The organism is Streptomyces thermospinosisporus, from assembly GCF_039526425.1.
GTDB classification, from domain to species: domain Bacteria; phylum Actinomycetota; class Actinomycetes; order Streptomycetales; family Streptomycetaceae; genus Streptomyces; species Streptomyces thermocarboxydovorans.
This window is the reverse complement of sequence record NZ_BAAAIZ010000090.1, coordinates 52479-103790: the sequence shown is the minus strand read 5'-3', so window position 1 is coordinate 103790 and position 51312 is coordinate 52479. Positions and strand designations below refer to the sequence as shown.

The following is a 51312-nucleotide window of genomic DNA, read 5'->3' as shown; positions in this document are numbered from 1 at the left end:
CCCGCGGCGGCGCCAACTGCCGCGCCTGATCCCGGCCGTAGGAGAACGTCACCGCGCCCCGCGCCAGCACGTCCGCGGTCACATCATCGTGGGCGCCGTCGAAGTCGCCGTCGCCCTGCCAGTCCACCGCGACCGTGTACCGCGACGCCAGCGTCGGCGTGATGTTGAAGTTGTCGAAGTACGCGAACGCCCCGGTCGGCGCGCCCGTGACGAGCGGTGTGCAGTGCGCCAGCAACTGCACACTCAGGTTGTTCTGCGCGGTCCACGCCGGCGCGTCCTTCGTGTGCTGGACCGTCCACTCCCGGCCGTCCGGACTGGTCTCCCACGACAGGATCGACGCCTGCTCACGGATCCGCAGCCACGCGTGCGCGACCGGGTCGTAGGGGATGCTGTAGGCGTCCTCGTCGGTGAAGCCTTCTTGGACCGCCATCGACAGCAGGTTCGTGACCGCCTCAACCTCGAACACGATCTGCGTGCCGGACACATCGGACAGGATGAGCAGCTGGGCGTAGGCGTCGGCCATGCCCGTACTCGCCGGCGGCACCATCTGCACCCGCGCCTGCGCCCCCTGCAACCGGTAGATCGTGTCCGAGGCGAACGCGGCGAAGCCCTCTTCGCACGGCACCCGCCCGCGGCCGTCGACCTGGTCCGGCAGCCCGCCTGTCCCGGTGTTGTAGTTGTTCGGCCACTTGCTCGTGTCGACGACCGGCTCGTCGAAGTCCTCCACCAGGTCGTCGAACACAGCGGTCGACGCAGGCGGCGGGGTGTTGAAGTTGTCGAACTCCGCGACGTCCGGGGTGCCCGAGTCGCGGTGCGTGATCAGCTGAACCTGAAGGTCCGGGTCGCTCACCCACCCCGGCGACGTATCCGACCGGAACGTCGTCCACGTCGACCCGTCAGGGCTCGTCGCCCACTCCAGCGTTCCGCCCGATTCGCTGATGCGCAGCCAGCGGTGTGCGGTCGGGTCGTAGGTCGCCGACACCGCGCCCGGGTCGAAGAACCCGGTGCGCAGCCCTGCGGTCAGGTCGCCGGTGACCGAGTTCACCTCGAACACGACGTCGGTGCCCGGCGTCGTCGACTGCACCAGAAGCTGCGCCCACGCCTCGCTCGCGGCCCCGCCGGCAGCGGGCGGGAACATCTGCACCAGCACGTGCGAGCCGGCGAGCGTGTACGCCGCGGCGGACGCGAACGCCGCGAACCCCGTGTCGCAGGGGACGACAGCCCGCCCGCCCGTCTCCGACGGGGCGCCACCACCGCCGGTGTTGTAGTTGTTCGGCCACTTCCCGGCATCAACGCTGCCGTCGTCGAAGTCGTCGACGAGGGTGTCGAACAGCGCCATCACGGCCTCCGCAGCCCGGCGGGCAGCCGGTTGGTGCGCGCCAGGTTGTCGAGGCTCTTGGCGAGCCAGTCCTGCATCTGCATCTGCGAGCCGATCGCCCCGTTGTTCTGCACCGTCAGATGGATGTGCACATCGCCGCTCGACGCGGAGGCCACGCCCGTGCTGCGGGAGGTGGCAACCGACTGGGAGATCACCGACCTGGGGATACGCATGGCGTTGAGCGCGGCCATGGTGCCGACGCCGTAGTGCCGCACGGCCGCGCTGCTCATCATGAACTCCCGGTTGGAGGCCATGATGGGGATGCGGTCGGCGGTGCCGGACCCCGGCCCGACGATCAGCCCGCCCGAGGCGTACTTGCCGTACTGCTTGTACTGGCCGAAGTTCCCCCAGTCGCCGAAGTTCCGGCCGTAGGGGTTGCCCTTCCAGATCTGCGCGATCACATCGTGGAAGCGCAGCACGTTCGCCGACATGCCCTTAAAGGTCATGTCCTCGAACACCATCTTCCCGGCCTTGACGGCGCGTTTGATCTCCTCGACCGCAGCCCAGAACCCGTCCGCGACCTTCACCTGGAACTGCTGAAAGTTCTTCGACATGCCCTGGAAACTGATGTCCTCGAACAGCAGGCTGCCGGTCTTCTTCCACTTGCCGGTGTCCACCAGCCGCTGAAGCTCGGCGACCGCCGCCTCGAACCCCGACTTCGGCCTGGCCTTCGCGGTGGACTTCTTCGGGGTGACCTTCCGCGCCGACTCCACCGCCTTCGCGGACACCTTCTCCACCACCGCGGCGACCTTCGGCGCCACCGCGTCCAACCCCACGATCAGACCATCACCGATGTTCCGGCCGATCTCCGCGAACACCGTGCTCGGGGAGCGGATCCCGAGGGCTTTCTTGATGCTCTTCTGCATCGCCTTCGCGATGGACAGCATCAGCTTCTCGATGTCCTTCTTCTGCGCCTTCAGCCCGGACAGGAACCCCTTCGACGCCTGCTTGCCGGAGTCGTACAGGGCGCCCGCGCCGAACCGGCCCAACTTCGTCGACGCACTGGAGATCTGCGACTGAAGGCTGTTGAACCGTTTGATCGTCGCTGTGTCGGCGCGCACCAGGGCCTGCGCGAACTGGGCGCCCTCATCCGGGCCCATCTCCAGGATCTGCCGCAGCAGGTTCTTGTTCAGGCCCCGCTTCTGCAGCGTCTGCACGTTCGCCGTGAACTTCTTGATCACAGCGAGCGACGTCTTCATCTGCTTCTCGACCCACTTCGGGGCGAACGCGTCCTTGCTGATGATCGTGGCGAGGCTGCCCGTCGACGCCGCCCGAGAAGCGGTGTCCTTCGCGAACTTCTCCGCCTCCGCGATCTTCTTCTCGAGCGCGTCACGCTTCGACGCCGCCGACAGCAGACGGCTGGTGTTCCGGTCGATCATCCGGATCAGCGCCGTCTCACGCCGCCCCGAGAACGCCGCCCTGACGTCCGTCGCGAGATCCTTCGATACCGACTTGATCTTGTCGCGGGATCCCGTCAGCCCCTGGATGAAGCCCTTGCCGACGTCCTTCGCCAGGGCCTTCATCTTCTTCGACGGCGACGCGATCTGAAGCTCGTCTTCCACGCCGGTCGTCACCGCCCCGGCGAGGTCACGAGCCGCCGCCTCCACCGACCGCAGCGCCGACGTCATCCCCGCCACCAGGCCCGCGCCCACCGACGCGCCCGCGCCCATCATGCCGCCGCCAGCCATACCCAACTGGCCGTCGTTGATGGCGCGCAGCAGCGGCAGATGCTGCCTCGTCTGTTTGGCGTTGACGACGAACTCGCCGTTGGACAGGAACGGCGCCGGGATGCTGTCCGACGTGCCCGTGCCGGGGCCGCGCACCAGGCCACCGACCGCGTAGCCGCGCCTCCCCCGGTACTTGAAGCTGTCGCCGGTGTACAGGCCGCCGGTGGCGCCGACGATGTCGTGCTGTGAGCGGCCCGTCAGGTAGCGGGTCTGGTACTCGGTGACGATCCGCTGGGTGCGCTTAGTGAAGTGGCTGATGGTGATGTTGATGCGGCGCGACTTGGGCAACCGGCTCAACGCACCCTGAACGTTCTTGATCGCCGACAGGGCCTGCCCGTTCTGCGCGGTCACCGTGACCTTGCCGTTCGGCAGCCGCTTCACCTTCAGCCCGAACGACTCGAGGATCGCCTCCGCACCCTTCGACAGGGTGTTCAGCGTGACGGACTTCGCGCCCGGCGTCTTCTTCACCGCGGCGTTGAACTCCTCAAGGCCGCGCTGCGCGTCCTCCTTCTCCATCTGGACGCGGGTCTTCACGTCGGGGATGTTCAGGAGCTGCTCCGCGAGACCCTTCGCCTCGGCGCGGGTCAGGCCCATCTGCATCGCGGTCTTGATCAGCGCCGCCCGGCCCCGGTCGTAGATGGCGTTGACCGACGTCCACGACTGGCCGCTCTCCCGCGCCGACGCCGCGGCCTCATCGGTCTTCGCCGCCAGGTCGTTCAGCGCGGACGCGGCAGCCTGCGCCTTCGGGCTGTTCGTGTCCAGCACGCCACCGACCATGTTGAGCGCGCCAGCGTTCTCCTTCGCTGCCTTCGCGGCCGCGTCGATGGCTGCGTCGAACGCGATCTGCCCGCCGAGCGCAGACCGGTTGACGTCGTTCAGGGCCTGGATCGCCTGCCTGAGCCCGTCCGCGCTGGCCTTCTGCTCGTTCAGCTTCGCCGACGTCCGGCCCGCCTGCTCACCGAACAGGCCCATGCTGTCGGCGATCAGCTGCTGCTCGAACTTGGCATCGGCCAGGGCCTCCTTGTAGCCGTCCAAGTTCTTGGTGAAGTCCTTGGTGTTCCGGCCGCCCTTGCCGTACTCCGCGGTCAGCCGCTTCAACGCCGCGGCCGCGAGATCCGCGCGGCCCTCCTTCACCAGGTTCGCGAGCGCCGTGTCGATCGACTCGATCTGCTCCTTGGCCTGCTTGACCGGGGTGGAATCCCAGTCACCGATCCCGCCAAGGGTCACGATCCACTGCTGGACCTTCTCCGCGTTCGACGGATCGGTCAGCGCCGACACCTTCTCGTGCAGGTCGCCCAGGTCGGAGCCGAACGCCTTCGCTGCCTCGCCGACGACCTGCCCGGAACGGCCGAGCCTGCCGAACGCGGACGTGAGCCGGTCGACGTCCGGCGGCGCCTGCTTGCCGATGTCCGCCAGCTCCGACAGCGCGATCACGAGCAGGCCGATGCCCGTGCCTGCGACCGCGACCTTTGTTGCCCGCGACATGGCGCCGATAGCCGCGGCGAGGCGGGGCAGCACACCGGTGGCGCCCGCCGCCGCCGTGCGCATCTGCCCGACCGACGCGGCGAACGCCGTCGCAGCCGCCGAGACCGCAGTCATGCCCGCCGCGGCCAGACGCACCGCCTTGATCGCCAGGGAGAGTTGCAGCATCGCCGTGATCGCACCGGGCGGCACCGCGGCGACCAGCCCGGCGAGCGCGTTCACCACGGTGAGCAGGCCAGGCCCGACGTTCGACGCAGCTTCGAGGATGTTCCGCAGCGCCTGCCCCAGGTTCGCCAGCGTGTCCCGCACGAGCGGGCCGTTCGCCCGCACGAACTCCATGAACTGGCTCGCGCCGCCGGCCGCCGCCCCGGTGTTGGCGGTGCGCATGAAACGCACGAGCGCGTCGTTCGCCCGCTCGAGGACACCCGTCGAGAACCGGGCCATGTTCCGCATGAACTGATCGAACCCGGGCGCCTGCATACCGCCGGCGAGGATGTCCTGCATCCTCATCAGCTCCCGGCTGGCGCCCTTCACCGTCGGCGTCAACCTTGGGAACAGCGAGGCGAGCATGTGGATGCCGCGCGTCACCACCGGCATCGTGTTGAACGCCAGTGCGTCCGACCACTCGCGGTACTGGTCCTTCAGCGATGACAGAGCGGTCGCGGCCACCCGCGTCTGCGGCGGCATCTCACTGAGCTGCCGCAGCCACGCCCGCTCCGCGTCCGCCGCCTGCTTCGAGGAGCGGCCGTGCTCGTCGATCGCCTCCCGGTACTTCTTCTCCGCCTCCCCGGCCTCACCGATCGCCGACGCCTGCCCGGCGGCGGCAGCACCGAAGGCGCCGAGCGCCACGGCCGCCGCCCCCAGCGACGCGGCGATCGGCGCGGCCTGCACAGCGATCGGGATGAGCGCCGGCGCCAGCATCAGCGCGGCAGACCCCAGACCCTCCATCGCGCTGCCCGCGCTGCTGGCGGCCGTCGTGACCGTGCCGAGCCGACCGCGCAGGTTGTTCATGCCGTCGCCGGTACGGCGGATCCGCTGATCGAGGTCGTCCATGTCGCCGCGCAGCGAGCGCGCGGCGGCCCCGAGCGCGGTCAGTGCAGCGGTCGCCGTGGCCGCCCTGGTGGCGAGGGTGCCCAGCGCGCGGCCGGCTTGCTGCGCGTCCTGGCGGAGGTCCCGCAGCGCCGCTGATGCGGCCGCGGTCGCCCCAGTATCGACGTCGACGCGCACTCGGACCGTGTGGTCGCCGATCCGGTTCAGGTCTCGGGTGACCGCCCTGACCCGGTTCTGCAACTGGCGCAGCGGCCCGTCAGCCTGCGACTGGAGACGGCGCAGCGAGCGGACCGCGTCCGCCGTCCGCATGTCGACCCGGATGGTGGCGGACCCGATCAGGTCAGCCATCGAGGATCACCCCCATTGCGGCCAGGAAGGATTGGGAGGCGTCCTCGGCGCCCTGCCACCACCAGGGGGCGCCCGGCTCGGCGGGCGGCTTCATCTCACGGTGGGCGCGACCGGGCAGACCCCATGCGTCGACGCCGAGGTCGGCGTCGAGCTTGGCGCGCGCCGCGTCCTCGGACTGCCCGTCGTGGATGATCAGCCGCTGGAGCATCTCGTAGTAGATCGCGTTCAGGAACCGGTCGGCTGGGAGGCTTCCGAAGTCGGCGCCTCGGGCTGCGTACTCTCCGTCGAGCTGGTGCCAGATTCCGGGCTCGGCGACCCATCCGACGAGGGCTGCGACGGCGCGGTAGGGCGGAGTCCGTACTGCTCCAGCAGCCACAGCACGACGTCGGCGAGCTGGTCGTCGTCGATCGGGTTGTGGCGGTCCTTCAGCCGGGCGGAGAACCGCTCGTAGGACTCGGGCAGGAGCACGAACTTCAGGGCCTGCTTCAGCAGCGCCACGTGCTCGGCGATGCTCTCGACCTTCGCCGTGTCGTTGTAGGCGGTGACGAACTCGACGAGGAGTTCGCCGGGCAGCGCCGGCGTGGCCTCGAAGGTGTCGTCGTCGATGGTGAAGGTGATGCGCTTGCGGGGGCGGGTGAAGTCCCGCGTCGTAGCGGCAGGCGGAGGGGCGCTGCCGTTCGGGGCCGGGGGTGTGAGGAGTTCGGTCATGTGGGGACCGTAAGCACCCACCCGGCATGATCATTCCGGAGCTAGAGGGCCGCCTCCAAGCCCTTGTTCATGAAGTCGTTCGGGCTCGTCCCAGGGTGGTTGACCAGTTTCGCGAACACGATCCGGCCGTCGACGGTGAACCGGAGCGCCTGCCGGGTGCGGGGCCGGATCTGGTGCGGGCGGGTGCCGTTGATGACGTAGCCGACCGCATGGTGCCGCACGGTGATGTCCGCGTGCGGGCCCCCGGCGCCGGCCCGCACGACCGGCGGGGCGATCCGCTCGCTCATGCTGCCCGGCGCGAACTGCCGCGCCCTGGCCGCGGCACGGTCGGCGCGTTTCTGGCAGTCCCGGCCCACCAGCCCGGCCGGCGAGTTCAGCATGCCGTTCACAGCCGCCCAGTCGATGTGCAGGACCGGCATGACTAGTTCCTCGGCAGAGACACGAGCGCCCGCAGCTCCGAGCCGACGCAGCCACCCTGCGGGCCTTGCACGACCTGGGGGCGCAGCAGGTACTCGCTGATGTCGCCCGTGTTGCTCATGGTGCACAGCTCGGTGGAGACGGCCAGCAGCGTCTCGTAGGCGTCCTGCGCGACGAGCCGCGCCGAGGCGTCGAGGGCGGCGGTCGACGGCCACAGATTCTGCCCCTCGGGGTTGGGCGCGCAGCGGATCACCTGCACCACGACCTCGCCGACCTCCCACGGGGCGTGGCACGAGCCGACCGGCGCGGGCTGCGGGATGGGGAAGTCCTCGCTGGGGTACACCTGGGCGATCGACACGGCGAGCATGCCGCAATCGCAGGCGTCCCACGCGATTGCGCCGGGGACGACACCGTGCCGTTGCGGCGTGTCCGACAGCGTCGCGTACACCGCCTGCTCCAGGCGGGCGGCGACCGTGTACCACTTCAGCGGCCCGGAGATCACGTGCCGGCCCTCCGTACCGTCGGTGCGTCGACCCGGTACACACGCGACCGCGAGCGGAGCCCGGACGGATTCCACGTCGCCACGAACATGTCGACGAGGTAGAGGCCGGTGCGGCCCTTCGCGAACAGCTCCCCCACGTCCGGGTAGCTGATGGTCACGCCCTGCCGGATCAGCTGCTGCACCCCCGGCGGGAGACGGCAGTCCTGCCCGTCCGCCGCCTTCGCGATCTCGCACGCCAGCTCGCCCATCGCCAGCGCGGCACCCTCCGGGGGCTCCTGCCCGATCCGGGCGGTCACCGACCACGTGCCCGGCTCGCTGTCCGCCCGTGCGAGGTCGTTGCAGCGCGGCCACGACTTGCCGTCCGTGCGCACCAGCAGCCGGTTGTTGTCCACCCGGTACGCCCCGGTGACGAGCGGCGTGCCGTCGATCTTCACTTCGACGATGGAGTGCACCGGCGCCGGCAGCAGCGCCTCCGACACCACCGAACACGCGCAGTCCGTGCACGTGCCGCAGGTGAGGTTGAACCACTGCCCGCCGATCAGCGCGGGCTGCGGATACGAGCGGGACCCCGTCCACGGCGGGCCGAAGTCGTCGTAGAACTGGCCGGTGTAGCAGTCACGGCGGCACGGCCTGAGCGTAACCTCGCACAGCCCGAACCTCCGCCCCGTCAACGCCCACAGCGTCTCTGTGGCGGAGGCCACCGCCAACCCCGTCACCGCGGGGTTGAGGGTGGCCACATCGCACGTCCACTGCACCGGCCAGTCGGCGCAGGGACCGAACTGTGCGGTCACTCAGGCCGCCTTACAGGGTGGTCGGGTCGCAGCCGATGGTGGGCGGCGGGGTCGTGGTCACGTTCCACACCCAGTGCTCGTCCGGGTCGATGGTCTCCCCGGCCGGCAGGTAGGAGGCGCCCACGAGCGCCACCCACTGAGCGGTCGCACCCCGCGTCTCCGAGGTGGTCTCCAGAGTGGAGCGGCCGTTCTCCACCACGTAAGAGCCGAGCTGCGTCGCGCCGACATTCGGCCACGCGTTGTAGATGTACCGCTGCTGTCCGGACGCGTCGCAGGCGCCGGCACCGGCGACCTCCTGCCACACCTCCAGGCTGTAGCGGCGGGTGGGGTTGCCCTCGGCCAGGGCGAAACCGGTACCGGTGGTGGGGGTGCCGGTGGTCAACTCCCGCGCGGAGATCATCAGCGCGGCGGCGGACACGTTGACCTCACAGAACTGGGAGGTGAGGTTCAGCCTCTTCAGCGTCGGGTCGTCCTTCTGGTTGACGCACGGCGTACCGTCCGCGGTCCGCTCGAAGAACTCGGTGCCGTCCTCGTACTGGGGCTCCATGCTCACCTGCACGAACCCCTTGGTGACGGACACCTGACCGCCCGCCCCGGTGACGGGCACGCCACAGGCGTCCAGCTCGATGATGCGCATGTGCGTGCCCTTGATCGGGGTGGCACACGTGGAGTGGGTTGCCATTGATCATTCTCCTACTCGGTGGGCACGCCCAGGGCGATGTGTGCGGCCAACAGACAGCACTCGAAACCGATCACGTAGGTGCGTTCGGCGAGCATGCTGAGGGTGTTCGTGGAGCGGTCGAGGGAGTCACGCACCGTGGACACGTACACGTCGGAGCGGTAGCCGAACACCGCGCCGGTCGCGTAGATCCACGACGAGTCGGCGGCCGCTGGGCTGCCGTCCGGTCCGCTGCCGGTGTAGCCGCTGCCCGCGACGACGAGGTTCCCGCCGACCGTCACCAGCCGGCCGTCCTCCTCGCGGCGTTTGACCAGCTTCCACGCGGCGAGGGTGGGCAGCACCCGCCGCGGCACATGGATCACGCCCTGCCCGCGGTAGCAGTCCGCCAGCCCCTGCTCCAGCACACCCAGCGCGGTCGCCGGATCACCGGCCCCCGTCACCACCGGGGACGCGGCCGGCTGGAGCACGACGCCCTGGTCGTCGAGCACCTCCGCATCCGCGGCCAGCCGCGGGTACACGACCGGCTGCCCGCCGGCCACGCCCGTCCAGAACGCGGTCTCGAGCTGGTGCTGCTCGACGCGGGCGAGCGCCGACTGTGCGACGGTGCTGGCGTCGGGGAGACCGACGGGCGAGCAGTCGAACCGGGCGTACACCGTGAAGGGTGTGGCGCCGCGGTTCGTCTGCTCGACGTTGCCGGTCTTCTCCGGCGGGACGGGCGCCTCCCCGGTGCCGGACACGGCCATGCACTGCGCGAACGTGGTCGCGCCGACCGGGCAGCGCTCGGTCCACGTGATCCCGTTCTGCCAGTGCGTGCCGGACACACTCGGCTGCTGGGCGACGTCCCACAGCCCGTGGGGCAGGGCGGTGAACACGGGTGGGTCGACGATCTGACGAGCCATGCGTGTTCACCACCTTCCTGTAAGCGATCGCCATGACGCCATTGCGTCGCCCCTCCTTGGGCTGGAGGGGTCTTAGACGTGGGCGCCGTTCGGGGTGGCGACCGCGCCGCCGGCCTGACCGCTGACGTTGAACTGGACGGTGTAGCGGCGGGACTCGTGGCCGACGCGGGCGACCAGGTGCGCCTCCTCCGACCAGGCGGCGGTGTGGTCGTTGGTCTCGTTCAGCACGCTGTCGCGGACCACGCCGAGGTCGAGGCTCATGCCGTTGCCGTGGAGGAAGGTGCCGGCCGCGTAGATCAGGAAGTCGACCGTCTGCGGCCACGCCGTCATCACCGAGCTGTTGCCGAACTGGCTCGCGCCGCGGACCTGCCAGTCGTCCACCCACTGCGGGCGCACGTTCCGGGAGGTGAAGTAGCTGTCGATCTGCGCGTTACCGACCTCGAGCAGGTCGACGCCGGCCTTCCAGGCGAGGTCGGCGCGGATGACCTCCCGCACCCAGGCGGGGAACACGACCTCGAGGGTGTCTTCGAGGGCCATGCCGTACCGCTCGCGGTAGTCGGTCGCGGCGAGCGCGGCGGCGTTGAAGATGCGCGGGGCGGCCGAGTCGGTGGTGACACCGCCGATGGTGGTGGGGCCGACGGAGCGGGCCACCATCAGCGCGATGAGGCGGGCGTTGATGGCGTGGTCGTGCGCCGCCATCAGCAGGCGGATCATGTTCGCCGTCGCCTCGGGGTAGGCGTCGTTGGCGAGGTTGCCCGCGGTCAGGCAGATGCCGTATGCCTCGAGCCGCTCCTCGCTGAAGTCCGGGCAGGGCACCCGCACGCACGGCTTGGTCGGGGAGCCGGTGGCGGCGGCGATGTCGTCGGCCTCGGTCCACAGCCACGGGTTCGACGTGTTGTCGAACGCCTCGGCGAAGGGGGCGAAGGCGCCGCCGTCGATGGCGTCCGCGAGGGACGGGGAGACGGGGAACTGCACGCCACCGCGGGTGACACCGAACGTCGGCAGGTCGATCATCCCGGAGCTGCCGGCGATGTTGAAGAAGTCGTAGCGGATCTCCGACGGTGCGCACCAGCCGCCGGCGGCGACGAGCGCCTCGGCGTCGAACCCGGACTCGCGCTTGGTGAGGTAGCGGAACAGCTCCTCCACCTCGGCCGGCGTGGTGCGGGAGTCGACGGTGTGGGAGAACTCGTTCCGGATCGACGCGACCGTCTGGTAGCTCGGGTTGCCGCGGGTGACCGGCATGCTCTTGGCCTTTCGGCCGACGACGTCGACCACAGCCTCGAACGTGGACAGTTCGCCGCCGCGGGCGACGCCGGGGATGTCGACCGAGGCGGTGATGGCCAGGCGCTGCTCCTTGACCGGGGGCTTCGGCGCGTGGGCCGCGGTCTCCGCGAGGGAGGCGGTGGCGCGGCGGGCGATCTCCTCGGGGCGGACGCTGCCGCCCTTGCGGTCGAGCATCAGCGCGGCCATGCCGGCGGTGACGCCGCGTGCGGCGGCGGCGGCGATGGCCTCGGGGTCGACGGCGGGTGCGGGCTCGGCCTGCTGCTGGGCGGCGGGGGTGCCGTGAACGCGGGCCTGGAGCTGGGAGAGCTGCTCGGCTACGCGGGCCTGCTTCATCTCGGCCTCGCGCTGGGCGCGGACTTCACGGACGGAGAGTTCAGCGCGGATGCGGTCGAGGTCGTCGGTAAGGCGGAGTGCGTACTGGAGCGTCTCCGGGTCGACTTCTCCCTCGGGGTTGTTGATGCGCTCGAACTCGGCGACGGCGCGGGCCTCGAGGTCGCGAAGGTCGTCGTCGGAGGTGAGGGTCAGGTCGGACGGGGCGCTGAAGAGCTCTTCGGCCACGGTGTCCTCCGGTTTCGAAGGGGGTTCTTTGCGCCCGTCATGGTGGCGCCTTCGACCGGAGGTTAGCGCAATAGCACACATCCCAGCAAAGGTCAATTCCCTTTACCGGGCTGGTGTTTATAAAGGTCAGGAGCCTGACGGCGGTGGCGGCGGCGGCACCGGCCGCTTCTTCTTGTTGCAACTGCACATGTTTGCTTACCTCCCTCCGGGGTGGACACGGCGCGACAGCATACGCATCACGATCCGCACCGCCTCACGCTCGAGATCCGACTGCGACCGCCCCCACGCCACCGTCGGCCGGCCCGCAGCCACCAGCGCCTGCGGCTGCCCCGACGCGACCCGCGCCCGCATCTTCGGCACCGGGAACCCAGGCACGTTCACCGCCAGCAGACCCACGAGCCGAAGCTGCCCGCCGATCCGCCGCCAGTCCCCCGACACCTGCCCCGCCGCCTGCAACTCGTACACCTTCAGCGGGTCCGCACCCGGACGGATCGCACCCGCCACCCAAATCCCATGCTGGTCGTTCCCCACGGCCACATCCGCCACAGCGGCGCCGGTGTTGTCGTAGTGCTCCGCCGCCGGGCCCGCCCCCAGATGCAGCGGCGCATGCCCGGTCCCCACGGTGATCTGACCGACCGCCACCCGCGACCCGTCCGCGCACACCACCTCACCAGTCCGGTAGTACGGGTGCTCCTCCTCGTGCGGCGGCTGCACACACACGCCCTCCTGCCCGATGTGGCAGGAGCCCCACTGCGCGGCGTGCCCGTACACGCGGCCCTCGTCCGTGACAGTGATCGGCGTGGGCAAGCTGAGCTTGGGGTCGGCGAACCACTCCGCCGGCGGCCGCCACACCTCCCCCGACGCGGTGACCGCGTGCAGCGCCCGGAACGGCTCCGGCTCCCGCCCCGCGTCCCGCAGATGCGCGGCCACGTGCTCGTACACGCCGCGCCGGTCCGCCTCCGGGATGCTCGTCCCGCCCCGCGCGCCATGCAGCGCGGCGATCGCCGCCGAGCACGCGGTCAGGTTCGCCGGGCCCACGGTGCCGTCCGCGTTGATCTCGTGGTGGATGAACTTCGCTGCGCTCTTGGGAAGTTCGCCGTCCTCGACCGCACTGCCGTCGTACCAGGCGTAGGCGGCCCTGACCTTCGCCACCGTCAGCGGCGCCTCGAGACGCTTCTCGTTCGCAGGCCCGTCCCAGTCCCCGTCCGAGGTGGCGGTGTCGTGGGTGCCGACCGCGCCCATCTCCTGCACCTGAAGCCGCGCCAGCTCGGCCTCGGTCACCGGGGTACCGCCGGCGACCACCGCGCCCTGCTCGTCGAGCAGCGCGATATACGCCTCGGCGAACGCCGGGATATCCACCAGCGTCGCAGCGCGGATCCGCCCGCCGTGGAAGATGACCTTCTCCGGCTGCGCGAACAGCATCTCGAACATGTCCGGCTCGCCGTCGTCGCCGGTGCCGGCGTTGACGTCGTCGGGGAACACGAACTCCACGTCCGCGTCCGAGATGCTGTCGGCGTCGATGCTGACGCCGCGCAGGAACTGCCCCTGGATCTTCCGGTACACCTCGCGGCCGTCGTCGCTGCCGAGGTCGAGGACGCCCGCGCCCATGATGCGCTGCCCGTCGCGCCAGATCCGGTCGATACGGCCCACGTTCACCGCAGTCGTGCGCGGCTCACCGCCGTGGGAGTCTTCCTTGTTCCAGCGCAGCGGCACCGGCAGGTCGGCCCACGTCAGGGCGCCCGGCGCGAACTCGCGGCCATCACCGGTGACGATGCCCTCCACCGCGAGCGGGCCCTCCCACGGAGCGACCTCGCCCGCATAGTCCATCCCATCGTCGGGCATGGGGGTGTCCTCGTTGGCGTCATCGTCGTCGCCGCGCATGCCCTCGCACGCGGCGTCCGCCTCTTCCTGCGTGGCGTAGCAGCCCTTGAGGTCGCCCTCTTCGTCGACGACGGCCCACGGTGTATCGGCACCGCAGTCCGGGTGATCCTGCACAGTGCGATACACGGTGCCTCCCTGCTTGTGATCGGTCGGTGGGATTGTGGCCGCCGCCACTGCCATGATCGTTCCGGCGGCCTGCTGCTCATCGTCGGGTTCGTCCTCGTTCCACACGGCGACGATGAAGCCCCGGCAGCGCGGCCCACCGAGGCAGTCGATGAAGCCGCCCGTCGGATACGCGGCCCGCGCCGCCTCCAGCGAGCTGTAGCGGGTGCCGTCCACCCGCCGGCACGGCTGACATGAGTTCTTGTCGAGGGCCTCGCTCGCCACATACGTGCCACGCGGGGCGACCGCGAGGACGGCCATGCGGCCCTCGTTCTGCGCCGCGCTCATGGCGCCGCCGATCGCATCCCTGACACTCGCGTCGGACAGACCGGCCAGGTGGTCGTCGACCTGACCGGCCACCTGCCGGGGGCTGCCGGACCCGAACAAGCGCATCGCCGCACGCACCCCCGACGCGACAAGGTTCCCGCCCAGCAGGCGGGCCGTGGTGCGGGCGATCTGCCGGATCCGGTCCCGGAACGCCGCCGCGGTGACGGCCTCGTCATCCAGCGACCAGTCGGGGATGGTGACGCCCTGCGCTTCGGCCTCCCGCTCGAGTGCCCGGCCGGCCTGCTCGGCGTAGGCACGCATCCGCTTGTACAGCAGGTCCGCGGCCGGGTCGGTGTCCACCTCGAGTGTCGTCAGCCGGTCGAGGTCCTCCGCCTCGGCGGCGGCCTGCACCGCGGCGACGATCTCCTTCCGCTGGCCGTCGACGATGTCCGCCCACGCGGCGAGCGTGTCGTCGACCGCCGTGTGCCACGCCTCGTCCATGGCGGCGAAGTCGACACCGGCGCGGGTCTCCAACTCGGTGGGCTGGCGGCGCAGCCGGCCGGCGGACGCGGTCACCGGGCCGCTCATCAGCGGGATGTCCCGGTCGTCGTCGCCGAACGCCAGCCGGATCCGGTCGAACGTGATCGGACCGAGCCGCTGCTCCAGTTCGGGCAGGAGTGCCGGGTCGCCGCTGTAGGCGGCCGTGACGTGCGCGGCCCACGGGGTGTGCTGCGGCGGCACGTCCGGGGTCCTCGACTGGGTGAGCGCCTCGATGACCAGGCCCCGGACCTGTTGCAGCGTCTCGGACCGGCCGATGCCTCCGGGCTCGGCGTCGCCGATGCTCCACACCCAGCACGGGGAGTCGCCGCCCGCGTTCCAGTGGGCGGCGCCGAACGCTTTGGCGTGCACCGGGCCTACGCCGCGGTCCTCCACGGTGAGGCGGATGGTCTGCTCGAGGTCGTCGCGTTCGGCTTCGGTCCAGGCGCCGCCGTCGTCGCCGAGGAACAGCAGCGTCAGGTGCAGTTCCTCCGGGGCTTCGCCGCCGGCGACTGCGAGGCGGGCCGCGTCCTCGGCGGACGGTATGAGGGCGATCATGCCGCCCTGGGTGTGAGAGTCAGCTGCGGCTGTGAGCGTAGCCATTGGCGCTCCGGGTCGTCGTGAAGAAGCCGCGCAGGTCCATGAGCGGCGCATGCTGCCCGATCTTGAACCGGCCGAACGCGTCCAACCTCGCTTCGTACACGCCGGAGGTGCGTGGCCTGGGTGCGCTGTGCAGTTTCAGCGCGGCGTGTGTGAACGGGCACGAGTAGGCGTGCTGCGTGCACAGGGGCGGGTGCAGCAGCTCGGGTGGCCGGCCCGCCGAGAACCGCACCGCGTGGAGAGCCTGCGCCTGCTGGATGAGCCGCTCCTGGCGGGCTGCCTCCGCCGCCTGCCGCGCCTGCTGCTCGGGCGGGGGTTCGCCGCCGTTCGGTGCGTCACGAGGCGCCTGCTCCGGCTCCGCAGTCGGGGCGCCGCTGCGGGGTGGCTCGTTGACGTCAGTGTCGGTGGTGTCGATGTGCTGGCCGGTGAGCAGCGGCAGCGCCGACGGGGCGCCGGACGGCAGGGTCTTGATGATGACCTTGAGGGCCTGCTCTCGCAGATCCTCGTCGGACGGCTTGTCGGACTCGTCGAAGCCGGTCTCCCTACGGAGGGCGGCGCCGTCGATCTCCATGCGGTCGTACAGCTGGATGGCCTGGTCGGACCGGTCGGGGCGGAGGGTGAGTTCGGACATGTCGTACCAGACGACCCACTGTGCCCAGTCCTGGACGCCGGAGGCGCGGAGCCGGGGCTGGAGGTAGCCGGTGGTGATGGCCTGGCAGATGATCTCCGCGTCGGGCGCGATGTTCACCTTCAGGGACGTTTCGTCGACGGCCCAGGCGTTCCAGTGGTTCAGATCGCCCATGCCGAGGAGGACTTCGGGCGGGATGTTGAGCTGGGTGGCGAGGCGTTTGATCGCCGACTCACGCTTCTCGATGATCTTGTCGTCGATCTTCAGCGTGAAGTCCAGATGCTTGATCTTGTCGACGTACTCGCCCGGCACCTTGATCGGAATCGGTACCGTCGCCGCCGCCGTCCCCGGCGTGCGGATCGCCTCCGCCGCAATCTCGATCCACTCCGCCATGAACGGATCCTCGGCGTCGGCGAACTCCTCCCGCACCGGGAATCTGATCTCGTCCGGCACCAGCCACACACCCGCCGACGCCAACCGGGACAGGTACTGGGCGGTGATGTGCCGGTTCACCAGCTCCAGCTCACGCATCGTCGACCGGGCCGCCCGCGCCGGCGAGTCCGCAAGGTGGTGGTAGCGCTTGTTCGGCCGCCACACCCGGATCGGCGGCAGCGAGTCCCGCGACAGCGGCCGCCAGTTGTAGCCCGACGTGGGACTGTTCTCGTCGATCACCTCGTAGCCGCCGCGCCCGGCACGCACCTCGTCGATGCTGCGCACCGACCAGCGTTCCACCCCGTCGATGTTCTCGACGATGATGTATCCCTCGCCCGGCACGGCGAGCTGCGTCCCCAGCCCGTCCATGATCTGCGCCTGCCCCGCGGGCCCGCCGGCGACCTGCGTCATCAGGTCGACCGCGGTGCCCGCCTCGGCGCGGACGGGCTCGTCGGCGCCCGGCTCGAGCTTCGCGGCGTAGAGGCGGACGCGGGAGAGCATCTTGGCTTCCCAGTCGGTGGCGTACCGGAACTCGCCGAGGCTGTCGTGGTACTGCCAGACCTCTTCCTGCCACATGTCGGTGGTACGCAGCAGTTCGGTGCGCGGCTCTTTGACGGGCGCGGCGGCGGCGGTGACGGCTTGCGGCTGGGGTTCGGGGAGGCTGGGCAGCCTGTTGCGTCCGGTGATGTAGTGCCACCAAGCCACGGCCGTCCTCCTGCTGAGCGGGTATGGGGCGCAGGTTAGGCACGACCACCAGAAGATCATTCCGGGAGGGAGTGAGGGCCGCCCGTGACGAGCCAACGCGGGCGGCCCTCGCCCACCATCCCCCGGAACCCGGCGGGTTCCGCCGCGCCAAGGCTACGGCCTACAACAGCGCGCACCACCCCCGGAGGGAAGGTCACGCCCACTCCTGCGCGGCGAGCAGCCCACCCACCGCCCACACCGCCACCCAGCACAGCAGCGGCACCGGCAGCCCGGCCACCGCCCACACACCCGCGGTGACCCCGGCAGCGATCCAGCCCGACGCGCAGTACGGGCACGACAGCAGATCCGCCAGCCACTGCGGCACCCACCGCGCCCTGTACACGGGCGTCTCCCCGTCCGGGCCCGTCCAGCCACCCACCAGCCTGTGCCGCACCCACAGCATCGGCGGGAAGGTGTCCTCCACGACGAACCGGGTCAGCCGGTAGGTGGCCAGGGACATCACGATGAGCAGGAGCCAGAGATCCATCAGCCCGCCATCCCGTTGATCCATACATGCTTCTGGTGGCTGGTCGGGATGCGGGTATCCACGTACACCGGAACCCCCGCGGCCCCGAGCCGCCAGCAGAATGACAGGTCTTCACCCACCACGTTTCCGGCGCCGTCGACGATCGGATCGAACCACGCGCCGGCCTCCACCCGCTCGAACACCGACCGGTGGACCAGCAGGCACGCGGCGCCAGTGCCCGCCACCCGCACCAGCCCCCGCGGCACCGGCCCCTCCCACTCCGTGAATGCCTTCATCTCATCCGACCAGCCGTGCAGGGTCGGGAAGACGCGGGTCGTCATGCCGCCCATGTCGTCGGGTTCTTCCTCGACGAGCCCGTAGCACAGCGCCCCGACGACGGGCCGCTCTTCACGGTCGGCTGCGGCGAGCAGCGCGTGCAGGGTGTCAGCGCGGAACCCCATGTCCGTGTCGACGGACCACAGCCATTCCGCGTCCCCGGCGAGGAAGGTACGCACGGCCTCGTTACGGACGTGGGCGATCCCGGCCGGCCGGTACCTGACGGGCATGACCCCGCGGATGACTGGAGTGGCAGCGCGTCGGTCGTGCTCCAGCGTGAGGAGCAGCGACTGCATGAAGGTGTGCTGCACCCAGCCTGGGTGCACGTAGCTGACCGTGACATCTCCCCGGCCTGAAGGCCGGGGCTTCATTCCCTCGCGGGAACGAGCTTCCTGATTCATCGGGCCGCGCCTCCCCGGAAGACTCCGGAGCCGGTCTTACCAGCCCTCCCCAGGCGTTTTACCTCTCGGCCAGCCCGGCCGCGAGGATGTTGGTCGCCGCGTTCACGTCGCGGTCGTGGTGCGTGCCGCAGCTCGGGCACGTCCAGGACCGCACGTTCAGCGGCATCTTCTCGTTGACGTGGCTGCACCCCGTGGTGGAGCACAGCTTGGAAGAGGGGAACCATCGGTCCACGAGCAGGAGTTCCCGCCCGTACCAGCCGGTCTTGTACTCCAGCATGCTCCGCAACTCCGACCATGCGGCGTCCGAGATGGCGCGGGCTAGGGAGTGATTCTTGAGCATGTTGCGCACGGTCAGGTCCTCGATGGCCAGGGCTTGGTTCTCGCGTACCAGCCGAGTGGTGACCTTGTGCAGATGATCGCGGCGCCGGTCGGCGATCCGCGCATGAATCCGGGCGACCCGCTGACGCGCCTTGGCCCGGTTGTTCGAGCCCTTGGCTTTGCGGGCAAGCGCCTTCTGCGCCTTCGCCAGCTTCCGCCGGTCGTCCCGTTCGTGACGAGGGTTCGCCACCTTTTCCCCGGTAGACAGGGTGACCAGGTGATCCAGACCAGCGTCGATCCCCACGACCGCGCCCGTATCCGGAAGCGGCGTAATGGTCTCCTCCACCAGGAGCGAGACGAACCAGCGTCCCGCCGCGTCCTGCGACACCGTGACCGTGGACGGCTCCGCGCCCTCGGGCAGCGGACGGTGCCAGCGGATCGGCAACGGCTCCGTGGTCTTGGCGAGCTTGAGCTGGCCATCCCGGAACGAGAAGGCGTTGTTCGCGAACGTCGCTGACTTCCGGGACTTCTTCCGCGACTTGAACTGCGGGTACTTGGCCCGCTTGGCGAAGAAGTTGTTGAACGCCACCTGCTGAGCCCGCAGCGTCTGCTGCAACGGCACGTTCGACACCTCGCGCAGGAACTCGGACTCCTCGTCCTGCTTCCACGCGGTCAGCCACTTCGCCGTATCCACATAGGTGGTGTTCTTGCCCTCGTCCTTGTAGCGGCGTGTCCGCTCGGCCAGGGCCTTGTTCCAGACGTACCGGACGCAGCCGAACGTGCGGTGCAGGAGCGCCGCCTGTTCGGTTGTCGGGTAGAAGCGGTACTTGTACGCCCGCTTGATCGTCTGGGACATGGCTAACACGATAGCCCATGATCGTGTCAAACCTCAAAGTGCGGGCCGGTACCGGCCTATCCCCGCCCTGAAGGACGGGGTTTGCGGCCTTAACGGTCACGATCACTCCACTCATGCCGGTCACCGTATCCGCCCGCCGGCGATCTGCTTTCTGGCCAGCCCCCCGCCCAACGAGCCCTGCCCGCGGCTGGTCGTGCCGACGAGGCGCAGCTGCCAGGCCGGCCACACCATCGCATCCAGCCGGTCGGGTGACCATCCGACCTCCGGGTACCAGGTCGCCAACTGGTCCTCCAGCTCGGGGAACACGCCGGCCATGTGCCAACGCCCCTGTGCGGCGAGAGCGGCAACCGGCTGGGCGCGTACCGCTTTGCCGCGGGTGGCGAGCACCGTGCGGATGGGGATGTTCACCCCGAGCGCCTCCGCGGCAGCGCGGAGCGTGGCCACGGCCATGTCCCCGCCGAAGTTCCGCTCCACGACCAGCTCGTCGGCTTCCCAGTCGACCGCGGCCTGCACCGCCCGCCGGCCCCACTGATCCGGGGACAGCTTGCACGACCGGTCGTCGAGGACGTAGCCGTGGTGCTGCGGCCGGCCCCCGTCCGGGGCGGGCAGTAGCCCGGACTTGCCGACGACCACGATGCCCTGCTCCCCCGCCCCGCCGGAGGGGTCGATACCGACCGCGATGCGGGTGAGGTCGGGTACGTCGGCGGGGCGGACGCGGGTCTCCTCGATGGTGGCGCGTGTCCACAGCGCGTCGGCGACTTCGTCGATCAGCCGGCCGTGCAGCTCCTGCGCGCCGATGTCCGTGCCCGCATACGTCTGCTCGAGCGCGTCTTTCACGGACTGCTCGAGGAAGGGGTTGTCGTACATGGTGGCGTGGGTGTGGACGATGCCGGGGATCTCCCCGGCGAGCATCCGCTTGAGGAGCGGCCGGGGTTTGGGGGTGGTGGCGGCGATCCAGTGGGGGCGCGGCCCGGACCGCAGACCGAAACGCAACTGGTCGTAGGTCTGCTCCATGTACCGCCAGGCCGCGAACTCCTCAAGGACGGCGAGGCAGGAGTTGCCGCCGGCGCGGAGACGTTCGACGTCCTCCGGGGTGTGCGCGCCGAACAGCTTCGCCTGCGACCCGTTGGGCCAGCGGATGACGGTGCCGCCCGGTGCCTGCACGAGGCGGGCGCCGGGGTCCGCGTTGCGGATACCGCCGGGCCCTTCGTACATGGAGGTGACGCCGTCGCCCAGCGTTGGCGCGATGATCGCGATCCAGTGCGGGACCGGGCCGGGCAGGCACGGCGGCCCGTTGACGTGCTGCCGCACGTACTCGGAGCACGCCTTGCTCTTGCCGGCGCCGCGGCCGGCCATGAGTAGCCAGCCCGTCCAGTTGCCGGGTGGGGGGATCTGGTGGGGCTGCGGCTGCCAGCGGGGTTTGAGGAGGCTGTCGAGGAGGGCTGCGGCGCGCTCCGCGACCGCGGCCCGGTCATCGGTGCTCGTCATGCCCCGGATTGTCACCGTCGTCGGTGGCGGCGTGTTCCGGCGCCGGGGCGGGCGTCGCCTCGGTCGGGTCGGCCGCTGGTGTTCTGACGTCCGTGGTGCCAGGTCCAGGTGCGGGCCGGGTGGTGGACGATGCGGGCGCCGGCAGCCATGCAGCCGAGGGTGAAGTGCCAATCTTCGCCGCCGCGCTGGCCGTGGATGGTGCTGCCGGGTGGCGGCTCGTGGAACCCGACCTGCTGTGCCAGTTCCGTGCGCACGAGGATGGTGATGGTGGTTTGGTGGGGGTGGGCGTTGTCCCACGGTTTGCCGAAGAACATGGGGAACGGGTCGGAGCCGCCGACGACGCGGAACCAGGGGTACACGTAGTCGGCGCTGGTGTCGCGCGCGCAGGCGAGGAGCTGCTCGATGTGGTCCGCGTCCATCTCGTCGTCCGAGTCGAGGAACGCCGTCCACTCCGTGTCCACGAGCTCGAGGCCTGCTTGTCGGGTGGTGGCGGCGCCCTTGTGGTGGATGTCCTCGGCGAGTTGGAGGTGTACGGGGATGGTCTGCTGTTGGACGGAGCGGGTGGCGCGGTCGAGGAGTCCGCTGCGCCGTCGGGCCTCGTGGAATGGGACGACGACCGTAACCTCAGACCCCGGCACTGCCCGTCTCCTGCCACGTGATCCCGGGGCACACCCACTGATCCGTTCCCGCTTCTCCGTGCAGGTAGACGTGCTCCTCGTGCTCCCAAGGCACTCCGCAGTGGAACCAGGTGGGGATCAAGTCGTTGAACCGGGCCTCTTCTTCGGTGTGCTCGGCGGCGTGCTCCCTGGCGCCTGACACGTCGATGTCCAGACGACCTTTTGCATCGGTCGCTGCCTGGGCCGTCACGGGCGCACCGCAGTTTGGGATGCGGCATGTGAGCTGGACGGTGCTGCTCTCGGTGGTGGTCATCGCGGTGTTCCCTTCCAGAGGATCTCGTTGTCGCCTTGCACCCGCAGCTCCAGCGTCTTCCACAGCCGGATGCCGTAGTCGGCGTTCGCCGCTTTCGTCCCGTCGAAGTAGTGGAACGACTCCACGCACCAGAAGCTCACGTGCGTCGGATCGGCCCACGCGTTCCACGTCCCCGACAGACAGTCCGGCACACGGATCTCGAACACCCCGCCCCGGCGCAGGACGCGGTGCGCCTCGTTCATCACCGCCAGGCGCGGCTCGCCGGCGGGGATGTGCTCCATCACGTGCGCGGCGCGGATCGCCTCCACCGCACGGTCGCCCACGGGCCACGGGGTGTCCTGCGCCAGCCGCTTCCACTCCCCGTGCCCATTGACCGGGTCGAGGTTCGTCCAGCCTGGGGGCACGATGTGCCCGCCGCCGATCTCCAGTCGCATCAGTGCCGTCCGCTCCCCTCATACCGCAGCCACCGGTTCGCCAGGTGGGTGCCCGGCAACGCGGCCGGGCGCAGCCGCGTCTTACGCAGCACGAACGGCTCCGACACCTGATCCCGTGACGAGCCGTCCGCGATCTCCTTCGCCCACAGGGCGCCCATCCGTTTCACCGCGGGCGTGTGCCGGCGGGCGATCACCCCGGACGCCCACAGCCCCCAGTGCTCCGGATGCTTGGCAGCGCGGTAGCGGTCCGCCTGCCACACCGCGATCCCGTCGGGGTCCTGCCCGGCCCGGCCGACTTCGACGGCCTCGTCGTACAAGCAGTCCCGCCACGGGTGCACCCACTGGGCGATCGGGTCCGCGTGTTCCACAAGGTCGACGGCGAGGGTCGGGGACACGATCCGGTAGGAGGCGTCCACCCAGACGCTCGCGGGCGCGTCCGTGTACTTCCAGGGCTCCAGCTTCGGGGCTTTCGCGGCGCGCACCGGGGGCAGCTCGGGGCGCGGCTCGTGCACGACCGTCCACCCTCGCGGGTCGTCGGGCGGGGTGTCGGTGACGAGGATCCACTCCACGCTGGCCCCGGTCTGCGGGAGAACGGGTTTGACGGTGTCGTAGCCGTCGTAGACCGCGGTGAGGATCGCGACGTCAGCGGGCATCCCGGTACCACCTCACCGTGTCGGCGACGCGGTCCCAGTCGAGCTCGGGCTTCCAGCCGAGCCGGTCCCAGCCCTCCCCGGTCGCGGTGATGTGCACGGGGACTTCGCCGGGCCGCATCGGCAGGTACTCCACACCCGCGGTGCTGCCGGTGACCTCCAGCACGAACTCGGCGAGCTGGTTGACGGTGACGGGCACGCCGGTGCCGGCGTCGAAGGTGGCGTCGTCGCCGTGGGCGGCGGCGTCGATGAGCATGCGGCCGACGTCGTCGCAGTGCACGAGGTCGATGGTCTGGGTGCCGTCGCCCCAGATCGGCAGGGGCCGGCCCTCCCAGGCGGCGCGCGCGAAGGTGGGGAGGATCTTCTGGGGGTGGCCGGGGCCGTGGGCCTGGTGGGGGCCGTAGCCGTTGAAGGCGCGCACCGTGCTGGTGCGGAGGCCGTAGGCGTGGTGCCAGGCGGTGGTGAGGCGGCGTGCGGCGACCTTGGTGGCGGTGTACACGCTGGGGAACGGGTCCGGCATCGAGATGCCGACGTAGGCGGCATTGTGGTGACGGCACCACTCGAGGATGCGGAGTGTGCCGCGGATGTTGACGTCGACGGCGGTCTCCGGGGTGTCGAACAACTCGCTCGTGCCGAGGACGCCGGCGAGGTGGATGACGACGTCGGCGCCCTTGAGGGCGTCGAGCTTGCCCAGGACGTCGTGGCCGAGGCTGGTGTCGAACGCCCACACGTCGTGCCCAGCCTGTTCGGCGGCGTTGATGGTGGCGCGGCCGAAGAAGCCTGCACCGCCGGTGACTGCGATCTTCAAGGGTGTCTCCTGGTTCACCATGGGGTCCGCCCCCACTTGGCTTTGAAGGTCTTGATGTCCTGCGCCGCCTGTTGGTGCAGTTCGGGCCGCTCGTGCATCGACCCGTTCGGGCAGCGGTGCTCGACGGGGATGCCAGGCACGAGGAGCGCGCCGCCCTGCTCGCGGGCGCGCCAGTCGAGGTCGTCGTCGCTCGCCCACCACTTCATGGACTCGTCGGCGCGGAGGCCGTGTTCGCCGCGGAGCATGTAGGCGTAGCCCGTGATGCGCTTGCGGAGGTCGATCGGCTCGGCCTTCGTGTGGAGGATCTGCCGGGTGCCACCGAACTGGTCGGGGTAGGCGAGCACGGCGGTGGTGGAGCGCATGGCGCGGGACAGGCGGTCGATCCAGCCCGGAGGCACGACCACGTCGCTGTTGAGGACGGCGATGTCCCACACGCCGGCGCCTTCCGTGTGTGCGGAGGCGTCGGCGAGGGCGAGGCCGACGTTCCACAGGGTGGAGATGTTCGGTGGGTCCAGCGGGATACGGACGACGCCTGCTTTGCCGTACCACTGCTCCACGTCGACGGGCGGGTCGGACAGGTTGTCGATGATGATGACCCGGTCGACCTGGTCGATGACGGAGCCGACGCAGTCGGTGAGCAGGTCGTGCCGGTCGCGGACGGGGATGACGGCCGCCCGGTAGGGGACGCTCACTGGGGCCGCCATACGGTGCTGTGCGCGGGCCCGGTCTCGGGGCGCAGCGGGGCGTAGTAGTAGCAGGCGAGGGAGCGCCGCCAGTGCTCGCCGGTGATGGGGTCGGGGTGGCCGTGCCACGAGTCCTGGGAGCAGGCGAAGATGACGGTCTGGTTGAACGGCGGCAGCACCTCCACCTCGCGCTGCTGGCCGAGGTAGAGGACGCCGCCCCAGTCGCGTTCCCACTCGGAGTTGAGGAAGACGAGCAGGTTGATGCGCCGCTCGAGCGGCAGCGTCGGATGCGTGTTGAAGTCGACGTGCGTCTCGAGCCTGCCGCCAGGCCCGGTCATGTGCATCCCGCCACCCACATCGTCCGCGGTGAGCGGGCCGATCCCTGTCAGCTCCTCCAGATGCCGGCACATCTGCTGTGAGCGGGCGTGGGTGAAGAAGCGGTTGACGGCCGGGCCCCACATGCGGGAGTCGCCGGCGCGTTTGCCGTACTCCTTCGGGTCGGGGTAGGTCATCCAGCGGGGGTCGTCGCCGGGTGGGAACTCGGCTGCTGCGGCGTGGAGTTCGTCGTCGGGCCAGAGCCCGTCGAGGACGAGGTGCGGGAACGGCTGGGCGTTCGCGAAGGCGGCGCGGTGCTCCTCGGTCAGCGCGTCAGACAGCATGGCGGGTTGTCTCCTGGGGGGGTGGAGGTGTCGGTGTCGAGCCACGACGGGTGGTCGAGGTACCAGGCGACGATGTCGGCGAGGGTGTCGTCGAGGGGGCGTGACGGCTGCCAGCCGGCGGCGGCGAGTTTGCTGCCGTCGAGGGCGTACCGCAGGTCGTGTCCGGGCCGGGAGGCGTGGTAGGCGACGAGTTCGTAGTCGAGGGGCCGGCCGAGGATGCGGGCGATGGTTTGGGCGATGTCGAGGTTGGAGCGTTCCTCGCCGACGATGTGCCACATGGAGGGCCGGTCGTGCTGCGGGTACATCTGCGGCTGGTGGTGGGTGATGAGGTGCAGCCAGGCGGCGCCGAACTCGCGGGCGTCGATCCAGTGGCGTGAGCCGGGTTGGCCGTCGGGGCTGGAGTGGATGGGCACGGTCTCCCCGGCGAGGATCTTGCGGATGGTGAGGGGGACGAACTTCTCCGGGTCCTGGCCGGGGCCGATGAGGTTCATGGTGCGGGTCAGTACGACGGGCACGCCGTAGGTGCGCCAGTACGCCGTGCAGATGGCGGACTGAGCGGCCTTGCTCGCGCTGTACGGGTTGGAGGGCAGGACGGTGTCCCACTCGCGGTGCGCGTAGCCGGCCGGGGCGGGCCCGTACTCCTCGTCGGTGCCCATCTGGAGCAGCATCCGCGGGCGCGCCTCGCGTGCGTAGTCGAGCACGTTGAGGATCAGCTCGGTGTTGTTGCGGATGAACTCGGCGGGGTGGGCGATGCTGCGGTCGACGTGGGACTCGGAGGCGAGGTTGAGGATGTAGTCGACGCGGCCGATGTCGCGGGCGAGGGTGCGCGGGATGGGGGTGGCGAGGTCGTGCATCACGGTGGTGACGCGGTGCTCGGCGCCGGGTGGGATCGCGGCCGTGATGCGCTGGGAGTTGCCGCGGTGGCGGAGGGTCCAGGGGGTGATGATCTCGGCGCGGGTGTGGGTCAGCAGGTGGTGGAGGACGTGGCTGCCGACGAACCCGCTCGCGCCGGTGAGGAGGATGCGCATGGCGGGGACGGTAGAAGCCCCCCGCGCATGATCATTCCGGGGTGGTGGAGGCGACGAGTTCCCCGACCACCGTCTCCGGGGCGCGGCCGGCGGTGGAGAGGAGGTGCTGCTGGGCGGCGGTGAGCGCCGCGGTCCGCTGCTCCTCGTCGAGGTTGAGCACGCCGAGTGCCGCGCCGACAGCGTCGACGACGATGCGCGCCTCCAGCTCGATGCGGTGCTCGAGCTGGATCTTGGTGGGGGGTTCGACGCCCTGGAGCTTGCACCGCTGCGCCACGATCCGGGCGACGCTGTCGGCGGCTTTGGTGTCGCCCTTCATGGCTTTGGGCCAGAGGGCGGCTTGGAGCCGGTCGAGGCGGGCGATCTCGACGGTGCGGAGCTCGTCGAGGTTCTGGCCCATCTCCTTGAGGTGGTTCTTCAGGGCTTCGTTGACGGCGGTGCAGGCGGCGCCTCTGGAGGCGTAGCCGGTGCGTTCGGCGATGGATTCCCAGTCGAGGCCGGCGAGGGCGAGTTCGACGGCCAGTTTCCGCTTCTCGGCGGCGCGTGCGCGCTGCGCGCGTGATGCGGCCATGGCGTCCTCCTCGTCTCAGGGTCTGGTGCGTTTCAAAATCATCAGGTGGTGAAGTCTCGCAGCTCGCCGGTGGCGGCGTGGACGGGTGGTTCGCCGGTGGTCTCCTGGTAGTGGCGGCACAGATGGTCGGCGGTGTGGAGGTCGGTGTCGCCGCAGGCGAGGGTGTGGGGGCCGAGTTGCCAGGTGTCGCCGGGGCGGGAGATGGGCGCGCTGGTGGGTGCCGTGCCGGTGGCCGGGTCGTCGGGGTCGGGGTAGTGGAGGAGGTAGTCGGCGGTGGCGGCGGTGTAGCCGGTGCCGTCGTAGTCGCCTTCGAGGTAGGAGAGGAGTTCGGCGAGGGCGTCGTTGTCGTAGGTGCCGAGGTCGGCGGTGCGGTTGTCGGCGAGGTTGATGCGGCGGGCGGTGTCGTCGTCGCAGAGGATGAGTTCGCAGCGGGCGGTGGTGTGGCCTTCGGCGGCTAGGGCTTTGAGGGTGTGGTTGCCGGCGAGGACGGTGAGGGGGCCGTCGGGGATGGCGCGGACGACGAGGCTGCGGTATTGGCCGTTGCGGCGCAGGCTGGCGCGGATCTGGTCGATGTCGCCGTGTTTGGCGTTGCCGGGGAAGGGGGTGAGTTCGTTGAGGGGGATGTCGGTGGTGCGGATGTAGGTGGCGGTGGGGTGGTTGGTGTTGGTGGCCACGGGTTTCCCCCTTGGTTACTGGGTGGCGTGGTTTGATGGTAACGATGCGTGCAACCGGGGTGGCGGCTCATGGGGTCGCGCGCAGGACGAAGGCCCGCACCCGAGGGCGTCGGGGGCGGGCCTTCAGTTCGTGCAGAGGTCAGGCTTGCGGCGGCACCGGCATGACCCACACCTTCTCGGGGCCGACCTTGTCGCACAGATCCTCGATCGGGTCGCGGTGCTCCCAGTCGCTGAGCGGCGTCACCTCGATCGTCTCGCCGTGCACGCGCTCGGCCTCGACGAGCCAGGCCATCAGGTCGTGCTTGTCCAGGCCGTCCGGCGGCATGACGTCGGCGAGGTGCGGGTGCTGCTGCAGCAGGGCGGGCTTGGCCTTGTCGCACGCGTCGGGAAGTTGGTGGGTGAATAGGTTCTGCCCGGTCATGAAGTTGAGGATCTCGTAGATCCCGTCCATGTGGCGGCGGGACAGGAGCTTCTCGGTGGTGACGCTGAGGACGTCGGCGAGCGCGAAGGTCTGGGTGGCCATGTAGCCATCCTCTCTCAGGTGGGCGGGCGGTGGCGGTGGGTTACGACTGGTCGGTGTCGATGGAAAGCTGGCCAGGCGTCTGCATGACGGGCTCGGGCGGCATCAGTGCGTCGAGGGCGGCCTGGTGCTCCGTGTCGCCAGAGGCGCAGAACACCTTGCGGTCGGCGGTAATGGTCCAGCCGGTACCAGTGAGGGCCTTACGGGCTTCGTTCAGGTCGGCGAAGTGGGCGGTGTACTCATCCTCGTCGAACTTGTATTGGCAGACGTCGCAGGCGACGGTGATGCAGGTGTGCTCGCGGATCATGCGGTCTCCTCGGTGCTTGCTGCGCGGCGAACGCGCATCCGCTCCTTGACCTGTTCCTGCGTGGGCTGCTCCCACTTGTGCCAGCCGACGGGCGGCTTCCACTGGCGGGCGTGGCCGCGTTCGTCGAGGTCGCACCAGCGGCAGCCGGACGGGTTCGGAACGGTCATCGGGTGGCCTCGCTGCTCTCGGTGGGGTAGTTGACAGCGCAGAGGAGGTTCTGCCGGGCGTGGGTGCACTGGCCGGACTCGCATCGGCGGGAGCGGAAGCGGAGGCAGCGGTCGGGGTCGTGGTCACAGGCGCCAGTGCGGCACTCGACGGGGAGGTACGGGTAGTCGGTCATGTAACGCGCCTTTCGGTGGCCCTTGCCGTCGGCCCGGTCGCGCCGCGCGTGTAGCGGGGGTGGATCAGGCCGACGCAGGTGCGGTGGGGGGATCAGAAGTGTGGGCATTGCACGTGGTGGCGGCCGTCGCCGTAGCAGTACGGGCAGCGGCTGAGGCGGGCAGCCACGAGGATGATGCGCTTAACGGGGTTCTCCTGCGGGAAGTCAGGCCGGGGGCGGGACCTTGGGGAGGTCAGCCCTCCCAGGCGCGGGCAACGTCGTAGGCGCGGGCGAACGCGGACGCGAGCGGCAGCCGCTGCTCCGGCGGCAGCGTCACCGAAGCGGCCACGCCGTGCTCCCACACAGCGACCGTCACTCCGCCGTCGGCGACAGTGACCTCGGTACCCCAGCCGCTCCAGACGGACGTCCACGACTCACCGGCGGTGAGAGCGTCGATGAGGTGCTGCACGTCCGGAGTCTTCACCCACTCCTCGGTCTCGTTGACGCGGATGACGACTTCGGCTTCGTCCTTGCTGGCGCGCAGCCCGGCGGGGATGACGGTGAGGGTGCCGTCGCTGGTCGTGTAGTCCCACGGCTGCGGGGTGATTTCGGCGACGGCGATGTTCCAGGCGTCCTTGAAGTCCATGGTGGGCCTCCTGTCGTATCGAAGGGTTAGACGGTGAGTGCGAGTTGCGCGGCCTGGTCCAGGTGGTCTGTCAGTTGCGGGTGTTGCGCTTCCACTGCTGCCGCTCGGCGCGCTTCACGCGGCGGCGGGCGGTCTTGCGGGCGCGGCCGGGGGGCTGCCCGCAGCAGTGGCAGTCGCGTCCGCCGGGTCCGTCGGGGCAGTGGCGGCCGATCATTCGGGGCATCGGGGCTCCTCTCGGGTCAGGCGGCGAGGGCCAGCTTGGCGGCGGCCTGCTTGTAGGCCATCTTGCGGGGTCGCTGGCCTTGTTGATGTTGCGCTTTTTGGCTTCGGCGAGGGCCTGCTCCCAGGTCATGGGCAGCGGCTTCAGTTCGGGTTGGGGCCTGGGTTCTCCCTGCTGGTCAGGTGGCTGATGAAGTCGGTGAGGTCGGCGACGAACTCGTTCACGAGGGCGGCGGCCTGCTCGGGCGTGTTGGCGATCAGGTGGTAGATGGGCTGGGTGCAGGGCTCGTCGTGGTGGGAGGGGGTGGGGTCGAGCCACCAGCCCTCGATGACGTACTGGTCTCCGAGGCGTTGGGCGGTGACGTATCCGCCGGGAACGGGCGTGAACGGGGGGACGGTGGGCATTGGGGCCTCCGTTGTGGGGTTAGGCGGCGAGGCGGTGGGCGGCCTGTTCGAAGAGGCGGGCGGCGGTGATGTCGCGGGGGCGGTAGGTGGCGAGGCGGTGGGCGAAGGTGGTGGCGGTGTAGAGCTTGATCTGGGTGGTCTTGCGGGTGCGGCCCTTGAGTTTGATCTTGGTGGTGCGGGCGGCGTCGGCGGTGAGGCCGCGGGAGAAGGCGGCGGCGTAGCGCTTGGCGGTGGTGGGGGGGATGCCGGCGGCGATGAGGTGGGTGCGGGCGGGTTGGGGTTGGCCGGTGTTGGTGGCGCGGTGTGCGCGGCGGGTGGTGCGGGTGTGGGCGGCGCGGGTGCGGAGGGTGGCTCGGCGGGTGCGGGTGGCGGCGTTCATGTGTGGGTTCCCCCTCGGTGTGGCTGGCCCCTTGCTCGGGGTGTAGCTACACGCTATGCCAACTCGGTTCTCATAGTCAAATCCATTGGCCAACTTGGCACGCAAATAATGTTCACCTATATTCCTAGCCAAGTCGGTGTGCGATCCTGTCCGTATGAACGCACCCGAGCCAACCCAGGAAGACCGCTACGAGGCCGTTGAACGTCTGAGCCGCGAACTCCGCGAACTCCAGCGCGCCGTCTCGGAGAAGCAGGAAGCCCTCTACAAAGAGATCTTCAACGCCTTCCCAGAGAACCGGGGCGAGGACCGGAAGCGAGGCGTCCTTGCCGAGCTGTCCCGTCGGTCCGGCTGGACACGCGAGTACGTCGCTCAGATCCGTGACGGCAAGATGACCGGAGGCACGCCCTCCGGCTGAGGGAGAGAACGACGAAGGCCCCGCCCGGGAACCCTCCCGGAGCGGGGCCGCACCATGAGACGGATCAGTACTCGCCGGACTCCCGCAACTCCTGTCGCACCGCATCCAGGTTCTCCGGGCAGTACGCCTTCACGCCGGCCACCAGGAGCTTGTTCGCGTCGTCCTTCTTTGTGCCCCAGTCGTCGCCGACCGGGTACAAGCCTCCGCCGCCGAACATCTCGAACATCCACTCAACGCTGTGGCCGTCGTCCAGTTGCTTGCACCACTCCTCCGGGTACGCCAGTAGCGCGGCGTCCGACGGGCTGCCGCTGAAGGGGATCTCGTGCGCGGTCTCTAGGTACTGCTCCTCTCTGCTGAGGGTCTTCGAGGGGCTCGGCTCTGCGGCCGGTTTGTCGTCGTCGCCGGATCCGCAGGCGGTCAGGGCGAGGAGCAGGGCGGCAGCGATCGCGGTGGTGGTTGTGCGCATGGGGTCCCCCCAGTGGTTGTTGTGCTGGGGCGCATCATGGCGGGGCGTGGAGGGATCGTGCAGACACTGTCACTGTTCTGTGACGTGATTGCGCTCGTTGGGGTGGCTGGTGTGGGTGAGGGGGCGGCACACTGCGGTGCATGAGTGTGCGGGTGAGTGTGCAGGCGGACTCGGAGGATGAGTGCGCGGAGGTGTTGGCGCGGCTGGTGGAGGGCGGGTTCGTGCCGGTGTTGACGCCGCGGTTTATGACGGATGGGCGGTGGCTGGCGCGTGCGGTGCCTGCTCCGGCTGGTCGCGGGCGGGAGCCGGCCGAGCGGTAGGTGTGCGACGGCCCCACCACCCGCGGGGGGAAGGGGTGGTGGGGCCGGGTGCGGTGGAGTGTCGCACTGTCAGTGTCGCAGCGCTGTCAAACCGCTCAGCGCCGGGTTTCGCGCTTGGCGGTCTTCCCCTGCTGCGGCTCCTGCTGCGCCCGCTTGAACCATCCTCCGCGGCTCGCCTGATAGGTCGTCTCGTGGCCCTTGAGACGCGGGTCGTCGGGGCTGATGGTCTTCTTGAACCCGAGTGCCATGATGGCGCTCTCCTGTCTCCTCGTCGGGATAGGGGGGCCGGGGCGGGCCGCGCTCTACTTGGTGGTTGGGGCGGCCCGCTCCGGGGCTTATCGGCGGAGCCAGCGCACGAGCGTCCGGGCTGGATTGCTGCCGTCCGGGACGGTCGTGAACGCGGCGCTGCTGCTGTTGTTGTTGTCGTTGTTGTTGCTGGTCAACGGCCCCTCCGGAGCGGCCTCGACCGCGGGGGAGGGGAGGGGCGGGAAGTCGTCCCGGTGCACGCCCGGGGAGACACCCGACCGGCGGCCCTTCATCCGCACCCCTCCGCGGGTGGGGATCCCGGCCTCGGCGAGCGCCGTTTTCACGGCCTGCGCTGGGGCCCCGAGATGCTCGGCGAGGGCGGCCGTGTGGGCGTGCGGTGAGCCCACCTCGTGAAGGGCCCGGACGAGCTGCTCGCGGGTGATCCCGGCGGGCTCCGGGGCGGCCTCGAACGGCTGCCCCTCGGGGCCCCGATCGGGGGTCGGCCCGGGGGCCGTGCCAGGCTCGAGCGGGTTCGGCAGGCGCAGCCCCAGCACGACCGCGGTCACGAGCCATCCGGCCGCCAGGATGGGCACCGCGACGTCCCATCCGGGCCAGCCCCGCAGGAACCCCCCGGCGAGCACCACCAGGGCGAGTCTCAGCAGCGGCCCGGCGGCGATCCACGCAGCGATCCCCCGGCTGATCCGGGATGAGCCGGTCCAGATCGCAACCCATACCCGCACGTCAGCCCCCGATCATCATGAGGACTGCTGCGGCCAGCTCCGAGGGGATCGCCCACAGCGTGCCGTCGCCTGCCGCCGGCCACACGATGCCCGCGATGAGCCCGAGGATCGCGCCTCGTAGCGGGGTGAGCCGCCAGCAGGTCATGAGGATGAGCAGGACGAGGGCGACGGCTCCGATCCCGACGTTGCCGAACGGGCCGGAGCCGCTGCCGACGCCGAGGCCGGTGAGCCCTTGGCTGGTGATCCTCTCGGGGTTCGACCAGATTGAGCCCGCCGCGCTGAACGCGGTAGAGGCGACGAAACCGCAGATCATCGCGGGGTTGTCCTTGAGCCGTACCCGCCCCTCCCCCTTCACGCCGAGCGCGAGGAACAGGGCGAGAGCGAACGCCAGCCCGCCGGCGCCGAGCGCGCCGAAAACGGCTCCTTCCGGGGCTGCCAGGTACACGAGGGATCTCCTAGATCAGGGCGTTGGGCGTGTTCAGCGCGGTAGCGAGCAGGGCGGTTGCCATGGGGATGCGCAGGACCCACAGGACGGGCGGGTGCAGCCGGGCGGGCAGCAGGCGCAGGTAGCCGCTGGCCACGAACTCGGCGCCGACCCACGCGAATCCGGCGAGCGCGATCCCGGCGGGGGTGGCGCTGTTGCCGAGCGGCTCGAGCAGGCCCTCCCGGATCACGGCGTCGAGCTGCAGCGCCCATCCGGCGGCGGCTGCTGAGCCGTTGTAGGCCCACCAGCGCCGGATGCGGCGGCGCCGGTCGGTCTCGGCGGGGTCGGTGTCGGGCTGCGGGGCGGAGGTCTGCGTGATGTGGACGTGCACCCCGGGCGCCTGCTCGGCCGATGCGGGCGGCGCGGGCGGTGCGGGCGGCTCCGGGTCGGCCGGCTGCGGCTCGTCGTGCTTGGGGGCGCGCCTCCACCACTCCGGGTCGGGCGGTGCGGGCATGGCGGGCTCCTGCGGGGCGTGGCCGAACGGGTGGACGTCGTGGGCGTGCAGCAGAGCTCGGGCGCGCAGCTCATCGCCGCCCGGCTCACGGCTCATCTCGGTGCGGCTCACAGGTACATCCCGGTCCCTTCGGTGCCGGCGTCGAGCCGCTCCCGGGCCGCCCTGAGCCGTCGGCCCGCGGTGGCCGGGCTCACGCCCAGCAACAGGGCCGCGGTGTTCTTGGTGAGCCGCTCCCCCTCCTTGAGCCGCGAGACGAGTTCGCAGATCTGCCGCTCCTGCTCGTCGATGTGCGGCTCGTTCACGACCGCGGGGGCGGGGGCGTCGGAGGCTGTCGGGGCCGGCTCGGTCAGCGGCGAGACGGGCTCACCGCGGACGGGCAGGTCATCGGTCTGGTGCGCGAGCAGTGGGAGGGGCTGCGGCTCGCGGGCGCGGGCGGGCGCGGCGACGCTGAGGGCGGTCTGCACGGCCTCGTCGAACCCTGCGGTCTCGGGGCTCGGCTCGGGCTCGACCGGCTCGCGGCTCATCGGCTCACGGCTCACCGGGGGCGGGCTCACCGGCTCAACCGGGGGCAGCTCACCGGCCGCCGTCTGCGGGCCGAGCATGTCACCGAGGGCCTCCCCCGCGCCCTCGGTGAGCCGCTCACGCATCACCGTGGTGAGCCCGTCACCGAGCCGCATGTCCCCCTCGCCGACGTGAGCCATGAGCCGCCACGCACGCAGCGCCGACCACTTGCGGACGATCCGCCACGGGTGGTGAAGCGAGCGGGCGCGCAGGTAGGCGATGCGTCGGAGGGTGGCCGCGTTGCGGCGCTGCGCCTCGGTGTCCCGGCCGGTGGCGTGCACGACGATGCGGCGGGCGAGCAGGCCGAGACCCTCGGCGGACACGGTCATGGCCATGGGGGTGATCGCGAACACGACCGCCTCGCGGGTGGTCGGGGCGATGACCAGGCCGGTGGTGGACGCTGCAGCGGGCAGCAGCCACAGTCCGGCGCGGACGGTGCGGGGCGCCGCCTGGCCGAGCATCGTCAGCCCGACGTAGACGAGCGCGAGGACGAGGACGGCGCCCTCACCGGCGGCGACGACGCCGGCGGCGGTGCCGTGCCGGTGGAGTACGGAGACGATGTTGTCGTAGGTGCCCCATGCGCCGGCGACGCCTGCCGCGATCATCGGCAGGGTCGCGGCGCCGAGCACGATTTTCTGTCCGCGGGTGAGGGTCTGCACGGTGCGCCTCCGGTGCGCTGTGGTGGGGGTTAGTGGCGGGTGGTGAGGCAGAGGGCGGTGTCGCCTGCGTGGCGGGTGTGGGTTGTCTCGGGCAGGTCGGCGCACGGGGTGGGGCCCGGCTGGTGGACGGTGCCGACGATCCGGAGCGCGCCGGGGGTGCAGTCGATGCGCTGCAGTTGGCGGTCGAGGCAGGCGTTCAGCGGCCAGCGGGACGGCCGTGGTTTGGCCGGGATGCTGGCGGTCGGGGTGGCGGTGGGTTCGGGCTGGGCGACGGTCGGGGGCCGGGTGGGCTGCCGGTCGTCGAGGGCGCTGCCGTCGAGGATCAGGTAGGAGACGCCGGCGGCGACGCTCGCGGCGAACGCGGCTATGACGGCGGCGACGACGAGCAGGCGGAGCAGTGTTCGCAGGGTGCGCATGGTGGGTGTCCGGGGTTGGGCCGCGCCCCGCGCTGGGGGTTTCCGCGGGGCGCGGCGGTCGGTGGGGTGAGACGGCGGTCGGGCTTAGATGCCTCCGCCTTGGATGCCGGTGCCGCCGCAGGCGCCGCAGGTGCGCCACACCTGGACGGTCTTGCCGTCGTGGCTGTGGTCGACGACGTGGCCCTTGGCGCCGCCGCAGGCGGGGCAGGCGCGGGCCGGGGGCGGCTGCTGCTCGCTCATCGGCCAACCCCCTCGGCGAGGGCGCGCAGGCGGGCCGCGTACTCGCAGTGGTGGGCGCCGGCCGGAGGCGGCAGGATGTCGACCCAATCGCCGGTGAGGCCGAAGGCGCGGGCCCATCCGCGGACGGTGTGCAGGTCCGTCTCGCGGTTCGGCTGGCGCTCGAGGCGGTCCGCCAGCTCGACGAGCACGGCGCGGGTGGACGGCTGCTGTTGCTGCTGGTTCATTCGTGCGCCGCCCTTGCGCGGAGGCGGCGCGCGTACTCGCCGACCGTGCCGGAGATCGGGGGCAGCATGCTGCGGACGAGGGCCCGCACGAGGCTCTGAGAGCTGCGGGGGCGGACCTCGCGGAGGATGGGGTTCTGCACGGCGCGGAGGGCGTCGCGCAGAATCGGCTCGTCCATGAGGGCCTGCTGCTGCGGGTACCGGTCGAGGTAGTCGGCGGCGAGCGTGACGATGCGCTCGGCGCGGGCCAGTCCGGGGTCTTCGCGCGTCATCAGCCGAGCTCCTTGGCGGCGTGGCGGAGGCGGAGGGCGTACTCGCCGCGGCTGATGCCGGTGAGCTCCGGCAGCGCCCGGTAGGCGCGGTCCATGGCGTCGCGGCTGACCGGGTCGGGCAGGGTGGCCAGGATCGCGTCGTGGGCGACGTCGAGGGCGTGCTCGCGGGTCTCGTGGTCGACGGGCCGGGTGGGCGCGAGCTCGAGGATGGTGGCGGTGACGAGCAGGACCTGTGCGGCGTAGCTCGGCTGGCCGAGCAGGTGGCGTAGGGCTTCGTCTGCGCTGTTGTGGTCGGTACGCTCCATGGCGGACCTGCCCTTTCGTATCGGTTGTGGGTTGGTCCGCCCCGACCCATATGGAGCGGCAACTCCGGGTCGGGGCTTTGTTGTTGGTCAAGTGGCAGCGCTGCTACCACCCAACGACTGTGCAGGGTACCCTACACGCACAGCGCAGGGAAAGGGCGGCGCTCCTGAAACAGGGAGTTGTCGTGACAGACGACGCGGCGAACAACGCGCCGGACGAGGAGGTGCAGCGGGTGCTCGACGCCATCGACGAACTTGGGGCCGACGGCAGCGCGGAGGACCGGGCTCGGCGGCTTACGGCATTGCTCGACCAGTGGCCGGACACCCATGCACGGGTGCGAGCCGCGCGCCAGAGGGCGGTAAAGGAGCTGCACGACGGCGGCATGTCGTACCGGAAGATCGCGGGCATGCTCGGGGTGAGCTTTGGCCGGGTGCGGCAGATCATCGACGGCGAGTCGGCGGGGCCGGCCAAGCGGAAGAAGGCGGAGGGGGCGCAGGATGGGTGACCTGGTGGTGTGGCTGCGCGCGCAGCTCGACGACGACGAGCGGATCGCGCGGGCGACGGAGTGGTGTGCTGGCACCCAAACCTTCAACGGGTGGAATGCGGCCCAAGTCGACGAGGTGGACTGGGAGATCCGATCACGGAACGCGGTGATCGGTTCGGGACTCGGCGAAGAGTTCGCCCGGCACATCGCGGAGCATGATCCGGCGCGGGTGCTGCGCGAGATCGACGCCAAGCGGCGGCTGATCGGACGCATCAACACCCACGCCACCGTCATGGGATGGGATGAGATCCACGGGGACCTGCTGCGCAGCCTCGCCCTGCCCTACGCGGACCGGCCCGGCTACCGCGAGGAGTGGCGCCCGTAGCCCCCTGGACGCACAAAAGAGCCCCCACCGGATGAGCCCGGTGGGGGCTTGTTGCTGAACGAGTGCAGCACTGGCGGGTCGGCAGCAGCGGTACGGCCCGGCCAGCACCACCAGCGTGCCACGCCTCGTCAAGTCGCGGTTGTCAGTGGTGTGCCGCACGCTGGCCGTATGCCGAAGGTGATCGTGTTCCCGCCGGACGAGGAGGGCGGGCGGGCCGTGCGCGCCGGCGGGGTGCGGCTCGGTCGGGCGTTCTCACTGCGGGACGTGGCGGGGTTCCTGCAGACGGCGGGCCTGCCGGAGGTCGACGATCTCGACGTGGCGGGGGCGGAGTGGATCGAGTGGCGTGGTGGGGGCCCGGACGTGTGGGAGCACTGACCGGGGGGTTCCGTCGGGGGGTGGGTGGGCGTAGCGTCGGGGGTCCACATGGGAGGGGCGCCCAGTGTTCGGCCCGCCGCACCGGTTTGGTGTGGCGGGCCGTTGCTGTGGCGGTCGCGCCCGTGGCCGCGGGCCACCGCCTCTGAACACCGTCCGCGCCGGCGTGCAGCGTGGGTTCAGGGTGCCATGTCGGTGGGGGGTTGTTCGGTGGGTGGTTCGAAGGGTGCGGTGAGCTGGTCGAGCCGGGCCCGCCATTCGGTGATGAGCTGCTCGTCGGCGGCGTCGAGTGCGGCCTGGTCCTGCTCGCGGGTGGCGCCGATGGGGACGTGGCGGATGCGGGCGGTGGAGTGGCCGATGCACCAGCCGACGGAGAGGCCGAGGGCCGCGGCGAGGAGGTGGGTCACGCCTGGCCTCCGGGGATCGCGCTGGTCGCGGCTTGGCGGGCGGTTTCCCGCAGCTCGGCGACGAGGGTCTCGACGTCGTGGAGGGAGACGCGGACGGGGACGCGGGCGAAGGGGGCGCGCGCCCACACGGTGACGACCGGGCGGTCGTCGAGGTCGGTGTCCGGCTCCAGTTCAAGGCGGTGGCCGGTGGCGTCTCGGTAGGTCATGGGTTTCTCCGGTTGCAGATGGCTGTGTGGGCGCGGCGCCCTGCCTCGCGGAGGAGGAGCAGGGCGCCGCTGGCGATGGGCCAGACGACGATGGCGATGCCGAGGGTGCGGCCCATCAGGCGGCCTCCTCGTAGGTGTGTGGTTGGGTGCGGGCCCACAGCGGGGGTGCTGTGCGGGCGTCTCGCGGGCTGTGAGGGGCTGTTGCGGTGCGAGAGTCGCGGCGGTGCTTGTTCGGCCGTGAGGCGGGCGCCTGGCGGGCTTCTCGGGCGCGCCACGCTTTGACGGCCCGGTACACGGTGTAGGCGGCGGCCTCGAGGGTGAGGGCTGTGAGGGCGGCGAGGGTGCAGACCCATATGAGGGCGCCGTAGAGGATGTGCAGGCCGGCGTCGGCTATTTCGGTGATCACTGGTGGGCTCCGTCCTGCCGCGCCCCGGCGGCGGGCTCGTCGTCCTCGTCTTCGAGGCGTTGGATCACAGCGCGCATGTCGTCCTCCCACTCGGCGGGGACGTGGATGGGGACGTTGTCGCTGCGGCAGGCCATGGCGGCAAGGTGGCCGTGGTTGCCACCGCGCCAGCACCACCAGCCGACGTGCACGAGGGGCGGCGTCTCGGTTGCCGTCTCGTCGGCCACGCGGCGCACCTGGTCGAGCGCGGCGTCGACGCCGTTGCAGAAGTCGCAGCCGTCCTCCGCCTTGTAGCCGCAACTGCCGGTGGCGGTGCGGATGGCGCGCTCCACGTCGGCGAGGACGACGGCCCGGTCGGTGCGGTGGGCGGCAGGGTCGCAGGCCGGGCAGTGGCAAGGGCCGTCGGTGTACTCAGGAGTCAGGCACCCGGATGACGGCAGCACCGCAAGCACCGCGTCGGCGCGGCTGTAAGCGTTCTGCACGACGGTCTCAGGGCGGCGCATCGACGTGTACTTCGGGCTGTTGTTGCCCTCGGCCCACTGCATCAGCGCTTCGGCGATGCGGTCGCGGAGTGCGGTCTGGGCGTCGGCGTCGGCGCGGGCGGGCGTCAGCTCGTCGAGGATCTCCCGGACGGCCCGGCATACCCGCTCGTGCTGCTCGGGGTAGGTGGCCGTGCGGGGGCCGGGGATGGCGACGGCGTCCCACAACGCGTCGGCGTGCTGCACGGACAGGCCGTGCGTGGTGGTGGTGGGTGGGGCCACGGCAGCAGACACAGCGGCGGACTCGGCGCGCTCCATCGCGGCCCGCAGTGCGGACACGACGGCCGGGGTGCGGATCACCTCGGGGAGGTGCTGCTCCCAGTAGTCGGCCATCTGGCGGATGCGGGCGAGGGCGGCGCGCGCGTGCCTCAGCTCGGCGTGCGCTTCCTCGGTGGCCTGCTCGGTGATCGTGACCTCGGCGATGTCGTCGCGGTCGTCGAGGCCGCCCTCGATCCACGGGACGACGTTCCTGACGAGGTCGTCGTGGTCGAAGTAGTAGTCGCCGTCAGGCTTGGTCTTGATCGTGACGGTGAAGGTGGCGGTGAGCTGGGTCATCGTGGTCTCCGGGTGGTGGGGCCACCCCGTGGCGGGGCGGCCGGGCGGGTCAGATCAGGCAGAAGCGGCGTTGATGCGGCGGGCAGCGGCGAGCGCGGGCGCCAGCCACAAGGCGTTCTCGTCGGGCGTCACGCCGTGCCGGGTGACGGCGTCGCAGGTCTCGGCAGTGGTGCGGAGGATGTGGGCGTAGCAGGCGTCGATGTCCGGGTATTCGCCCGTGAGCGTCGGCGGCTCGGCCGTCTGGGGCGCGAGCTTGTCGGCGGCCTGACGGAGTTCGTCGGCGGGGTTGGTCATGGTGGTGCCTTTCTGGTGGGATCGGATGGCCGGCCGCCCCTGATTGCCGCGGGGGCGGCCGGTGTTGTGGTCATGCGGCTGGCAGGGTCAGCGCGGACAGGCGGCGGGCGGCGGCTTCCGCGTACTTCTCGTTCGCCTCGATGCCGATGGCGCGGCGCCCGGTCTGGCGGGCGGCGTCCAACGTGCTGCCGCTGCCGGCGAACGGGTCGACGACCAGACCGCCGGGCGGGCAGGCGTAGCGGATCAGCGGGTCGAGGACGCCGAGAGGCTTCTCCGTCGGGTGTAGAGCGCGACCGTGCATCGATCGGACCTTGACGACGGACCGCAGCAGTCGGATGCCGTCGGAGCCGTCCCACGTCTTCGCTGCGATCTTCCCGGTGTGCTCGCGAGCCGTGGCCGTTGCGCGCACTCCGCCTTCACCGCCGCCACGCCGCCTGGACCTTTCGGTGGGTACTTCGTGGTGTACGTCGCACCAGTCGCCGCGGTACCAGTGGGTGGCGATCTCGTGGACGCGCTTGAAGCGGTCGGCGGCGAACCCGCTGCCGTTGTGCTTCTCCCAGACGATGTCCTGGCTGAGCTTCCAGTCGGTGAACTCGTCGCGGCGGTTGAGGAACATGCGCATGCTGCCGAAGCACCACATCGACGAGGCGACGGTCGCAGCGAGGGTGGGCCAGCCGTCGGGCCACCGGTCCCAGTCCAGCGCGGTTTCGCCGTAGGGCGGATCGGCGACCACGAGGTCCGCCTTCAGGCCGAGCGCGGGCAGGATCTCCCGCATGTCGCCGAGGTAGAGCTGAAGGCCGGTGTCGGGGTCTTCCCAGTACGGGGTGGTCACGGTGGTGCCTCTCGTGTGGTGGGATCGGATGGCCGGCCGCCCCGATAGCCGCGGGGCGGGCGGTGTGGTCACGGCTAGGCGGTGGCGGTGAACAGGTCGAGCTGATTGCCGAGCGGCCGGTTGGACCACAACACCTCGGTCCGCGCCTTGTCGGTCTTGGCGTTGCCGGTCATCGACGCCTGCGTGTACCGGTGCCAGCCGGCGTACAGCTCGTCGTAGAGCGGGCTGCTGTAGCCGGACAGGACGACCGCGGCTCGACAGTCGGCCAGCGCGGCCGCGAGCTCCCGATGCTCTTCCTCGGTCTTCATCTCGTGCCGGTAGTTCGACCACGGGCGGGTCGTGCCGAGGTACGGCGGATCCACGTACAGCAGCACGTCCGGTTGGGCCCCGTACTTGCCGATCAGGGTGAGCGCGGGCAGGCACTCCAGTGAGACGCCGTGGAGGCGCTCTGCAGCTGCGGCGAGGCGCTGGGCGTAGGCCTCGAGGTAGCCGGGCATCGACGTGGCCGAGCCGGCCGGGTCGATGTAGTGCCGCCAGCCGGTGTTGCGCAGCGTGCCGGAGCGGCCTTGGGCGAGGCGGCACCAGATGCGGCGGGCCAGCTCGAGGTCGTCCTCCGTCGGGTCCCAAGTGGCGGCGAGCTCGGCACGGGAGTGCGGGGTGAGCATGCAGGCGCGGAGCAGCTCGGTGGGCCGGTCGCGGAGGACGCGCCAGAAGGTCATCAGTTCGCCGTCGAGGTCGTTGACGGTTTCCATGCGGGAGGGCTGCTTGGCGAGGAGGACGGAGAGTCCGCCGGCGTAGGGCTCGACGTAGTGCTCGTGCGGGGGCAGGAGGGACACGATCCAGGGGGCTATGCGCTGTTTGCTGCCGAAGTACGGGATGGGCGATCGGACCGCGGTGGTCATGTGCTGCTCCGGGTGGTTGTGGTGGACTGGGTGGGCCGGCCGCCCCGATAGCCGCGGGGCGGGCGGTGCTTGCGTTCACGGGGTGGGGTGGTGGCCGAGGTGCTGCCTCAGCCGGGCCCACCAGGACGGGGGTCGGGCGCTGTCCCGGACGACGGCGAGGTAGGCCGCGGTGGTGATCAGGCCGCGCATCCAGGCCCGGGCGNNGGGGGCGCCCGGCGGGACGGTCAGGCGGCGCAGGGAGTCGACGGCGGCCTGGTCCTCGTCGGTGAACCCGTCCTCCGACCAGATCCGCTCCTGTGCCTGTTCGAGGGCGTAGACGAGCATCGTGCGCTCGGCCACGGTCAGGCTGGCCGTCGTGGGCTGCTGCGGTTCGACGGCGATGGTCGGGCGTTCCAGCTCGGCCACGCGCGCTTCGGCCTCCTCGGCGCGCTGCCGCTCGCGCTGCCAGTCCTCGAAGGTCGGCGCCGCGTCGCCCCGGCCACAGGCCGGGCAGTAGCCGCGAGACACCTCACGCAGGGCTGCAAGTTCCTTGCGCAGGCTCTCCAGCTCGGCGCGGAGGGCGTCGATGTCGGTGAGCTGTTCGTCGGTGAGGCGGTCTGTGCTCATCGGGTGATCTCCTTCGGGGCGCAGTCGGTGCAGGGTGGTGGTGTGGGCCCGGTGGCGGCGGTGCCGCACGGCCAGGCGCCGGGACGACGGATGTGGTAGTCGGGCTTGGCCGGTTCGCTGCTGGTGGTGTCCGGCTTGGTCTGGGTGCGGCCGACGAGGGAGAGCAGGTAGCGGACCAGGTCGCCCTCCTCGCGCATCGCCGCGAGGTCTTCCGGCTGGGGTGCGTTCACGTTTCCGCCATGTCGACGAACCGGCTGTAGTGCAGTTGGGCGGCGACGGTGACCGTGCCGCGGGGGCCGCCGCGGTGCTTGCCGACGATCAGGTCGGCTTCGCCGGCGCGGGCGGTCTCTGCCTCGTAGGCGTCCTCGCGGTGCAGAAGGATCACGATGTCGGCGTCCTGCTCGATGGATCCGGACTCGCGCAGGTCGGCGACCATGGGGGTCTTCTCGTGGCGCTGCTCGGGTCCGCGGTTGAGCTGGGCGAGGACGACGACGGTGATGCCGAACTCCTTGGCGAGGAGTTTCAGTCCGCGGGAGATCATCGATACGGCGACCTGCCGGGACTCGGCTCGTGGGGCCTGCATGAGCTGGAGGTAGTCGACGATCAGCAGGCGCAGGTTCTGGGTGCGGACCATGCTGCGGACGATGGCGCGGAGGCTGGCGAGGGTGACGTGCGGGTTGTCGTCGATGATCAGCGGGGCGTCGCCGATGGCGGGCAGTTTGAGGGCGGCGCGGGCCATGTCCTCGTTGGAGACGACGCCCCGCTTCAGGTGGTGGAGGGCGATCTTCGCTTCGCCGCACAGGACGGTGTTTGCGAGTTCGTCGCGGCTCATCTCCAGGGACACGAAGTAGGTGGTGATGCGGTGGGTGACGGCGGCGGCGCGGGCGAAGCCGGTGGCGAGGGTGGTCTTGCCCATGGCGGGGCGGGCGCCGATGACGACGAGTTGGCCGGGTGCCCAGCCGCCGGAGAGGAGGGCGTCGAGGTCGACGATGCCGGTGGGGATGCGGTGTTCCTGCTTGGGCGGGGTGATGGCGCGTTCGAGGGCGGCGGGCAGCAGTTCGCCGATGGTGGCTGCCTGGGAGACGGAGGTGGGGCGGACGAGGTGGTCGATCTCGGCTTGGAAGGCGGGGACGTCGGTGTCGGGGTCGAAGGCGGGGCTGGTGGCTTTGAGGCGCATGGTGGTGCCGAGGGCGGCAGCGCGGGCGGCGACGGCGATGCGGGCGACGCGGTCGGCCCAGTAGCCGGCGGCGCCGGGCATGGCCTGGTTGTACAGCTCGGAGAGTTGGAGGGCGGTCAGGGGGCGGGTGGCCATGCGGCCTTCGGCGTGCCAGGCGTCGAGTTTGCGGGCGACGGCTTCCCAGCGGATGTCGCCGGAGGTGAGGTGGGGGGCGAGGTCTTCGACGGCGTACCAGATCATGCGGAGGCGTTCGTCGCTGATGTCGGCGGGGTCGAAGCCTTCGGCGGCGAGGTCGTCGACGAGGCGGGGTTGGGCCATGACGGTGGCGGCGAGGATGCGTTCAGCTTCGGGGTCTGCGGGCCCGGTGTGGGGTGCGGTGTCCGGGGCGAGCGTCTCGATGTCGGTGGTCATGTGTAGAGCTCCTCGGCGATCGCTTCGGCGTGGGGGGTGGCGTGGTCCTGCCCGTCGCACTGGGTGCAGGGCTGGGTCTGGCAGAAGTCGAGGAGGCTCACGGGCGGGGCTCCTTCCGGCGGTCGTCGCCGCGGAGCAGGGCGACGCTGCCGCGGCACATCTCGGCGAGGCGGGAGGCGACGCGCGGGCCGGTCACTTCGGACAGATGGTTGGGCAGCACATCGCTGGTGACGATCACGGGGCGGCGGTTGATGTACCGCTCGTCGAACAGTTCGAACAGTCGCTCCTGCGTCCACTCCGTGGGGCGGGCTGCTGCGAGGTCGTCGATGAACAGCAGGTCACACGTCTGGAGTTCACGCACGAGGGTGCGGCCCTCGCCACTGGGGGCGTCCGGGCGGAGCGCGTCGAACAGCGCCGTCGACCGGAACATCTTGATGACCGGGGTGCCGCGCCAGGAGCGGTCGGCGGCGTACTGCACTTCGAGCCAGCGCCGGCAGGTCTGCCATGCGGTGTGTGTCTTGCCGACGCCGATGTGCCCGGTCAGGAACAGGCTGGCGCCTCCCCAGCCGGCGACCCAGTCGAGGACTTCCTTGGGCAGGTCGATGGGCGGCCGGTACAGGGCGGGGATGCGCTCGTCGAAGCGGTGCAGGGCCGCGTAGCGGCGTTCGACGAGGACGGATTCGCGGGGGCTGAGTTCTTCAGCCGAACTGAAGGACATCGGGGATCTCCTCCTTGGGGATGTCGCTGGGTGCGGTGGGCGGGCCGGCCGGGCGCTGGCCGCGTTGGCGGGCGAGGGCCTGGCGGCGGAGGGTTTCGTACTTGGCGCGGAGCTTTCCGGGGCTGAGGATGTGCGCCTGCCAGAACGGGTCGTTGTGGGCCCAGTCGATGGCGGCGATGGCCTGGTCGGGGGTGACTCCGTCGCGGTCGATCAGGAGGCGGGTGTCGCGGCGCCACGTTTTGGTGATGGTGGGTTTCTTGCCTCCGCCTTGGGCGACGACGTCGGCGAGGTGCTTGCACACGCGCTCGACGTCGTGCCGGATGGGGTTTTCAGCGGATGCCGGAGGCTCCGCGTCTTCTTCTTTCCCTGCTCCCTGTTCCCTGCTCCCTGATCCCTGCTCAGGGCGGAGGGTTTCGCGAGGGCTCTGGAGATCCTCCGGAGGATTTCCGGAAGTCTTCGGAGGGTTGCAAGAGTCCAGGTCAGCGGGGGTGTGGTCGACCTCTTCGGGCCTGGGGTAGCGGGGTTTGCGGGGGTGGCTGACCTTCTGGTGCTCGGCCCAGTTGGTGACGGCCACGAGCTGCTTTCCGGAGGCTTCGTAGAGGGTGATGAGACCCCCTGCGTGAAGGCTCTGGAGATCCTCGCGAGTCCTCTGGAGGATGTCCGGAGCTTCTTCGAGGGGCCAGATGGCGGCTCGGATGAGCCGCGGGTCCGCGAGGCCGACTCCGTTGTCGTCGACGTAGGTCCACAGACCGATGAAGGTCAGGCGCGCGGACAGCGGCTGGTCTGCGATCGCGAGGGAGGTGAAGAACTCCGGCTTGATCGATCGGATGCGAGCCATGGCGTGGAGAGCTTCTTTCGTGTGGTGATGGGCTGCGGACGTCTGGTGTGCAGGGCGTTGCGGGCCGGCACGTCTTGGCAGCGACGTCCTCGCGCTGCCATACTACTTTAAAGATTGGCAAGATTGAAAGGACTGGCAATGACTTACACTCTGGCCATGACTGCTGACCAGGGCATTCAGATCAAGGACGACGGCGTGGCCGAGGTCTCGATGACCCACGCACGCGCGAACCTGACCCAACTCCTGCGCGAGGTGCGGTACGGCAAGCGCCCTGGAGCCTTCACAGAGCGCGGCGACCGAAGTGCCTACGTCGTGCCGCCCGAGTTCTACGAGCAGGCGATCAGGGACCGCGCGATCATCGACGAACTGCACCGGCGCACGCAGGAGCCCGGCACCGGCACCTCCTACGACGAGCAGCGTTCGCGGATCATCCGCGAGGCACTGTCCGCCGCTGCACTCGCTGTCGACTCCTGACACCGCGCCTCCTCCTCTCGTCCGCAAGGGCCCCACCGACCGGGGGCCCTTACTCACGCCGTCAGCCGAACCGCCCGTCACGCGCCGCCGCAGTCCCCCGCCAGCGGCGCACGCCGGACCGGTCCCGCGTCAGCCCGAACCCCGCAGTCCGCGTCACCCCCTCGCGGTGCAGCTGCGCAGCGAGCCGGCCCCAGTCGTGGTCACGGTCAGGCGGGTCAGGAAGCCGATGCCGGTGGGCGACCTCCCAGAACAGGAAGGGCTCACCACTGCGGGCAACCTCCAGGAACACGGGCCGCACGCGGTCGACCCACGCGTCGTAGTCGTCGATCCGCCGGCGCTCCGGCGCCGGGCTCGGGATGCTGCCGTCGAGGGCAGGCTGTATCACTGCCATGAGAGTCCTCCTGGTCAAGGGCCAATCGGGGCGCCGCACTTCTTGCACCAGGCAGCGTGCGGCGGGACAGGCGCGGCGCAGCGCGGGCACTGACTCACGGCTGGCGCCTGCGCCGCTCGGACGGGGGCACCGCGGCACGGTCAGCGATCACCCCGCCGGCCCACACCACGGCGAACATCACCGCGCCCGCCACGGCCGCCACGGTGAGGGAACGGGTCGTCCACCAGGCGGCGAGGGTGGCGCTCGTGCCGAGCCCGACGCCGAGGAGGAAGTGACCGGCCGCCGCCCAACGCCCTGCCCGCCGGGTCACAGCCACTCACCCCTCGACGCGACCACGGTCAGCGCAGCCCGGCGGGCCGCCTGGCTGGCCCGCCGCTTGCCGGACACGATCGCCAGCGCGTCGTGCACGCGGGACTCGTTCAGCGGCGATACGGTCGTCCACGCCCCGGCCGGGAGGCCCGGCCCCGGCGGGATCTCCGCCAGCCCTCGCAGGGCGCGCGGTGTGTGCGCCGGGCACCGGTAGCCGGGCAGGTAGTGGCGGACTCCGTCCGTGGTGCGGCAGTAGCGGTGCTCGCTGCCGATCCAGTGCCCGCACACGCGGGCCGGCTGCTCGCTCACGATGCCACCGCCTCCACCGGCCGCGGCTGCACGCCGAGCTCGTCGAGCTTCCGCCGCAGCTCGCGCTCCTGGGCGTCCTCCAGATGCTTGGGGTGGATGCACTCCACGACCTCGCAGTCGGGTGTGCGCCGCACCATCCCGACCGGGCGGCGGCCCCGGTCGACCGTGAACGCGAGCTGGTTCGCCGTGTACGTGACGCCGCGGATCTTGACGTGCGCGGCGGTGCCGGCGGCCCACGCGAGGTGCCCGCCCGGCAGCGGGCGGGTGCTCCGCTCCCACACGTCCTCGAGCCGGGTGACCGGGTCCATCTCGGGCCGGAGCACCCGCAGTACCTCGGCCCGGATCCGGTCCGGGCCGGCCAGGTGCACGCGCCGCTTCTTCGTCAGCGTGTACCGCTGCCCTTCGGACAGGCCGCCCCACACGCCGGTTTCCTGGCGGGTGGTGAGCGCGTACTGGGCGCAGTCGAGCATCACCGGGCAGCGGAAACACACGCGCTTGGCGGCGTCGATGGCGGCCAGGTTGGTGGGGTGCGGGAACCAGTCCTCCGGCTCGCCCTGCTGGACGCAGGCGGCCTGGTCCCGCCAGTCGGGTCGACGAGGGCTCGTGGGTGTGGTCATGCGACGTCTCCGAAGATCGCGGTGAACAGGGAGTCGGTGCGCTTCCGCATCGGCCGGTCCTCGAGGTGGGGGCCGGCGACGCACTGCGGCATGTCGCAGCCGGGCTTGACCAGCCCGTCGGGGTCGCGGCCGTGCTCGAGGCGGAACGCGACGCGGTAGGCGGTATGGGGCCGGCGGGCGAACCAGAAGGTGGGCAGCCCCTTGGGGGTGGGGCCGGTCCAACGCACGTGCCCGCCGTCGACGGGCTCGGTGTGCCGGCGGAACGCCTCCTCGAGGCTCGCCGGGCGTCCGGAGCGGGGCTCGCACTCGCCGCGGGCGGCCCGCTTGTCGAGCCGCTTGCATTCCTGGCAGTAGGCGATCCCGTCGGGCTCCAGCCGGGCGTACCGGCTCATGTCGTGCCCGGCGGGGCACTGCTCGGGGATGGGGCCGAGGCCGCGCGCCTCGCGGACCTCGAGCCGCTTCTGCCACCGGCCGGTCTCGTCGAGGACGTGCTCCGGGGCGACGCAGTGCGGATAGCCGCAGTCGGCGATGACGTAGCCGCGGGGTGGGCGGCCGTGGTGGATCCGAAAGGCGACGGCGGCGCCGCTGTATCGGTCCTTCCCGTGGCGCATTTGGGGTGTGCCGGTGGAGCCGGCGCGGGGCCCGGTCCACTCGAGATGTCCGCCGTCGACGGGCCGCGTGTAGGCCCGCCACTTCTCCTCGAGGGGGAGCGGCTGCTGCACGGCGTTGGGCAGGCCGTGCGCTTTGCGGAGTCGGCGGACTCGGCTCGCGTCGCAGTGCAGCTCTCGAGCGATGCGGTGGTTGCCGAGGCCCTCGCGGATGAGGGCGAGGATCTCGGCGTCGGTGGCCTTGCTCGGCGCGGGCATCAGGACGCCACCCCCGCAGCGAGTTCGTCGAGGACGATCTCCTCATAGGGCTGGCGCGCGCCCGGCCTGTCCTTCCGCCCGGTCAGCCGCCAGTAGCGGCGCCCACGCGGGAGCTGCTCGGCGAGCACCGGCACCGCCCCCGCCATGACCGCGAGATCCCACAGCGCGTTCCACTCCGCCGGGGGCAGCGCCCCGGACCGCTTGCACTGCACGAACAGGATCTGGCCGGCCTTGATGGCGACGAGGTCGACCTTGCTCTTCGAACCGGCGGTACGCAGCACCTCGTATCCCTCGTCGCGGAGGTGGGCGCGGACGCGGTGCTCAAGGTCCCTGCCGCGCAAATAGTTGGAGCGGCGACTCTTCGGCGTGTCGCTGGTCATGACAATCCCCCCTGGGACGTAGTGGTGGTGGTGCGGGGCTCGATCAGCCCCAATGCCTCAAGAAGCAGGCGGGCCTCGGCCGCATCGCGAGCGACCATCCCGGCGACGTACAGCGACGCCCGCCGCTTCTCCTCGGCCGTCAGGGGCGGCACCCAGGCCGCGACGCGGGCGATCTCCATACCGTCGGCGCCCATCAGCGGCCACCCCCGCCCGGCACATACAGGTGGCCCTCCGTGCACGAGAACGCCCCGTTCGGGAACACCGTGGCGGCGGTCTCCACCCCGCACTTCAGGCACAGCCGGAACTCCTGCGGAGCGAGCGCGAACGGCGCCCGCTGCGGAGCCCGGTGCCGGCCCGACGGGCGAGGCAGCATGGCTCGCGCCACCGCGGTCAGCCCGGACAGGCCACCCGCCAGCGACGCCGCACCGACGGCGAGGCGCTCGTTCACGACGCGCCACCCCCGCACGTGCACCGCTGGTTGATCTCGGTCAGCTCCCGCAGACGCTTGTCCAACTCCCGCGCCTGCGCCCGAAGCTGCTGCACCTCGTCCGAGGCCGTCATCCGGCGGAACCTTCCGCCCTCGATGAGCCGCTCCCCGCGGTAGGCGGCCGACGCGCGCAGCTCCGTGATCTCCGCGGCGGCCTTGAACGCGTCCCGCTCACTGCGGGCGTCATCGCGCTCCTGCATCAGCTTCGCGATCCGCGCATCCCTTACGGCCAGCTCCTGCCGCAGCCGCGCCGTGCTGGTGAACCCGAACATCACGCCACCCCCCGCACCGGCCACGAGCCGTCGATGTCCGCCGGCTCACCACGTCGCGCCAGGTAGGAGGCGAAGCTGTCAGCCCACCGGGCGTGCCAGCCGACCTGAAGCCGGTGCAACGCCTGAGCCGGCACCTGCAAGTTCGGGAACCGCTCGGCGATCTGGCGGGCCACCTCCAGCGCCGCCAGCGCGTCAGCGTCCGCAGAGTGCGCACCCTCCAGCTGCACCCCGTAGTGCGCGGCCAGCGCCTCAAGCGTGCGCTTGCCCCGCCGGTACCGGTCGGTGGCACGGTCGAGGACGAGCGGGTCGACGATCGGCCCCACCGGGCCGCCGAGCCTCTCCCTCACCGTCGGCACACCGTGCCGCCGGCACTCCGCCTCCAGCAGGGTGAGGTCGTAGGGCGCGTTCATCACCACCAGCGGCCCGACCCTCAGCACCCACGCCACCGCGTCGGCGACCTCGTCGACCACCGTCTTCGCGGGCCGGCCATGCGCCCGCGCATACTCCGTGCTGATGCCGTGTACCCGCGCGGCCTCCGCCGGGATCTCCTCCCCGCCCACATCGGACAGCCACCGCTGCACCTGCCCCGACGGGGCGACGAGCGCAGCCGACACCAGCCGCGCCGACAACGGATCCCGACCAGACGTCTCACTGTCGAACGCGGCCAGCGGACCGCGATTCCACGGCCTCGGGGTGCTCATTCCGCACCACCCCCGGCCATCAGCTCGGGCAGCACCACCGCGGTCAGCCGGCCATCCCGCCACGCCTGCATGACCCGCTCGCGTCCGTCCTTCCGGAACGAGACGCGGTGCGAGCGGGCCCGCGCCGGGACGATCTCCACACCCGGCACGTCGTGGATGACGCCCGTCGCCGGGTCCGCCCACTCCGTGGCCCCGGCCGCCGTCAGCTCGGCGAGGATCTTCTTCCGGAACGCCGGCCGCACCTCGGTGACGAACCGCCGTTCCACCTCCTCGGCGACGGTGTCCCGCACCCACGCGGTGAACTTCTGCTCGTCGACGACCCGCGCCTCCGCCTCGCCCGCGGTGACACTGGCGGTGGCGACGACCGTCCCGTCCGGCAGCGTCGCGGCGACCTGCCGTGTGCCGGTCGTCTCCGCAGCCTGCTCGAGCGCCTTCGCGGTCTCGGCGCGGGCCGCCTTGTACTCCGCATCGACGACGTCGAGCAGGGCTTTCAGCACCGCCTCACGGGCCGCTGCTTCCTTGGGGTTCACGCCTCGTCCTCCGCTTCCTCGTCGTCCTCGTCGCGCTCGGCGATGGCCTGGGCGCAGCGGGATTCGTCCTCGTCGCAGAAGTCGAGGTCGCATCCGCTGCCGCAGTTCTGGCAGCCCCAGCCGTTGCAGCCGGGGGCGTCGCAGCCGGAGAAGTACGCGGGCTGCTCGCAGTCGGGGCAGCCACGCTCGTCGGGGACGACGTGGTCCGAGGTGGGGTCGAGAACTGACGCGACGACCGCGCGGCCCCCGAGGTTGGCGGTGAACTCGATCTCTGACATGGGGTGTGATCTCCTTACTGGCGGGGGCGCCCTGCCTGCTGTGGACGGGCAGGACGCCCCCGCCTGTGGGGAAAGGGGTGTGGGTCAGGCAGCGGAGCCGGTGAGAATGGCGGTCATCTCACGGAGCTGCTGAGCGCCGGCTTCGCTGATGGGCAGGCCGTAGGACCGCTCGAACTCCTCGTCGAGGTTGTCGAGACCGGCCGTGGCGGCGGCGGCGCGCAGTTCCTTCTCGGCGGCCTGCGCCTGCTCCTCGGGGCTCTCGCCTTCCGGGTAGCCGTGCTCGCCGTGGTACGGGGTCAGGCCCGCGTCCACGCTCTCCACGAGCTCGCCCTCCACCACGCCCTCGTCGTCCGCCTGGCCCTCGGCCGGGGCGGGCTCGGCGAGCTGCTTGCCCCGCGAGATCAGGAACTTGCCCAGCTCCTGCGTCTCCTCGCCGACCTTCACCGTCGCCGCGAGCACCCCGGCGTCCTTCGCCTTCCGGTAGACATCCCGCACCCCGGCCGGGTCGGTAGCCTTGCCAGCCTCGTCGGCGAGTCTCTGCTCCGGCGGGACACCCTGCGACGGAGCGGGCCGACGCTGCCGCATCTCTGCACGGTGCTCAGCC

General features: G+C 70.9%; 74 protein-coding genes (2 of these 74 running past the window's edge). 5 read left to right on the top strand and 69 right to left on the bottom strand.

Annotation, left to right across the window (positions count from 1 at the left end; all coding sequences use genetic code 11):
* The 34 genes from ABD207_RS25980 to ABD207_RS25815 form a co-directional block, all read right to left on the bottom strand.
* Positions 1-1339, bottom strand: the 5' portion of a protein-coding gene (locus ABD207_RS25980) for a hypothetical protein (protein WP_344015581.1). 608 nt of this gene lie to the left of the window's left edge; 1339 of the gene's 1947 nt are visible here — the first part of the coding sequence; it begins with the start codon at positions 1337-1339; the stop codon falls past the left edge of the window.
* Positions 1339-5985: a hypothetical protein gene (locus tag ABD207_RS25975; protein WP_344015580.1), complete on the bottom strand. Its 4647-nt coding sequence runs from the start codon at positions 5983-5985 to the stop codon at positions 1339-1341. The genes ABD207_RS25980 and ABD207_RS25975 overlap by 1 nt, the downstream gene beginning before the upstream one ends.
* Positions 5978-6193 carry a hypothetical protein gene (locus tag ABD207_RS25970; protein WP_344015579.1) on the bottom strand — a complete coding sequence of 72 codons (216 nt, stop codon included), beginning with the start codon at positions 6191-6193 and terminating at the stop codon, positions 5978-5980. Before ABD207_RS25970 ends, ABD207_RS25975 begins: the two co-directional genes overlap by 8 nt.
* A 17-nt stretch (positions 6194-6210) precedes the next feature.
* Positions 6211-6693: a hypothetical protein gene (locus ABD207_RS25965; RefSeq protein WP_344015577.1), complete on the bottom strand. Its 483-nt coding sequence runs from the start codon at positions 6691-6693 to the stop codon at positions 6211-6213.
* Between the two features lie 41 nt (positions 6694-6734).
* Positions 6735-7112 carry a hypothetical protein gene (locus ABD207_RS25960; protein WP_344015575.1) on the bottom strand — a complete coding sequence of 126 codons (378 nt, stop codon included), beginning with the start codon at positions 7110-7112 and terminating at the stop codon, positions 6735-6737.
* 2 nt (positions 7113-7114) lie between these two features.
* Positions 7115-7612, bottom strand: coding sequence for a hypothetical protein (locus ABD207_RS25955; protein ID WP_344015574.1), 498 nt, complete (start codon positions 7610-7612; stop codon positions 7115-7117).
* Positions 7609-8403: a hypothetical protein gene (locus tag ABD207_RS25950; protein WP_344015573.1), complete on the bottom strand. Its 795-nt coding sequence runs from the start codon at positions 8401-8403 to the stop codon at positions 7609-7611. Before ABD207_RS25950 ends, ABD207_RS25955 begins: the two co-directional genes overlap by 4 nt.
* A 10-nt stretch (positions 8404-8413) precedes the next feature.
* Positions 8414-9085 (bottom strand): hypothetical protein, encoded by a 672-nt coding sequence (locus ABD207_RS25945; RefSeq protein ID WP_344015572.1) that lies wholly within the window; start codon positions 9083-9085, stop codon positions 8414-8416.
* Positions 9086-9096: 11 nt separating this feature from the next.
* Positions 9097-9981: a hypothetical protein gene (locus ABD207_RS25940; RefSeq protein WP_344015571.1), complete on the bottom strand. Its 885-nt coding sequence runs from the start codon at positions 9979-9981 to the stop codon at positions 9097-9099.
* Between the two features lie 72 nt (positions 9982-10053).
* Positions 10054-11823: a major capsid protein gene (locus ABD207_RS25935; protein WP_344015570.1), complete on the bottom strand. Its 1770-nt coding sequence runs from the start codon at positions 11821-11823 to the stop codon at positions 10054-10056.
* Between the two features lie 195 nt (positions 11824-12018).
* Positions 12019-15228 (bottom strand): 2'-5' RNA ligase family protein, encoded by a 3210-nt coding sequence (locus ABD207_RS25930; protein WP_344015568.1) that lies wholly within the window; start codon positions 15226-15228, stop codon positions 12019-12021.
* Positions 15229-15247: 19 nt separating this feature from the next.
* On the bottom strand, positions 15248-17035 hold the full coding sequence (locus tag ABD207_RS25925; RefSeq protein WP_344015567.1) for a hypothetical protein: 1788 nt from the start codon (positions 17033-17035) through the stop codon (positions 15248-15250).
* Positions 17036-17228: 193 nt separating this feature from the next.
* Positions 17229-17561 (bottom strand): DUF1360 domain-containing protein, encoded by a 333-nt coding sequence (locus ABD207_RS25920; RefSeq protein WP_344015566.1) that lies wholly within the window; start codon positions 17559-17561, stop codon positions 17229-17231.
* On the bottom strand, positions 17561-18187 hold the full coding sequence (locus tag ABD207_RS25915; protein ID WP_344015565.1) for a glycosyltransferase family 2 protein: 627 nt from the start codon (positions 18185-18187) through the stop codon (positions 17561-17563). The genes ABD207_RS25920 and ABD207_RS25915 overlap by 1 nt, the downstream gene beginning before the upstream one ends.
* Before the next feature lie 148 nt (positions 18188-18335).
* Entirely contained in the window at positions 18336-19451 is a 1116-nt protein-coding gene (locus tag ABD207_RS25910) for an RNA-guided endonuclease InsQ/TnpB family protein (RefSeq protein WP_344015564.1), read from the bottom strand.
* Positions 19452-19571: 120 nt separating this feature from the next.
* Complete coding sequence (locus ABD207_RS25905; RefSeq protein ID WP_344015562.1) at positions 19572-20939, bottom strand: terminase large subunit domain-containing protein; 1368 nt, start codon at positions 20937-20939, stop codon at positions 19572-19574.
* 11 nt (positions 20940-20950) lie between these two features.
* Entirely contained in the window at positions 20951-21577 is a 627-nt protein-coding gene (locus tag ABD207_RS25900) for a glycosyltransferase family 2 protein (protein ID WP_344015560.1), read from the bottom strand.
* Complete coding sequence (locus ABD207_RS25895; RefSeq protein WP_344015558.1) at positions 21564-21869, bottom strand: hypothetical protein; 306 nt, start codon at positions 21867-21869, stop codon at positions 21564-21566. Before ABD207_RS25895 ends, ABD207_RS25900 begins: the two co-directional genes overlap by 14 nt.
* Positions 21866-22303, bottom strand: a complete 438-nt coding sequence (locus ABD207_RS25890; protein WP_344015557.1) for a class I SAM-dependent methyltransferase — start codon at positions 22301-22303, stop codon at positions 21866-21868. The genes ABD207_RS25895 and ABD207_RS25890 overlap by 4 nt, the downstream gene beginning before the upstream one ends.
* Positions 22303-22956 carry a glycosyltransferase domain-containing protein gene (locus tag ABD207_RS25885; protein ID WP_344015556.1) on the bottom strand — a complete coding sequence of 218 codons (654 nt, stop codon included), beginning with the start codon at positions 22954-22956 and terminating at the stop codon, positions 22303-22305. The genes ABD207_RS25890 and ABD207_RS25885 overlap by 1 nt, the downstream gene beginning before the upstream one ends.
* A complete protein-coding gene (locus ABD207_RS25880; protein WP_344015555.1) occupies positions 22946-23761 on the bottom strand; it encodes an NAD-dependent epimerase/dehydratase family protein in 816 nt (271 codons plus the stop codon). Before ABD207_RS25880 ends, ABD207_RS25885 begins: the two co-directional genes overlap by 11 nt.
* A gap of 14 nt (positions 23762-23775) precedes the next feature.
* Entirely contained in the window at positions 23776-24453 is a 678-nt protein-coding gene (locus tag ABD207_RS25875; RefSeq protein ID WP_344015554.1) for a glycosyltransferase family 2 protein, read from the bottom strand.
* The gene (locus ABD207_RS25870) at positions 24450-25103 is read right to left on the bottom strand and encodes a 2OG-Fe(II) oxygenase (RefSeq protein WP_344015553.1); all 654 of its coding nucleotides are present in this window, start codon (positions 25101-25103) and stop codon (positions 24450-24452) included. The genes ABD207_RS25875 and ABD207_RS25870 overlap by 4 nt, the downstream gene beginning before the upstream one ends.
* Positions 25085-26131 carry a dTDP-glucose 4,6-dehydratase gene (locus tag ABD207_RS25865; protein WP_344015552.1) on the bottom strand — a complete coding sequence of 349 codons (1047 nt, stop codon included), beginning with the start codon at positions 26129-26131 and terminating at the stop codon, positions 25085-25087. Before ABD207_RS25865 ends, ABD207_RS25870 begins: the two co-directional genes overlap by 19 nt.
* Before the next feature lie 31 nt (positions 26132-26162).
* Positions 26163-26699, bottom strand: a complete 537-nt coding sequence (locus ABD207_RS25860; protein WP_344015551.1) for a hypothetical protein — start codon at positions 26697-26699, stop codon at positions 26163-26165.
* A gap of 41 nt (positions 26700-26740) precedes the next feature.
* Positions 26741-27373 (bottom strand): ParB/RepB/Spo0J family partition protein, encoded by a 633-nt coding sequence (locus ABD207_RS25855; RefSeq protein WP_344015549.1) that lies wholly within the window; start codon positions 27371-27373, stop codon positions 26741-26743.
* Positions 27374-27512: 139 nt separating this feature from the next.
* Positions 27513-27896: a DUF7736 domain-containing protein gene (locus tag ABD207_RS25850; RefSeq protein WP_344015548.1), complete on the bottom strand. Its 384-nt coding sequence runs from the start codon at positions 27894-27896 to the stop codon at positions 27513-27515.
* Positions 27897-27936: 40 nt separating this feature from the next.
* On the bottom strand, positions 27937-28200 hold the full coding sequence (locus ABD207_RS25845; protein WP_344015547.1) for a hypothetical protein: 264 nt from the start codon (positions 28198-28200) through the stop codon (positions 27937-27939).
* Positions 28197-28367 carry a hypothetical protein gene (locus ABD207_RS25840; RefSeq protein WP_344015546.1) on the bottom strand — a complete coding sequence of 57 codons (171 nt, stop codon included), beginning with the start codon at positions 28365-28367 and terminating at the stop codon, positions 28197-28199. Before ABD207_RS25840 ends, ABD207_RS25845 begins: the two co-directional genes overlap by 4 nt.
* Positions 28364-28540 (bottom strand): hypothetical protein, encoded by a 177-nt coding sequence (locus ABD207_RS25835; protein WP_344015545.1) that lies wholly within the window; start codon positions 28538-28540, stop codon positions 28364-28366. Before ABD207_RS25835 ends, ABD207_RS25840 begins: the two co-directional genes overlap by 4 nt.
* 232 nt (positions 28541-28772) lie before the next feature.
* Entirely contained in the window at positions 28773-29165 is a 393-nt protein-coding gene (locus ABD207_RS25830; protein WP_344015544.1) for a hypothetical protein, read from the bottom strand.
* Between the two features lie 70 nt (positions 29166-29235).
* Complete coding sequence (locus tag ABD207_RS25825; protein WP_344015543.1) at positions 29236-29388, bottom strand: hypothetical protein; 153 nt, start codon at positions 29386-29388, stop codon at positions 29236-29238.
* Between the two features lie 140 nt (positions 29389-29528).
* The gene (locus tag ABD207_RS25820; RefSeq protein WP_344015542.1) at positions 29529-29789 is read right to left on the bottom strand and encodes a hypothetical protein; all 261 of its coding nucleotides are present in this window, start codon (positions 29787-29789) and stop codon (positions 29529-29531) included.
* A gap of 19 nt (positions 29790-29808) precedes the next feature.
* Positions 29809-30168 (bottom strand): hypothetical protein, encoded by a 360-nt coding sequence (locus ABD207_RS25815; protein WP_344015541.1) that lies wholly within the window; start codon positions 30166-30168, stop codon positions 29809-29811.
* Between the two features lie 154 nt (positions 30169-30322).
* Here ABD207_RS25815 and ABD207_RS25810 point away from each other — a divergent pair, with 154 nt between their 5' ends.
* A complete protein-coding gene (locus tag ABD207_RS25810) occupies positions 30323-30583 on the top strand; it encodes a hypothetical protein (RefSeq protein ID WP_344015539.1) in 261 nt (86 codons plus the stop codon).
* Positions 30584-30647: 64 nt separating this feature from the next.
* On the opposite strand, the gene ABD207_RS25805 is transcribed toward ABD207_RS25810, so the two are convergent.
* The 11 genes from ABD207_RS25805 to ABD207_RS25755 form a co-directional block, all read right to left on the bottom strand.
* Positions 30648-31049, bottom strand: a complete 402-nt coding sequence (locus tag ABD207_RS25805) for a hypothetical protein (RefSeq protein ID WP_344015538.1) — start codon at positions 31047-31049, stop codon at positions 30648-30650.
* A 415-nt stretch (positions 31050-31464) separates the two neighbouring features.
* Complete coding sequence (locus ABD207_RS25800) at positions 31465-31617, bottom strand: hypothetical protein (protein WP_344015537.1); 153 nt, start codon at positions 31615-31617, stop codon at positions 31465-31467.
* An 87-nt stretch (positions 31618-31704) separates the two neighbouring features.
* Complete coding sequence (locus ABD207_RS25795; RefSeq protein WP_344015536.1) at positions 31705-32355, bottom strand: hypothetical protein; 651 nt, start codon at positions 32353-32355, stop codon at positions 31705-31707.
* 1 nt (position 32356) lies between these two features.
* Positions 32357-32800, bottom strand: coding sequence for a hypothetical protein (locus tag ABD207_RS25790; protein ID WP_344015535.1), 444 nt, complete (start codon positions 32798-32800; stop codon positions 32357-32359).
* Positions 32801-32810: 10 nt separating this feature from the next.
* Complete coding sequence (locus ABD207_RS25785) at positions 32811-33404, bottom strand: hypothetical protein (protein ID WP_344015534.1); 594 nt, start codon at positions 33402-33404, stop codon at positions 32811-32813.
* On the bottom strand, positions 33401-34513 hold the full coding sequence (locus ABD207_RS25780) for a hypothetical protein (RefSeq protein WP_344015532.1): 1113 nt from the start codon (positions 34511-34513) through the stop codon (positions 33401-33403). Before ABD207_RS25780 ends, ABD207_RS25785 begins: the two co-directional genes overlap by 4 nt.
* A gap of 29 nt (positions 34514-34542) precedes the next feature.
* A complete protein-coding gene (locus ABD207_RS25775) occupies positions 34543-34929 on the bottom strand; it encodes a hypothetical protein (RefSeq protein WP_344015530.1) in 387 nt (128 codons plus the stop codon).
* Between the two features lie 84 nt (positions 34930-35013).
* Positions 35014-35169: a hypothetical protein gene (locus ABD207_RS25770; protein WP_344015529.1), complete on the bottom strand. Its 156-nt coding sequence runs from the start codon at positions 35167-35169 to the stop codon at positions 35014-35016.
* Positions 35166-35393 carry a hypothetical protein gene (locus tag ABD207_RS25765; protein WP_344015528.1) on the bottom strand — a complete coding sequence of 76 codons (228 nt, stop codon included), beginning with the start codon at positions 35391-35393 and terminating at the stop codon, positions 35166-35168. Before ABD207_RS25765 ends, ABD207_RS25770 begins: the two co-directional genes overlap by 4 nt.
* Complete coding sequence (locus tag ABD207_RS25760; protein WP_344015527.1) at positions 35390-35662, bottom strand: hypothetical protein; 273 nt, start codon at positions 35660-35662, stop codon at positions 35390-35392. Before ABD207_RS25760 ends, ABD207_RS25765 begins: the two co-directional genes overlap by 4 nt.
* Positions 35662-35967, bottom strand: coding sequence for a hypothetical protein (locus ABD207_RS25755; RefSeq protein ID WP_344015526.1), 306 nt, complete (start codon positions 35965-35967; stop codon positions 35662-35664). Before ABD207_RS25755 ends, ABD207_RS25760 begins: the two co-directional genes overlap by 1 nt.
* A gap of 182 nt (positions 35968-36149) precedes the next feature.
* On the opposite strand from ABD207_RS25755, the gene ABD207_RS25750 reads away from it, so the two are divergent.
* The 3 genes from ABD207_RS25750 (at position 36150) to ABD207_RS25740 (ending at position 37209) form a co-directional block, all read left to right on the top strand.
* The gene (locus tag ABD207_RS25750) at positions 36150-36470 is read left to right on the top strand and encodes a helix-turn-helix domain-containing protein (RefSeq protein ID WP_344015524.1); all 321 of its coding nucleotides are present in this window, start codon (positions 36150-36152) and stop codon (positions 36468-36470) included.
* Positions 36463-36834 (top strand): DUF6221 family protein, encoded by a 372-nt coding sequence (locus ABD207_RS25745; RefSeq protein ID WP_344015523.1) that lies wholly within the window; start codon positions 36463-36465, stop codon positions 36832-36834. Before ABD207_RS25750 ends, ABD207_RS25745 begins: the two co-directional genes overlap by 8 nt.
* Before the next feature lie 168 nt (positions 36835-37002).
* Positions 37003-37209: a hypothetical protein gene (locus ABD207_RS25740; RefSeq protein WP_344015522.1), complete on the top strand. Its 207-nt coding sequence runs from the start codon at positions 37003-37005 to the stop codon at positions 37207-37209.
* A gap of 176 nt (positions 37210-37385) precedes the next feature.
* On the opposite strand, the gene ABD207_RS25735 is transcribed toward ABD207_RS25740, so the two are convergent.
* The 11 genes from ABD207_RS25735 to ABD207_RS25680 all read right to left on the bottom strand — a co-directional run bounded on the left by ABD207_RS25735 (position 37386) and on the right by ABD207_RS25680 (position 45094).
* Positions 37386-37613: a hypothetical protein gene (locus tag ABD207_RS25735; RefSeq protein WP_344015521.1), complete on the bottom strand. Its 228-nt coding sequence runs from the start codon at positions 37611-37613 to the stop codon at positions 37386-37388.
* Entirely contained in the window at positions 37610-37819 is a 210-nt protein-coding gene (locus ABD207_RS25730) for a hypothetical protein (RefSeq protein ID WP_344015520.1), read from the bottom strand. Before ABD207_RS25730 ends, ABD207_RS25735 begins: the two co-directional genes overlap by 4 nt.
* Before the next feature lie 115 nt (positions 37820-37934).
* Positions 37935-38225, bottom strand: a complete 291-nt coding sequence (locus ABD207_RS25725) for a hypothetical protein (RefSeq protein ID WP_344015519.1) — start codon at positions 38223-38225, stop codon at positions 37935-37937.
* Entirely contained in the window at positions 38222-39316 is a 1095-nt protein-coding gene (locus ABD207_RS25720; protein WP_344015518.1) for a hypothetical protein, read from the bottom strand. The genes ABD207_RS25725 and ABD207_RS25720 overlap by 4 nt, the downstream gene beginning before the upstream one ends.
* A 54-nt stretch (positions 39317-39370) precedes the next feature.
* Entirely contained in the window at positions 39371-39610 is a 240-nt protein-coding gene (locus ABD207_RS25715) for a hypothetical protein (RefSeq protein WP_344015517.1), read from the bottom strand.
* Positions 39611-39680: 70 nt separating this feature from the next.
* Positions 39681-40442: a DNA-methyltransferase gene (locus tag ABD207_RS25710; protein ID WP_344015516.1), complete on the bottom strand. Its 762-nt coding sequence runs from the start codon at positions 40440-40442 to the stop codon at positions 39681-39683.
* A 74-nt stretch (positions 40443-40516) separates the two neighbouring features.
* Complete coding sequence (locus ABD207_RS25705; protein ID WP_343998344.1) at positions 40517-41344, bottom strand: DNA adenine methylase; 828 nt, start codon at positions 41342-41344, stop codon at positions 40517-40519.
* A 602-nt stretch (positions 41345-41946) separates the two neighbouring features.
* Positions 41947-42180: a hypothetical protein gene (locus ABD207_RS25695; RefSeq protein WP_344015513.1), complete on the bottom strand. Its 234-nt coding sequence runs from the start codon at positions 42178-42180 to the stop codon at positions 41947-41949.
* Complete coding sequence (locus tag ABD207_RS25690) at positions 42177-43538, bottom strand: replicative DNA helicase (protein WP_344015512.1); 1362 nt, start codon at positions 43536-43538, stop codon at positions 42177-42179. Before ABD207_RS25690 ends, ABD207_RS25695 begins: the two co-directional genes overlap by 4 nt.
* A 97-nt stretch (positions 43539-43635) precedes the next feature.
* The gene (locus ABD207_RS25685) at positions 43636-44256 is read right to left on the bottom strand and encodes a DnaA ATPase domain-containing protein (RefSeq protein ID WP_344015510.1); all 621 of its coding nucleotides are present in this window, start codon (positions 44254-44256) and stop codon (positions 43636-43638) included.
* Positions 44237-45094 (bottom strand): hypothetical protein, encoded by an 858-nt coding sequence (locus tag ABD207_RS25680; protein WP_344015509.1) that lies wholly within the window; start codon positions 45092-45094, stop codon positions 44237-44239. Before ABD207_RS25680 ends, ABD207_RS25685 begins: the two co-directional genes overlap by 20 nt.
* Before the next feature lie 156 nt (positions 45095-45250).
* Between ABD207_RS25680 and ABD207_RS25675 the strand changes: the two genes are divergently transcribed.
* The gene (locus ABD207_RS25675) at positions 45251-45568 is read left to right on the top strand and encodes a type II toxin-antitoxin system prevent-host-death family antitoxin (RefSeq protein WP_344015508.1); all 318 of its coding nucleotides are present in this window, start codon (positions 45251-45253) and stop codon (positions 45566-45568) included.
* A 61-nt stretch (positions 45569-45629) separates the two neighbouring features.
* On the opposite strand, the gene ABD207_RS25670 is transcribed toward ABD207_RS25675, so the two are convergent.
* The 13 genes from ABD207_RS25670 to ABD207_RS25610 all read right to left on the bottom strand — a co-directional run.
* Positions 45630-45959 carry a hypothetical protein gene (locus ABD207_RS25670; RefSeq protein WP_344015506.1) on the bottom strand — a complete coding sequence of 110 codons (330 nt, stop codon included), beginning with the start codon at positions 45957-45959 and terminating at the stop codon, positions 45630-45632.
* Positions 45960-46053: 94 nt separating this feature from the next.
* A complete protein-coding gene (locus ABD207_RS25665) occupies positions 46054-46269 on the bottom strand; it encodes a hypothetical protein (protein ID WP_344015505.1) in 216 nt (71 codons plus the stop codon).
* Positions 46266-46577, bottom strand: coding sequence for a hypothetical protein (locus ABD207_RS25660; protein ID WP_344015504.1), 312 nt, complete (start codon positions 46575-46577; stop codon positions 46266-46268). The genes ABD207_RS25665 and ABD207_RS25660 overlap by 4 nt, the downstream gene beginning before the upstream one ends.
* A complete protein-coding gene (locus ABD207_RS32205) occupies positions 46574-47194 on the bottom strand; it encodes a WhiB family transcriptional regulator (protein ID WP_425580824.1) in 621 nt (206 codons plus the stop codon). The genes ABD207_RS25660 and ABD207_RS32205 overlap by 4 nt, the downstream gene beginning before the upstream one ends.
* Positions 47191-48060: a hypothetical protein gene (locus ABD207_RS25650; RefSeq protein ID WP_344015503.1), complete on the bottom strand. Its 870-nt coding sequence runs from the start codon at positions 48058-48060 to the stop codon at positions 47191-47193. Before ABD207_RS25650 ends, ABD207_RS32205 begins: the two co-directional genes overlap by 4 nt.
* On the bottom strand, positions 48060-48440 hold the full coding sequence (locus tag ABD207_RS25645) for a restriction endonuclease (RefSeq protein WP_344015502.1): 381 nt from the start codon (positions 48438-48440) through the stop codon (positions 48060-48062). The genes ABD207_RS25650 and ABD207_RS25645 overlap by 1 nt, the downstream gene beginning before the upstream one ends.
* Positions 48437-48634: a hypothetical protein gene (locus ABD207_RS25640; RefSeq protein WP_344015501.1), complete on the bottom strand. Its 198-nt coding sequence runs from the start codon at positions 48632-48634 to the stop codon at positions 48437-48439. The genes ABD207_RS25645 and ABD207_RS25640 overlap by 4 nt, the downstream gene beginning before the upstream one ends.
* Positions 48634-48888, bottom strand: coding sequence for a hypothetical protein (locus ABD207_RS25635; protein ID WP_344015500.1), 255 nt, complete (start codon positions 48886-48888; stop codon positions 48634-48636). The genes ABD207_RS25640 and ABD207_RS25635 overlap by 1 nt, the downstream gene beginning before the upstream one ends.
* Positions 48885-49199: a hypothetical protein gene (locus ABD207_RS25630; RefSeq protein ID WP_344015498.1), complete on the bottom strand. Its 315-nt coding sequence runs from the start codon at positions 49197-49199 to the stop codon at positions 48885-48887. Before ABD207_RS25630 ends, ABD207_RS25635 begins: the two co-directional genes overlap by 4 nt.
* Positions 49199-49900, bottom strand: coding sequence for an exonuclease domain-containing protein (locus ABD207_RS25625; protein WP_344015497.1), 702 nt, complete (start codon positions 49898-49900; stop codon positions 49199-49201). The genes ABD207_RS25630 and ABD207_RS25625 overlap by 1 nt, the downstream gene beginning before the upstream one ends.
* Positions 49897-50430, bottom strand: a complete 534-nt coding sequence (locus tag ABD207_RS25620) for a hypothetical protein (RefSeq protein ID WP_344015496.1) — start codon at positions 50428-50430, stop codon at positions 49897-49899. The genes ABD207_RS25625 and ABD207_RS25620 overlap by 4 nt, the downstream gene beginning before the upstream one ends.
* Positions 50427-50708, bottom strand: coding sequence for a hypothetical protein (locus ABD207_RS25615; RefSeq protein WP_344015494.1), 282 nt, complete (start codon positions 50706-50708; stop codon positions 50427-50429). The genes ABD207_RS25620 and ABD207_RS25615 overlap by 4 nt, the downstream gene beginning before the upstream one ends.
* An 84-nt stretch (positions 50709-50792) precedes the next feature.
* On the bottom strand, positions 50793-51312 hold the 3' portion of the coding sequence (locus ABD207_RS25610) for a hypothetical protein (protein ID WP_344015493.1). 515 nt of this gene lie beyond the right edge of the window; the window shows 520 of its 1035 coding nt (coding positions 516-1035); the start codon falls outside the window, past its right edge; it ends in the stop codon at positions 50793-50795.

Bases quoted from the DNA above. Each gene is read 5' to 3' on its own strand.
- ABD207_RS25910 (WP_344015564.1), bottom strand. From the start codon at position 19,451: ATGTCCCAGACGATCAAGCGGGCGTACAAGTACCGCTTCTACCCGACA.
- ABD207_RS25830 (WP_344015544.1), bottom strand. From the start codon at position 29,165: ATGGACTTCAAGGACGCCTGGAACATCGCCGTCGCCGAAATCACCCCG.
- ABD207_RS25870 (WP_344015553.1), bottom strand. From the start codon at position 25,103: ATGCTGTCTGACGCGCTGACCGAGGAGCACCGCGCCGCCTTCGCGAAC.
- ABD207_RS25685 (WP_344015510.1), bottom strand. From the start codon at position 44,256: ATGTCCTTCAGTTCGGCTGAAGAACTCAGCCCCCGCGAATCCGTCCTC.
- ABD207_RS25975 (WP_344015580.1), bottom strand. From the start codon at position 5,985: ATGGCTGACCTGATCGGGTCCGCCACCATCCGGGTCGACATGCGGACG.
- ABD207_RS25825 (WP_344015543.1), bottom strand. From the start codon at position 29,388: ATGCCCCGAATGATCGGCCGCCACTGCCCCGACGGACCCGGCGGACGC.
- ABD207_RS25690 (WP_344015512.1), bottom strand. From the start codon at position 43,538: ATGACCACCGACATCGAGACGCTCGCCCCGGACACCGCACCCCACACC.
- ABD207_RS25680 (WP_344015509.1), bottom strand. From the start codon at position 45,094: ATGGCTCGCATCCGATCGATCAAGCCGGAGTTCTTCACCTCCCTCGCG.
- ABD207_RS25920 (WP_344015566.1), bottom strand. From the start codon at position 17,561: ATGGATCTCTGGCTCCTGCTCATCGTGATGTCCCTGGCCACCTACCGG.
- ABD207_RS25815 (WP_344015541.1), bottom strand. From the start codon at position 30,168: ATGAACGCCGCCACCCGCACCCGCCGAGCCACCCTCCGCACCCGCGCC.
- ABD207_RS25945 (WP_344015572.1), bottom strand. From the start codon at position 9,085: ATGGCAACCCACTCCACGTGTGCCACCCCGATCAAGGGCACGCACATG.
- ABD207_RS25940 (WP_344015571.1), bottom strand. From the start codon at position 9,981: ATGGCTCGTCAGATCGTCGACCCACCCGTGTTCACCGCCCTGCCCCAC.
- ABD207_RS25960 (WP_344015575.1), bottom strand. From the start codon at position 7,112: ATGCCGGTCCTGCACATCGACTGGGCGGCTGTGAACGGCATGCTGAAC.
- ABD207_RS25645 (WP_344015502.1), bottom strand. From the start codon at position 48,440: ATGACCAGCGACACGCCGAAGAGTCGCCGCTCCAACTATTTGCGCGGC.
- ABD207_RS25625 (WP_344015497.1), bottom strand. From the start codon at position 49,900: ATGAGCACCCCGAGGCCGTGGAATCGCGGTCCGCTGGCCGCGTTCGAC.
- ABD207_RS25650 (WP_344015503.1), bottom strand. From the start codon at position 48,060: ATGCCCGCGCCGAGCAAGGCCACCGACGCCGAGATCCTCGCCCTCATC.
- ABD207_RS25755 (WP_344015526.1), bottom strand. From the start codon at position 35,967: ATGGAGCGTACCGACCACAACAGCGCAGACGAAGCCCTACGCCACCTG.
- ABD207_RS25615 (WP_344015494.1), bottom strand. From the start codon at position 50,708: ATGTCAGAGATCGAGTTCACCGCCAACCTCGGGGGCCGCGCGGTCGTC.
- ABD207_RS25850 (WP_344015548.1), bottom strand. From the start codon at position 27,896: ATGGCCACCCAGACCTTCGCGCTCGCCGACGTCCTCAGCGTCACCACC.
- ABD207_RS25860 (WP_344015551.1), bottom strand. From the start codon at position 26,699: ATGGCCGCATCACGCGCGCAGCGCGCACGCGCCGCCGAGAAGCGGAAA.
- ABD207_RS25865 (WP_344015552.1), bottom strand. From the start codon at position 26,131: ATGCGCATCCTCCTCACCGGCGCGAGCGGGTTCGTCGGCAGCCACGTC.
- ABD207_RS25810 (WP_344015539.1), top strand. From the start codon at position 30,323: ATGAACGCACCCGAGCCAACCCAGGAAGACCGCTACGAGGCCGTTGAA.
- ABD207_RS25895 (WP_344015558.1), bottom strand. From the start codon at position 21,869: ATGACCACCACCGAGAGCAGCACCGTCCAGCTCACATGCCGCATCCCA.
- ABD207_RS25805 (WP_344015538.1), bottom strand. From the start codon at position 31,049: ATGCGCACAACCACCACCGCGATCGCTGCCGCCCTGCTCCTCGCCCTG.
- ABD207_RS25775 (WP_344015530.1), bottom strand. From the start codon at position 34,929: ATGCGCACCCTGCGAACACTGCTCCGCCTGCTCGTCGTCGCCGCCGTC.
- ABD207_RS25705 (WP_343998344.1), bottom strand. From the start codon at position 41,344: ATGACCACCGCGGTCCGATCGCCCATCCCGTACTTCGGCAGCAAACAG.
- ABD207_RS25800 (WP_344015537.1), bottom strand. From the start codon at position 31,617: ATGGCACTCGGGTTCAAGAAGACCATCAGCCCCGACGACCCGCGTCTC.
- ABD207_RS25745 (WP_344015523.1), top strand. From the start codon at position 36,463: ATGGGTGACCTGGTGGTGTGGCTGCGCGCGCAGCTCGACGACGACGAG.
- ABD207_RS25840 (WP_344015546.1), bottom strand. From the start codon at position 28,367: ATGACCGTTCCGAACCCGTCCGGCTGCCGCTGGTGCGACCTCGACGAA.
- ABD207_RS25835 (WP_344015545.1), bottom strand. From the start codon at position 28,540: ATGACCGACTACCCGTACCTCCCCGTCGAGTGCCGCACTGGCGCCTGT.
- ABD207_RS25770 (WP_344015529.1), bottom strand. From the start codon at position 35,169: ATGAGCGAGCAGCAGCCGCCCCCGGCCCGCGCCTGCCCCGCCTGCGGC.
- ABD207_RS25965 (WP_344015577.1), bottom strand. From the start codon at position 6,693: ATGACCGAACTCCTCACACCCCCGGCCCCGAACGGCAGCGCCCCTCCG.
- ABD207_RS25640 (WP_344015501.1), bottom strand. From the start codon at position 48,634: ATGGGCGCCGACGGTATGGAGATCGCCCGCGTCGCGGCCTGGGTGCCG.
- ABD207_RS25730 (WP_344015520.1), bottom strand. From the start codon at position 37,819: ATGACCTACCGAGACGCCACCGGCCACCGCCTTGAACTGGAGCCGGAC.
- ABD207_RS25820 (WP_344015542.1), bottom strand. From the start codon at position 29,789: ATGCCCACCGTCCCCCCGTTCACGCCCGTTCCCGGCGGATACGTCACC.
- ABD207_RS25890 (WP_344015557.1), bottom strand. From the start codon at position 22,303: ATGCGACTGGAGATCGGCGGCGGGCACATCGTGCCCCCAGGCTGGACG.
- ABD207_RS25715 (WP_344015517.1), bottom strand. From the start codon at position 39,610: ATGACCAACCCCGCCGACGAACTCCGTCAGGCCGCCGACAAGCTCGCG.
- ABD207_RS32205 (WP_425580824.1), bottom strand. From the start codon at position 47,194: ATGACCACACCCACGAGCCCTCGTCGACCCGACTGGCGGGACCAGGCC.
- ABD207_RS25970 (WP_344015579.1), bottom strand. From the start codon at position 6,193: ATGCTCCAGCGGCTGATCATCCACGACGGGCAGTCCGAGGACGCGGCG.
- ABD207_RS25760 (WP_344015527.1), bottom strand. From the start codon at position 35,662: ATGACGCGCGAAGACCCCGGACTGGCCCGCGCCGAGCGCATCGTCACG.
- ABD207_RS25765 (WP_344015528.1), bottom strand. From the start codon at position 35,393: ATGAACCAGCAGCAACAGCAGCCGTCCACCCGCGCCGTGCTCGTCGAG.
- ABD207_RS25905 (WP_344015562.1), bottom strand. From the start codon at position 20,939: ATGACGAGCACCGATGACCGGGCCGCGGTCGCGGAGCGCGCCGCAGCC.
- ABD207_RS25845 (WP_344015547.1), bottom strand. From the start codon at position 28,200: ATGATCCGCGAGCACACCTGCATCACCGTCGCCTGCGACGTCTGCCAA.
- ABD207_RS25630 (WP_344015498.1), bottom strand. From the start codon at position 49,199: ATGTTCGGGTTCACCAGCACGGCGCGGCTGCGGCAGGAGCTGGCCGTA.
- ABD207_RS25675 (WP_344015508.1), top strand. From the start codon at position 45,251: ATGACTGCTGACCAGGGCATTCAGATCAAGGACGACGGCGTGGCCGAG.
- ABD207_RS25720 (WP_344015518.1), bottom strand. From the start codon at position 39,316: ATGACCCAGCTCACCGCCACCTTCACCGTCACGATCAAGACCAAGCCT.
- ABD207_RS25740 (WP_344015522.1), top strand. From the start codon at position 37,003: ATGCCGAAGGTGATCGTGTTCCCGCCGGACGAGGAGGGCGGGCGGGCC.
- ABD207_RS25930 (WP_344015568.1), bottom strand. From the start codon at position 15,228: ATGATCGCCCTCATACCGTCCGCCGAGGACGCGGCCCGCCTCGCAGTC.
- ABD207_RS25670 (WP_344015506.1), bottom strand. From the start codon at position 45,959: ATGGCAGTGATACAGCCTGCCCTCGACGGCAGCATCCCGAGCCCGGCG.
- ABD207_RS25885 (WP_344015556.1), bottom strand. From the start codon at position 22,956: ATGCCCGCTGACGTCGCGATCCTCACCGCGGTCTACGACGGCTACGAC.